The 55,719-nt window shown below is 71.5% G+C and carries 52 protein-coding genes, 7 tRNA genes and 1 pseudogene (2 of these 60 only partly in view); 39 read left to right on the top strand and 21 right to left on the bottom strand.

From position 1 onward, the window contains the following. The 5 genes in view from argC to HEP85_RS08450 are tightly spaced (at most 17 nt apart) and all read left to right on the top strand, a layout consistent with a single transcriptional unit that may run on beyond the window. Positions 1–523, top strand: partial view of an N-acetyl-gamma-glutamyl-phosphate reductase gene (gene argC / locus HEP85_RS08470; RefSeq protein ID WP_168527239.1) — the 3' portion only. Its footprint begins 506 nt before the window's first position; 523 of the gene's 1,029 nt are visible here — the last part of the coding sequence; its start codon lies off the left edge, out of view; the stop codon is at positions 521–523. Next, positions 520–1,671 (top strand): bifunctional glutamate N-acetyltransferase/amino-acid acetyltransferase ArgJ, encoded by a 1,152-nt coding sequence (gene argJ, locus HEP85_RS08465; protein ID WP_168527238.1) that lies wholly within the window; start codon positions 520–522, stop codon positions 1,669–1,671. The genes argC and argJ overlap by 4 nt, the downstream gene beginning before the upstream one ends. Continuing rightward, positions 1,668–2,579, top strand: coding sequence for an acetylglutamate kinase (argB, locus tag HEP85_RS08460; RefSeq protein WP_168527237.1), 912 nt, complete (start codon positions 1,668–1,670; stop codon positions 2,577–2,579). Before argJ ends, argB begins: the two co-directional genes overlap by 4 nt. Further along, complete coding sequence (locus HEP85_RS08455; RefSeq protein ID WP_168527236.1) at positions 2,576–3,766, top strand: acetylornithine transaminase; 1,191 nt, start codon at positions 2,576–2,578, stop codon at positions 3,764–3,766. Before argB ends, HEP85_RS08455 begins: the two co-directional genes overlap by 4 nt. 17 nt (positions 3,767–3,783) lie before the next feature. After that, positions 3,784–4,320, top strand: a complete 537-nt coding sequence (locus HEP85_RS08450; RefSeq protein ID WP_168527235.1) for an arginine repressor — start codon at positions 3,784–3,786, stop codon at positions 4,318–4,320. Between the two features lie 126 nt (positions 4,321–4,446). Here HEP85_RS08450 and HEP85_RS08445 read toward each other — a convergent pair whose 3' ends face one another. From HEP85_RS08445 to HEP85_RS08425, 5 genes are all read right to left on the bottom strand, one after another. After that, entirely contained in the window at positions 4,447–5,184 is a 738-nt protein-coding gene (locus HEP85_RS08445) for an FAD:protein FMN transferase (RefSeq protein WP_168533441.1), read from the bottom strand. A 43-nt stretch (positions 5,185–5,227) separates the two neighbouring features. Further along, positions 5,228–6,073, bottom strand: coding sequence for an FMN-binding protein (locus HEP85_RS08440; protein WP_211117872.1), 846 nt, complete (start codon positions 6,071–6,073; stop codon positions 5,228–5,230). A gap of 19 nt (positions 6,074–6,092) precedes the next feature. Beyond that, on the bottom strand, positions 6,093–7,472 hold the full coding sequence (locus HEP85_RS08435) for a ferric reductase-like transmembrane domain-containing protein (RefSeq protein WP_168527234.1): 1,380 nt from the start codon (positions 7,470–7,472) through the stop codon (positions 6,093–6,095). Between the two features lie 306 nt (positions 7,473–7,778). Continuing rightward, complete coding sequence (locus HEP85_RS08430) at positions 7,779–8,468, bottom strand: L,D-transpeptidase (protein WP_168527233.1); 690 nt, start codon at positions 8,466–8,468, stop codon at positions 7,779–7,781. Between the two features lie 3 nt (positions 8,469–8,471). After that, a complete protein-coding gene (locus HEP85_RS08425; RefSeq protein WP_168527232.1) occupies positions 8,472–9,059 on the bottom strand; it encodes a pyridoxamine 5'-phosphate oxidase family protein in 588 nt (195 codons plus the stop codon). A gap of 162 nt (positions 9,060–9,221) precedes the next feature. Here HEP85_RS08425 and HEP85_RS08420 point away from each other — a divergent pair, with 162 nt between their 5' ends. The 5 genes from HEP85_RS08420 (at position 9,222) to HEP85_RS08400 (ending at position 15,346) form a co-directional block, all read left to right on the top strand. Then, on the top strand, positions 9,222–10,415 hold the full coding sequence (locus tag HEP85_RS08420) for an argininosuccinate synthase (RefSeq protein WP_168527231.1): 1,194 nt from the start codon (positions 9,222–9,224) through the stop codon (positions 10,413–10,415). Positions 10,416–10,514: 99 nt separating this feature from the next. After that, complete coding sequence (gene argH / locus HEP85_RS08415; RefSeq protein WP_168527230.1) at positions 10,515–11,948, top strand: argininosuccinate lyase; 1,434 nt, start codon at positions 10,515–10,517, stop codon at positions 11,946–11,948. A 235-nt stretch (positions 11,949–12,183) separates the two neighbouring features. After that, positions 12,184–13,155 carry an aldo/keto reductase gene (locus HEP85_RS08410; RefSeq protein ID WP_168527229.1) on the top strand — a complete coding sequence of 324 codons (972 nt, stop codon included), beginning with the start codon at positions 12,184–12,186 and terminating at the stop codon, positions 13,153–13,155. Positions 13,156–13,235: 80 nt separating this feature from the next. Then, positions 13,236–13,781, top strand: coding sequence for a TetR/AcrR family transcriptional regulator (locus HEP85_RS08405; protein ID WP_248001869.1), 546 nt, complete (start codon positions 13,236–13,238; stop codon positions 13,779–13,781). A 2-nt stretch (positions 13,782–13,783) separates the two neighbouring features. Beyond that, entirely contained in the window at positions 13,784–15,346 is a 1,563-nt protein-coding gene (locus HEP85_RS08400; protein ID WP_168527227.1) for an MFS transporter, read from the top strand. Between the two features lie 144 nt (positions 15,347–15,490). On the opposite strand, the gene HEP85_RS08395 is transcribed toward HEP85_RS08400, so the two are convergent. After that, on the bottom strand, positions 15,491–16,180 hold the full coding sequence (locus HEP85_RS08395) for a 1-acyl-sn-glycerol-3-phosphate acyltransferase (RefSeq protein ID WP_168527226.1): 690 nt from the start codon (positions 16,178–16,180) through the stop codon (positions 15,491–15,493). A gap of 345 nt (positions 16,181–16,525) precedes the next feature. On the opposite strand from HEP85_RS08395, the gene HEP85_RS08390 reads away from it, so the two are divergent. From HEP85_RS08390 to HEP85_RS08380, 3 genes are all read left to right on the top strand, one after another. Next, on the top strand, positions 16,526–17,707 hold the full coding sequence (locus HEP85_RS08390) for a glycerophosphodiester phosphodiesterase (protein ID WP_168527225.1): 1,182 nt from the start codon (positions 16,526–16,528) through the stop codon (positions 17,705–17,707). Between the two features lie 77 nt (positions 17,708–17,784). Then, the gene (locus HEP85_RS08385; RefSeq protein WP_168527224.1) at positions 17,785–18,291 is read left to right on the top strand and encodes a sigma-70 family RNA polymerase sigma factor; all 507 of its coding nucleotides are present in this window, start codon (positions 17,785–17,787) and stop codon (positions 18,289–18,291) included. A gap of 45 nt (positions 18,292–18,336) precedes the next feature. Continuing rightward, positions 18,337–18,834, top strand: coding sequence for a GNAT family N-acetyltransferase (locus HEP85_RS08380; protein ID WP_168527223.1), 498 nt, complete (start codon positions 18,337–18,339; stop codon positions 18,832–18,834). A gap of 93 nt (positions 18,835–18,927) precedes the next feature. Here HEP85_RS08380 and HEP85_RS08375 read toward each other — a convergent pair whose 3' ends face one another. Continuing rightward, complete coding sequence (locus HEP85_RS08375) at positions 18,928–19,296, bottom strand: hypothetical protein (RefSeq protein ID WP_168533437.1); 369 nt, start codon at positions 19,294–19,296, stop codon at positions 18,928–18,930. A gap of 79 nt (positions 19,297–19,375) precedes the next feature. Next, entirely contained in the window at positions 19,376–19,735 is a 360-nt protein-coding gene (locus HEP85_RS08370) for a hypothetical protein (RefSeq protein WP_168527222.1), read from the bottom strand. A 68-nt stretch (positions 19,736–19,803) separates the two neighbouring features. On the opposite strand from HEP85_RS08370, the gene HEP85_RS08365 reads away from it, so the two are divergent. The 9 genes from HEP85_RS08365 (at position 19,804) to HEP85_RS08325 (ending at position 32,466) form a co-directional block, all read left to right on the top strand. Then, a complete protein-coding gene (locus HEP85_RS08365) occupies positions 19,804–20,451 on the top strand; it encodes an HAD family hydrolase (protein ID WP_168527221.1) in 648 nt (215 codons plus the stop codon). 377 nt (positions 20,452–20,828) lie between these two features. After that, positions 20,829–21,863 (top strand): methionine ABC transporter ATP-binding protein, encoded by a 1,035-nt coding sequence (locus tag HEP85_RS08360; RefSeq protein ID WP_168527220.1) that lies wholly within the window; start codon positions 20,829–20,831, stop codon positions 21,861–21,863. Beyond that, the gene (locus HEP85_RS08355) at positions 21,860–22,630 is read left to right on the top strand and encodes a methionine ABC transporter permease (protein WP_369657648.1); all 771 of its coding nucleotides are present in this window, start codon (positions 21,860–21,862) and stop codon (positions 22,628–22,630) included. Before HEP85_RS08360 ends, HEP85_RS08355 begins: the two co-directional genes overlap by 4 nt. A 92-nt stretch (positions 22,631–22,722) precedes the next feature. Then, a complete protein-coding gene (locus tag HEP85_RS08350) occupies positions 22,723–23,550 on the top strand; it encodes a MetQ/NlpA family ABC transporter substrate-binding protein (RefSeq protein ID WP_168527218.1) in 828 nt (275 codons plus the stop codon). Between the two features lie 188 nt (positions 23,551–23,738). Beyond that, positions 23,739–24,377: a GNAT family N-acetyltransferase gene (locus HEP85_RS08345; RefSeq protein ID WP_168527217.1), complete on the top strand. Its 639-nt coding sequence runs from the start codon at positions 23,739–23,741 to the stop codon at positions 24,375–24,377. A gap of 280 nt (positions 24,378–24,657) precedes the next feature. Continuing rightward, positions 24,658–25,869 (top strand): precorrin-6y C5,15-methyltransferase (decarboxylating) subunit CbiE, encoded by a 1,212-nt coding sequence (gene cbiE, locus HEP85_RS08340; RefSeq protein WP_168527216.1) that lies wholly within the window; start codon positions 24,658–24,660, stop codon positions 25,867–25,869. Positions 25,870–26,214: 345 nt separating this feature from the next. Then, entirely contained in the window at positions 26,215–30,099 is a 3,885-nt protein-coding gene (gene cobT, locus HEP85_RS08335; RefSeq protein WP_369657647.1) for a nicotinate-nucleotide--dimethylbenzimidazole phosphoribosyltransferase, read from the top strand. A 227-nt stretch (positions 30,100–30,326) separates the two neighbouring features. After that, positions 30,327–31,583 carry a uroporphyrinogen-III C-methyltransferase gene (gene cobA, locus HEP85_RS08330; RefSeq protein ID WP_168527215.1) on the top strand — a complete coding sequence of 419 codons (1,257 nt, stop codon included), beginning with the start codon at positions 30,327–30,329 and terminating at the stop codon, positions 31,581–31,583. Positions 31,584–31,647: 64 nt separating this feature from the next. Continuing rightward, positions 31,648–32,466, top strand: a complete 819-nt coding sequence (locus tag HEP85_RS08325) for an RNA methyltransferase (protein WP_168527214.1) — start codon at positions 31,648–31,650, stop codon at positions 32,464–32,466. Positions 32,467–32,571: 105 nt separating this feature from the next. Here the strand turns inward: HEP85_RS08325 and HEP85_RS08320 are convergent, their stop codons facing one another. Continuing rightward, a complete protein-coding gene (locus HEP85_RS08320) occupies positions 32,572–33,909 on the bottom strand; it encodes a serine/threonine-protein kinase (protein ID WP_329525898.1) in 1,338 nt (445 codons plus the stop codon). A gap of 196 nt (positions 33,910–34,105) precedes the next feature. Between HEP85_RS08320 and HEP85_RS08315 the strand changes: the two genes are divergently transcribed. From HEP85_RS08315 to HEP85_RS08300, 4 genes are all read left to right on the top strand, one after another. After that, entirely contained in the window at positions 34,106–34,339 is a 234-nt protein-coding gene (locus tag HEP85_RS08315) for a hypothetical protein (RefSeq protein WP_081223398.1), read from the top strand. Between the two features lie 240 nt (positions 34,340–34,579). Then, complete coding sequence (locus HEP85_RS08310; protein ID WP_148007775.1) at positions 34,580–34,789, top strand: hypothetical protein; 210 nt, start codon at positions 34,580–34,582, stop codon at positions 34,787–34,789. A 441-nt stretch (positions 34,790–35,230) separates the two neighbouring features. Beyond that, positions 35,231–36,169 (top strand): phosphotransferase family protein, encoded by a 939-nt coding sequence (locus HEP85_RS08305; RefSeq protein ID WP_369657646.1) that lies wholly within the window; start codon positions 35,231–35,233, stop codon positions 36,167–36,169. A gap of 74 nt (positions 36,170–36,243) precedes the next feature. Then, a complete protein-coding gene (locus tag HEP85_RS08300; RefSeq protein ID WP_168527213.1) occupies positions 36,244–36,552 on the top strand; it encodes a zf-TFIIB domain-containing protein in 309 nt (102 codons plus the stop codon). Between the two features lie 83 nt (positions 36,553–36,635). Here HEP85_RS08300 and HEP85_RS08295 read toward each other — a convergent pair. From HEP85_RS08295 to HEP85_RS08275, 5 genes are all read right to left on the bottom strand, one after another. Further along, positions 36,636–36,710, bottom strand: a tRNA-Val gene (locus HEP85_RS08295). A gap of 39 nt (positions 36,711–36,749) precedes the next feature. Next, positions 36,750–36,821 (bottom strand) — tRNA-Val (locus tag HEP85_RS08290). Positions 36,822–36,858: 37 nt separating this feature from the next. Next, a tRNA-Val gene (locus HEP85_RS08285) sits at positions 36,859–36,930 on the bottom strand. A 1-nt stretch (position 36,931) separates the two neighbouring features. Then, a tRNA-Cys gene (locus HEP85_RS08280) sits at positions 36,932–37,005 on the bottom strand. A 40-nt stretch (positions 37,006–37,045) separates the two neighbouring features. Further along, positions 37,046–37,118: transfer RNA gene (locus tag HEP85_RS08275), tRNA-Gly, on the bottom strand. Positions 37,119–37,274: 156 nt separating this feature from the next. Here HEP85_RS08275 and HEP85_RS08270 point away from each other — a divergent pair. The 3 genes from HEP85_RS08270 to HEP85_RS08260 all read left to right on the top strand — a co-directional run bounded on the left by HEP85_RS08270 (position 37,275) and on the right by HEP85_RS08260 (position 40,090). Continuing rightward, positions 37,275–38,318 carry a chorismate-binding protein gene (locus HEP85_RS08270; RefSeq protein ID WP_168527212.1) on the top strand — a complete coding sequence of 348 codons (1,044 nt, stop codon included), beginning with the start codon at positions 37,275–37,277 and terminating at the stop codon, positions 38,316–38,318. After that, positions 38,315–39,136, top strand: coding sequence for an aminotransferase class IV (locus HEP85_RS08265; RefSeq protein ID WP_168527211.1), 822 nt, complete (start codon positions 38,315–38,317; stop codon positions 39,134–39,136). Before HEP85_RS08270 ends, HEP85_RS08265 begins: the two co-directional genes overlap by 4 nt. A gap of 129 nt (positions 39,137–39,265) precedes the next feature. Next, entirely contained in the window at positions 39,266–40,090 is an 825-nt protein-coding gene (locus HEP85_RS08260) for a GNAT family N-acetyltransferase (RefSeq protein WP_168527210.1), read from the top strand. A gap of 22 nt (positions 40,091–40,112) precedes the next feature. On the opposite strand, the gene HEP85_RS08255 is transcribed toward HEP85_RS08260, so the two are convergent. Continuing rightward, complete coding sequence (locus HEP85_RS08255) at positions 40,113–40,628, bottom strand: DsbA family protein (RefSeq protein ID WP_168527209.1); 516 nt, start codon at positions 40,626–40,628, stop codon at positions 40,113–40,115. A gap of 206 nt (positions 40,629–40,834) precedes the next feature. Between HEP85_RS08255 and HEP85_RS08250 the strand changes: the two genes are divergently transcribed. Both HEP85_RS08250 and HEP85_RS08245 read left to right on the top strand, forming a co-directional pair. Continuing rightward, positions 40,835–41,281 carry a hypothetical protein gene (locus tag HEP85_RS08250; RefSeq protein WP_168527208.1) on the top strand — a complete coding sequence of 149 codons (447 nt, stop codon included), beginning with the start codon at positions 40,835–40,837 and terminating at the stop codon, positions 41,279–41,281. A 161-nt stretch (positions 41,282–41,442) separates the two neighbouring features. After that, positions 41,443–41,595: a hypothetical protein gene (locus tag HEP85_RS08245; RefSeq protein WP_168527207.1), complete on the top strand. Its 153-nt coding sequence runs from the start codon at positions 41,443–41,445 to the stop codon at positions 41,593–41,595. Positions 41,596–41,762: 167 nt separating this feature from the next. Here the strand turns inward: HEP85_RS08245 and HEP85_RS08240 are convergent, their stop codons facing one another. Together HEP85_RS08240 and HEP85_RS08235 are read right to left on the bottom strand one after the other, a co-directional pair. Then, entirely contained in the window at positions 41,763–42,320 is a 558-nt protein-coding gene (locus HEP85_RS08240) for a CGNR zinc finger domain-containing protein (protein ID WP_329286395.1), read from the bottom strand. Positions 42,321–42,784: 464 nt separating this feature from the next. Continuing rightward, complete coding sequence (locus HEP85_RS08235) at positions 42,785–43,198, bottom strand: SsgA family sporulation/cell division regulator (protein ID WP_003959770.1); 414 nt, start codon at positions 43,196–43,198, stop codon at positions 42,785–42,787. A 191-nt stretch (positions 43,199–43,389) separates the two neighbouring features. Here HEP85_RS08235 and HEP85_RS08230 point away from each other — a divergent pair, with 191 nt between their 5' ends. The 4 genes from HEP85_RS08230 (at position 43,390) to HEP85_RS08215 (ending at position 45,514) form a co-directional block, all read left to right on the top strand. Then, the gene (locus HEP85_RS08230) at positions 43,390–43,824 is read left to right on the top strand and encodes a TIGR02611 family protein (protein ID WP_168527206.1); all 435 of its coding nucleotides are present in this window, start codon (positions 43,390–43,392) and stop codon (positions 43,822–43,824) included. A 106-nt stretch (positions 43,825–43,930) separates the two neighbouring features. Then, positions 43,931–44,002 (top strand) — tRNA-Val (locus HEP85_RS08225). A gap of 954 nt (positions 44,003–44,956) precedes the next feature. After that, positions 44,957–45,403 (top strand): SRPBCC family protein, encoded by a 447-nt coding sequence (locus HEP85_RS08220; protein WP_168527205.1) that lies wholly within the window; start codon positions 44,957–44,959, stop codon positions 45,401–45,403. Between the two features lie 39 nt (positions 45,404–45,442). Further along, a tRNA-Val gene (locus tag HEP85_RS08215) sits at positions 45,443–45,514 on the top strand. Between the two features lie 113 nt (positions 45,515–45,627). On the opposite strand, the gene HEP85_RS08210 is transcribed toward HEP85_RS08215, so the two are convergent. After that, positions 45,628–46,353 (bottom strand): 3'-5' exonuclease, encoded by a 726-nt coding sequence (locus HEP85_RS08210; protein WP_168527204.1) that lies wholly within the window; start codon positions 46,351–46,353, stop codon positions 45,628–45,630. 170 nt (positions 46,354–46,523) lie between these two features. On the opposite strand from HEP85_RS08210, the gene HEP85_RS08205 reads away from it, so the two are divergent. The 3 genes from HEP85_RS08205 (at position 46,524) to thrS (ending at position 50,395) form a co-directional block, all read left to right on the top strand. Continuing rightward, positions 46,524–47,090, top strand: coding sequence for a DUF4365 domain-containing protein (locus tag HEP85_RS08205; RefSeq protein WP_153291635.1), 567 nt, complete (start codon positions 46,524–46,526; stop codon positions 47,088–47,090). Continuing rightward, a complete protein-coding gene (locus tag HEP85_RS08200) occupies positions 47,087–48,304 on the top strand; it encodes a hypothetical protein (RefSeq protein WP_369657645.1) in 1,218 nt (405 codons plus the stop codon). The genes HEP85_RS08205 and HEP85_RS08200 overlap by 4 nt, the downstream gene beginning before the upstream one ends. Before the next feature lie 105 nt (positions 48,305–48,409). Further along, positions 48,410–50,395 (top strand): threonine--tRNA ligase, encoded by a 1,986-nt coding sequence (gene thrS / locus HEP85_RS08195; RefSeq protein WP_168527203.1) that lies wholly within the window; start codon positions 48,410–48,412, stop codon positions 50,393–50,395. A gap of 49 nt (positions 50,396–50,444) precedes the next feature. Here thrS and HEP85_RS08190 read toward each other — a convergent pair. Then, positions 50,445–51,053, bottom strand: a pseudogene (locus HEP85_RS08190) (potassium channel family protein); the annotation flags it as partial. 67 nt (positions 51,054–51,120) lie between these two features. On the opposite strand from HEP85_RS08190, the gene HEP85_RS08185 reads away from it, so the two are divergent. Continuing rightward, positions 51,121–51,681 (top strand): HIT domain-containing protein, encoded by a 561-nt coding sequence (locus HEP85_RS08185; protein WP_168527201.1) that lies wholly within the window; start codon positions 51,121–51,123, stop codon positions 51,679–51,681. 102 nt (positions 51,682–51,783) lie between these two features. Here HEP85_RS08185 and HEP85_RS08180 read toward each other — a convergent pair whose 3' ends face one another. Then, positions 51,784–53,493 (bottom strand): hypothetical protein, encoded by a 1,710-nt coding sequence (locus HEP85_RS08180; RefSeq protein WP_168527200.1) that lies wholly within the window; start codon positions 53,491–53,493, stop codon positions 51,784–51,786. Between the two features lie 211 nt (positions 53,494–53,704). Beyond that, positions 53,705–55,719 carry the 3' portion of an elongation factor G-like protein EF-G2 gene (locus HEP85_RS08175; protein ID WP_168533435.1) on the bottom strand. The gene runs 184 nt beyond the window's last position, so only the last 2,015 of its 2,199 coding nucleotides appear in the window; its start codon lies beyond the right edge, outside the window; its stop codon occupies positions 53,705–53,707.

Here is a 55,719-nt window from a genome sequence, read left to right as displayed (position 1 = left end):
GATCGTCGCCGCCTCCGGAACCTCCGGCGCGGGCAAGGCGGCCAAGCCCCACCTGCTCGGCAGCGAGGTCATGGGCTCCATGTCCCCGTACGGCGTCGGCGGCGGCCACCGGCACACCCCAGAGATGATCCAGAACCTGAGCGGTGCCGCGGGCGAGCCCGTCGCCGTCTCCTTCACCCCGACCCTCGCCCCGATGCCCCGCGGCATCCTCGCCACGTGCAGCGCCCGGGCCAGGGCCGGGGTCACCGCCGAGTCCGTACGGGCCGCGTACGAGAAGGCGTTCGCGGACGAGCCGTTCGTCCGGCTGCTGCCCGAGGGGCAGTGGCCCGCCACCGCGTCCGTCTACGGTTCCAACGCTGTTCAGATCCAGGTCGCACACGACGAAGCCACGCACCGCATCATCGCGATCAGCGCCATCGACAACCTGACCAAGGGCACGGCCGGCGGGGCCGTCCAGAGCATGAACATCGCCCTCGGGCTCCCCGAGGAGCTGGGTCTCACCACGATCGGAGTGGCACCGTGAGCGTCACCGCCGCCAAGGGCTTCACCGCCTCCGGCATCGCCGCAGGCATCAAGGAGAACGGCAACCCGGACCTGGCCCTCGTGGTCAACAACGGGCCCCGTCTGGCCGCCGCGGGCGTCTTCACCTCCAACCGCGTGAAGGCCGCGCCGGTGCTCTGGTCCGAGCAGGTCCTCAAGGGCGGTCAGGTCTCCGCCGTCGTCCTCAACTCCGGCGGCGCCAACGCCTGTACGGGCCCCAAGGGCTTCCAGGACACCCACGCCACCGCGGAGAAGGCCGCGGCGGTGCTGGACCTCGACGCCGGCGAGGTCGCGGTGGCCTCCACCGGACTCATCGGCGTCCTCCTGCCGATGGACAAGCTGCTGGCCGGCGTGGAGACGGCCGCCGCCCAGCTCGGCCCGCACGGCGGCGAGAAGGCCGCCATCGCCATCAAGACCACCGACACCGTGCACAAGACGTCGGTGCGCGCCGGCGACGGCTGGACCGTGGGCGGCATGGCCAAGGGCGCGGGCATGCTCGCACCGGGCCTCGCCACCATGCTCGTCGTCCTCACGACGGACGCGGACGTGGACACCGGGACCCTCGACAGCGCGCTGCGCGCCGCCACCCGCACCACCTTCGACCGGGTCGACTCGGACGGCTGCATGTCGACCAACGACACCGTGCTGCTGCTCGCCTCCGGCGCCTCGGAGGTCACCCCCGACCGGGCGGAGTTCGCCGAGGCGGTACGAGCGGTCTGCGACGACCTCGGACAGCAGCTCATCCGGGACGCCGAGGGCGCCAGCAAGGACATCAAGGTCGAGGTCGTCGGCGCCGCGACCGAGGAGGACGCCGTCGAGGTGGGCCGTTCCATCGCCCGCAACAACCTCCTCAAGTGCGCGATCCACGGTGAGGACCCCAACTGGGGACGCGTCCTGTCCGCCATCGGCACCACCGGGGCCGCCTTCGAGCCGGACCAGCTGAACGTCGCCATCAACGGCGTGTGGGTCTGCAAGAACGGCGGCGTCGGCGAGGACCGCGAACTCGTCGACATGCGCTACCGCGAGGTCCACATCGTCGCCGACCTCGCCGCGGGCGCCGCCACCGCCACCATCTGGACCAACGACCTCACCGCCGACTACGTCCACGAGAACAGCGCCTACTCCTCATGAGCCACATCACGCGGAAGCACACCGCACTCCCCAAGGCCCAGATCCTCATCGAGGCGCTGCCCTGGCTGACCCGGCACCGCGGCAAGACCGTCGTCATCAAGTTCGGCGGCAACGCCATGATCGACGAGGAGCTGAAGGCCGCCTTCGCACAGGACGTCGTCTTCCTGCACCACGCCGGGCTCAAGCCCGTCGTCGTGCACGGCGGCGGTCCGCAGATCAGCGCACAGCTCGACCGGCACGGCATCGTCAGCGAGTTCAAGGCGGGCCTCAGGGTGACCACCGAGGACGCCATGGACGTCGTACGGATGGTGCTGGCCGGACAGGTCCAGCGCGAGCTCGTCGGACTGCTCAACCAGCACGGACCACTCGCCGTCGGCATGACCGGCGAGGACGCGCACACCATCACCGCCACCAAGCATCTGCCCGAGATCGACGGCGAACTGGTCGACATCGGCCGGGTCGGCGAGATCACCGCCATCGACACGGGTGCCATCGAGGCGCTGCTCGTCGACGGCCGGATCCCGGTCGTCTCCTCGATCGCCCGCTCCCAGGACGACGGACATGTCTACAACGTCAATGCTGATACGGCGGCTGCGGCACTCGCTGCGGCACTTGGCGCCGAAACCCTCATGGTCCTCACGGACGTCGAGGGCCTCTACGAGGACTGGCCCCACAGCGACGAGGTGATCAGCCGGCTGACCGCCTCCGAACTGGAGAAGCTGCTGCCCGAACTGGCCAGCGGCATGGTGCCGAAGATGCGGGGCTGTCTGCACGCCGTGCGCAACGGCGTCACCACGGCCCGCGTCATCGACGGCAGGGTCCAGCACTCGATCCTGCTGGAGATCTTCACCGACGAGGGGATCGGCACGATGGTCGTGCCGGACGCGCGGGAGGGGGACGCCGTATGACCGCCAACCAGGAACTGACCGAGCGGTGGCAGGGCTCGCTCATGGACAACTACGGCACCCCGCGGCTGCCCCTGGTCCGCGGCGCGGGCACCCGGCTGTGGGACGCCGACGGCAACGAGTACCTCGACTTCGTCGGCGGTATCGCGGTCAACGCGCTCGGCCACGCCCACCCGGCGATCGTCGAGGCCGTCAGCACGCAGGTCGCCTCGCTCGGCCATGTCTCCAACCTCTTCGTCGCCGAGCCGCCCGTCGCGCTCGCCGAACGGCTGCTCCAGCTCTTCGGCCGCGCCGGCCGGGTGTACTTCTGCAACTCGGGCGCCGAGGCGAACGAGGGCGCCTTCAAGATCGGCCGGCTGACCGGCCGCGGCCACATGGTGGCGACCCGGGGCGGTTTCCACGGCCGGACCATGGGCGCCCTCGCGCTCACCGGCCAGCCCGGCAAGCAGGAGCCCTTCCTGCCGCTGCCCGGTGACGTCACCCACGTTCCGTACGGCGACGCCCAGGCGCTGGCCGCGGCCGTCACCGACGACACGGCGCTCGTCGTCATCGAGCCGATCCAGGGCGAGAACGGTGTGGTCGTGCCGCCGGCCGGCTACCTCAAGGCGGCCCGCGCGATCACCGCCGCCACCGGTTCGCTGCTGGTCCTCGACGAGGTGCAGACCGGAATCGGCCGCACCGGCCACTGGTTCGAGTACCAGGCACACGAGGGCGTCCTGCCGGACATCGTCACGCTCGCCAAGGGCCTCGGCGGCGGACTGCCCCTGGGTGCGACCGTCGCGTTCGGCCGGGCCGCCGGCTTGCTGGGACCCGGCCAGCACGGGACGACCTTCGGCGGTAACCCGGTCGTCTGCGCCGCCGGACTCGCCGTTCTCGACACCATCGCGTCCGAGGGGCTCCTCGAGAACGTGAAGCGTACGAGCGCACGGCTGCGGGACGGGATCGAGTCACTCGGGCACCCCCTGGTCGACCACGTCCGGGGCGCCGGCCTGCTCCTGGGTATCGTGCTCACCGAGCCGCTCGCGCCCCAGGTGCAGCAGGCGGCTCAGGACGCCGGTCTCCTGGTGAACGCGCCCGCCCCCGATGTCGTACGGCTGATGCCCCCGCTGAACCTGAGCGACGACGAGGTGGACGTCCTGCTCGGAGCCCTTCCCGGCGTCCTCGACGCAGTCAACGGGGATGGATCCTGAGAAATGGGACGACGACGATGAGCCAGGCGCAGGACCACGAGCATGCCGGGCCTGCCGTGCCGCAGACCCGTACCGCACGCCACCGCCGGATCGTGGACATCCTCAACCGGCAACCGGTGCGCTCGCAGAGCCAGTTGGCGAAGCTCCTCGCCGACGACGGGCTGAACGTCACCCAGGCGACGCTCTCCCGGGACCTGGACGAGCTGAACGCGGTGAAGATCCGCAACAACGACGGCGACCTCATCTACGCGGTACCGAGCGAGGGCGGCTTCCGCACCCCGCGCGTGCCCCTGGGGGAGTCGGCGAAGGAGGAGCGGATGCGCCGGCTCTCCTCGGAACTGCTGATCTCCGCGGAGGCGTCCGCGAACCTCGTGGTCCTGCGCACCCCTCCGGGGGCCGCGCAGTTCCTCGCCTCGGCGATCGACCAGGCGGAGCTGCACGACATCCTCGGGACGATCGCCGGCGACGACACACTGATGCTGATCAGCCGGGACGCGACGGGTGGGCAGGCGCTGGCCGACCATCTGCTGCGGCTGGCGCAGAACGACCACTGAGGAGTACGGAAGGGGAGGGGCACCCCCGACCGGGGGTGCCCCTCCCCTTCCGTATGTCCGCGTTCGGCTGCGGGCCGCACGGGGCTGGTCGCGCAGTTCCCCGCGTCCCTGACGGGGCCGCTCCGGTCATCCCAGGCGCTGGGCGAGACCACCGGTGCATCGCACCTCGTCGCCCGCCGTGATGAGGAGGGCCTCGATGTCCGGAAGGGACTCCAGCCAGCTCAGGGCCTCACGGGAACCCATCGCGAAGGCGGCCGTCGCCCAGGCGTCCACCCAGGTCAGGCGGGGACCCACCACGGTCACGGCGACCAGGTCGGTGACCGCGGAGCGGCCGGTGCTCGGGTCGACGATGTGGGCGCCGCGCTCGGCGGTCCCGGAGGTGGCCACCGCCAGCTCGTCCACACCGGCGGCGGAGACCACGGCCGCGAGCCCACCGGGACGCAGCGGATCCGAGACGCCGACCCGCCAGGGACGGTGGGAACCGGGAACCCCGAACAACTGGACGTCACCGCCCCCGTTCACACTCACCCCGCTCGCACCGGCCGCCGCCATACGGCGGGCCGCACGCTCGGTCGCCCAGCCCTTCACCAGGCCGGTCGGGTCGAGCCGTCCCCCGTACCTCGTGCTGAACCAGCCCGCGCTCAGCCGCTCCGCCTCGGCGCACAGGTCCAGCACCTCGCCGACCTCCGGATCGCACTCCTCGACGCTCAGCTCACCACGTGCCAGACGGGAGAGCTGACTGTCCTCGCGATAGGTGCTGAACACCTCGTCCACCCGGTGGAGTTCGGCCACCGCCTCATCCAAGGCAGCCCGGACGAGACCGGGTTCGCCGCCGCGCACGTCGAACGAGAAGACGGTACCCATGACTTCTTCGGCGTGCCGCAGCGCGTGCGGCTCCTGGGAGGGGTCAGCCACCGGCCTTGTCCAGGGCCGACTGCAGGGACTGCTTGTATCCCGTGCTGGTGTAGGTCGCACCGGACACGGCGTCGATGTCGGCACTTCCGGCCGCGACGGCCTCCTGGTTGAGCTTGGGAACGGCCATCGCGGTCTTCTGGTCGCTCAGACCGCCCTTGGGCGCCTGGACGGCCTCGGCCTTGGTGATCTTGCCACCGCTGACGGTGACACGGACCTGGACGGCGCCGTACTGGGTCTGGGCCACGCTTCCGGTGACGGTGCGGGCCTGCGCGGCGGGAGCCTGGGGCGCCGCGGAGGAACCGGACGAGCCCGCCGAGCCCGACGAGCCCGCGGCACCGGTGGACCCCGCCGACCCCGACGCCCCGCCGCCCTGGGCCTTCGCCTTGTCGAGCGCCGACTGCAGCGACTTCTTGTACCCGGCGCTCGTGTACGTGGCACCGGACACGGCGTCGATGTCGGCGCTGCCCGCGGCGACGGCCTCCTGGTTGAGCCTGGGCACCGAGCTGTTGCTCACCTCGGTACTGCGGCCACCGGTGGGGATCTGGACGACCTCGGACTTGGTGACCTTGCCGCCGCTGACGGTGACACGGACCTGGACAGGACCGTACTGGGTCTGGGCGACGTCGCCGGTGACGGTCCGGGCACCCGAGGACGACTGCTGCGCGCTGCCGCCCTGGGGCGACTCCTGCGCCGCCGCCGACTGCTGCGGTGCCGCCGCGCCCTGCGCCGACGCGGACGCCGGATCGGAGGCGGGCTTCAGCGACAGCAGCAGGACGATCCCGGACACGGTGGCGGCGCCGGCCAGCACGGCACGTCGAATGGGGTGGCTCTTCTTCATCGCTCCTGACTCCCGTCGCTCACATCTCGAACGACTCGTGATGGATGCGGCGGGCGGGAACCCCCGCGCCGCGCAGTGCCTCGTAGACCTGCTGCGCGAAGCCGGGCGGCCCGCACATGAAGACGTCGTGGCGGTCGATGTCGGGAAGTTTCCGGCTCAGGGTCTCCGCCGAGATGTCCGGGCGCTCGCCCTCGGGACTGTTCACCGCGTACATCAGCCGGGCCCCGCGTTCCTCGGCGATCGAGGCCAGCTCGTCCCACAGGGCGAGGTCCTGGGTGGTGTTGGCCCGGTAGAGCAGGGTCAGATCGCCCGCTGAGCCGGGCAGTGTCTCGAACAGGGCCCGCATCGGCGTGATGCCCACACCGCCGGCCACCAGCAGGACCTTGCCGCGGCTGCGCTTGGCCGCCGTCAACGCCCCGTAGGGGCCCTCGGCCCAGACCCGGGTGCCGGGCCGCAGGTCGCGCAGCGCGGAGCTGTGGTCGCCGATCGCCTTCACCGTGATGCGCAGCATGGTGGGGCGCGGCGCCGCCGACAGCGAGTACGGGTGCGAGCTGAGCCGCATGCCCGGTGCCAGGAAGCGCCAGCGGAAGAACTGCCCGGCCTCGGCACCCATGCGGTGCAGTTTCCGGCCGCTGATCAGCACCGAGACGATGCCGGGCGTCTCCTCGACAACCGCCTCGACCCGCATCCGGTGCTTCAGGTTCAGCCGGATCGGGGCCACGATCCGGTACCAGAGCACCAGCGCCGTGACCGACCCGTACAGCCCGTACCAGACGGTCTTCGCGGTCGGCTCGACGGCGAACTCGTTGCCCGTGGACAGCTGGTGCCAGAACGTCAGGAAGACGGCGGCGTAGGTGAGCAGGTGGATGTGGTACCAGGTGTCGTACCCCATCCTGCGGCGCACCGGGCCGATGGAGAGCAGACCGATGAGGAACAGCAGACCGGTGCCGATCGCCGCCTTGCCCATGTCGGGCAGCTGGTCGATCGAGTCGATGGTCTGCTGGACGATGTCGCCGAAGCTCTTGCCCGCCTGCAGCGCGTAGCCCCACATGATCAGGACGAGGTGGGCGAGGACCAGACAGATCGTGTACCGGCCGCTCATCGCGTGCCAGCGCGCGACGCGGTCCGAGCCCACCCGGCGCTCCAGGGCGGGCACCCGGGCCATCTGCAGCACCACCAGTGCCATCAGGTACCCGGCGAGCAGCCCCGTGATGCGGCCCGCGTTGAGGATCTTGCTGTTGTCGTCCGCGATGGACGGGGTGTTGCTCCACCACAGCCAGATGACCCCGGCCGCGCCCGCCCAGACGGCGAGCAGCAGGGGGACGGCGGGGGAGCGTCGTGGGCGGATTCGGCGCAGCGTCTGGCGCCGCGCGGCGCGGCCACCGGCGATCGTGGACAACGGTTCCTCCGTGGGCGTCCGTTGGGGACGGGGTGAGGGGAGGGGTCCCCTGGCCCAGAGATACGGTCGCCGACGGCTGTGCGTTCAGTGGCTGCGGAGTCCTGTTCCGATTCCGTGAGTGCCGGTGGCCGCCGGCCGGGCAGGTGCCCGCGCGGACGGGCCCGATCCGGGCATTCGGCGCACTGCGAATCGGCGAACGTGTGTGGGCCCACGTGTGTGGGCCAACGCGAGTGGGCACACGCTTGGTGGCGCCGGGCACCGAGCGCCGGACATCGAGCCGCAGATCCGCTTCGACGCCCCGGCAACTCAGTACCGGGTCAGGGCGGTGCCGCCTCCCGTCGTTCCGATCGCGATGTGCGGCGCTCGCGCGGGATCGACCCAGGCGAGGATCCGCCGCATGGCCTCCACCGGCACGGACACACAGCCGGCGGTCGCCCCGCGCCCGTCGACGTGCAGGAAGATGCCGGCGCCGCGACCCCGTACCGGCTTGTCGTAGTTGAAGCCGACGACGAGGGCGTACGCGTACTGCGGGTCGTACGTGATCAGGTGCTCGGACTCGGTGGCGCGGCAGTCGGCGGGGCGGGGCTCGGTCCAGCGGTTGTAGGAGCGGGAGTCGTTGTCCTCGCACCACCAGGACTCCTGGCGCACCCGGCGGTAGGGGGCCCGGGTGCCGTCCGGCGCCTTCCGGATGCCGAACGCGTACGGGAGGCCGTACAGCCCCGTGGGTGTCGTGTTCGTGCTCTGTCTGCGTGAGCCGCCCTCGACCAGCCCCTTGGCCCCGAAGCGAGCCACCGCCGACCCGGTCTTCACCCAGTGTCCGTCGCGCCGGTCCCACCAGGTGAGCGTGCCCGACGTCGCGTCGGCGCGCGGCGCCTGTGCCGTGATCAGCTGGCTGCCGCCGCCGGTGTCCGCGAGCTGCTCGGGCAGGGGCGGCGGGCCGCCCGGGGCGAGGGCGAGAAGGGACGCGGACGCGAGTGCGACGGCTCCGAGGCGCATGGCTCAGACGGTAGTGGGCGGCAGCGGGAGCGGCAGCCCGGGTAGGCCGTCCAGGCTCGTCGCGATGTGCTCCTTCTTGGTGAAGTAGGTGTTCAGGGAGGTGTCGTCCTCGCGGGCGAAGCGCTTGGCGTGCAGGTCGCGGTCCTCGTCGTACGACATGAAGGGCACCGCGTAGCCGCAGGTGTCGCGGACGAGCTCGGCCGTCACGACGATGACCGCGCGCAGGCCGTGCGGGGTGGGGTCGACGCCGGGGAAGCGCGCGAGCAGTTCCTTGAAGCGGGGGTCGTCACGGAAGACGGGTTCGCCGTGGCCGTGCACCCGGACGATGTTGGGCGGCCCCTGGAAGGCGCACCACATGAGGGTGATCCGGCCGTTCTCCCGCAGGTGCGCGATGGTCTCCGCGTTGCTGCCGGCGAAGTCGAGGTAGGCCACGGTTCGTTCGTCGAGCACGGCGAACGAACCGCTGATGCCCTTGGGGGAGAGGTTGATCGTGCCGTCCGGGGACAGCGGCGCGGTCGCGGTGAAGAAGAGGGGCTGGGCCTCGATGAACGTGCGCAGCCGGCCGTCGATGCGTTCATAAGTCTTTCCCATGTCTAACGATTATCGAGCAAGGTCCTTCGCTTGTCTAAGGATTTCCCCGGCGTGTTGGCTCCGGGATGGCTCGGCACTCCGAAGAGTGAGTCTCGATTGACGAATCATGCAGAGTTCTGCATACTCATGCATGCCAGCGGATGCACTGTGAAGGAGAATCCCGTGACCGAGCGCGTCGTACTCGCCTACTCCGGCGGTCTGGACACCTCCGTCGCCATCGGCTGGATCGCCGAGGAGACGGGCGCCGAGGTCGTCGCCGTCGCCGTGGACGTCGGCCAGGGCGGCGAGGACCTGGACGTCATCCGCAAGCGCGCGCTCGCCTGCGGTGCCGTCGAGGCCGAGGTCGCGGACGCGAAGGACGAGTTCGCCGACGAGTACTGCCTCCCGGCGATCAAGGCCAACGCCCTCTACATGGACCGCTATCCGCTGGTCTCCGCGCTCTCCCGGCCGACGATCGTCAAGCACCTCGTCGCCGCCGCGCGCAAGCACGGCGCCACCACGGTCGCCCACGGCTGCACCGGCAAGGGCAACGACCAGGTGCGGTTCGAGGCCGGCATCGTCGCCCTGGCCCCCGACCTCAAGTGCATCGCCCCGGTCCGCGACTACGCGATGACCCGCGACAAGGCGATCGCCTTCTGCGAGGCGAAGCGGCTCCCGATCGCCACCAGCAAGAAGTCCCCGTACTCCATCGACCAGAACGTGTTCGGCCGGGCCGTCGAGACGGGCTTCCTCGAGGACATCTGGAACGCGCCGATCGAGGACATCTACGAGTACACCGCGAACCCGGCCGAGCCCCGCGAGGCCGACGAGGTGGTCATCTCCTTCAAGGCGGGTGTACCGGTCGCCCTCGACGGCAGGCCCGTCAGCGTCCTGCAGGCCATCCAGCAGCTCAACGAGCGGGCCGGCGGCCAGGGCGTCGGCCGGATCGACATGGTCGAGGACCGGCTCGTGGGCATCAAGTCCCGTGAGGTGTACGAGGCTCCGGGCGCGATCGCGCTGATCACCGCGCACCAGGAGCTGGAGAACGTCACCGTCGAACGCGAACTGGCCCGCTACAAGCGGCAGGTCGAGCAGCGCTGGGGCGAACTCGTCTACGACGGCCAGTGGTTCTCCCCGCTCAAGCGCGCTCTGGACGGCTTCATCGACGAGGCCAACCGGCAGGTCGACGGGGACGTCCGGATGACCCTGCACGGCGGCCGCGCGGTCGTCACCGGCCGGCGCTCCGACTCGTCGCTCTACGACTTCGACCTGGCGACCTACGACACGGGCGACACCTTCGACCAGGCGGCCGCCAAGGGCTTCATCGACATCTACAGCCTGTCGTCGAAGATCGCCGCCAAGCGCGACCTGGGGTGACACCGAAGCCCACCCCGCACGCACTAGCCTGACGGCCGCCTCCTCACTTTCCTGGGTGCGGAGGCGGTCGCACACCGCCATCTTTGAGGAGCAACGCAAGTGAGCAGCAACAGCGGTGACGTACGGCTCTGGGGCGGCCGGTTCGCCGACGGTCCCGCCGAGGCCCTGGCCAGGCTGTCCGCGTCCGTCCACTTCGACTGGCGGCTCGCGCCCTACGACATCGCCGGATCGCGTGCCCACGCGCGCGTGCTGCACAAAGCGGACCTCCTCACGGACGACGAGCTGACCCGGATGCTCGAAGGCCTGGACCGGCTCGAAGCCGATGTGGCGGACGGTTCCTTCGTCGGCACCATCGCCGACGAGGACGTCCACACCGCCCTGGAGCGGGGCCTGTTGGAGCGCCTCGGCCCGGACCTCGGCGGCAAGCTGCGCGCGGGCCGCTCCCGCAACGACCAGGTGGCGACCCTCTTCCGGATGTACCTGCGCGACCACGCGCGGATCATCGGCAGCCTGGTCGCCGACCTCCAGGACGCGCTGATCGGCCTCGCCGAGGCCCACCCGGACGTCGCGATGCCCGGCCGCACCCACCTCCAGCACGCGCAGCCCGTGCTCTTCGCGCACCACGTCCTCGCGCACGTCCAGTCGCTGTCCCGGGACGCCGAGCGCCTGCGCCAGTGGGACGAGCGCACGGCCGTCTCGCCGTACGGGTCGGGCGCGCTGGCCGGTTCCTCGCTCGGCCTCGACCCGGAGTCGGTCGCCAAGGACCTCGGCTTCGAGCACGGCTCGGTCGCGAACTCGATCGACGGCACGGCGTCCCGCGACTTCGTCGCCGAGTTCGCCTTCATCACCGCGATGATCGGTGTGAACCTCTCCCGGATCGCCGAAGAGGTCATCATCTGGAACACGAAGGAGTTCTCCTTCGTCACGCTCCACGACGCGTTCTCCACGGGCTCGTCGATCATGCCGCAGAAGAAGAACCCGGACATCGCGGAGCTGGCGCGCGGCAAGTCGGGGCGCCTCATCGGCAACCTGACGGGCCTGATGGCCACGCTCAAGGCGCTGCCCCTCGCGTACAACCGCGACCTCCAGGAGGACAAGGAGCCGGTCTTCGACTCCTGCGACCAGCTGGAGGTCCTGCTCCCCGCCTTCACCGGCATGATGGCCACCCTCACCGTCCACCGCGAGCGGATGGAGGAACTGGCCCCGGCCGGCTTCTCACTCGCCACCGACATCGCCGAGTGGCTGGTCAGGCAGGGCGTGCCGTTCCGAGTCGCGCACGAGGTCGCGGGCGAGTGCGTGAAGGTCGCCGAGGCCGAGGGCATCGAACTCGACGGTCTGAGCGACGAGCAGTTCGCGAAGATCTCCCCTCATCTGACGCCCGAGGTGCGGTCCGTGCTGAACGTGCCGGGCGCGCTCGCGTCCCGCGACGGCCGTGGCGGTACGGCGCCGAGCGCGGTCGCCGTGCAGCTCGCGGAGATCAGGTCCGACGTGACCGCCCAGCACACCTGGGCCACGGCGAAGCGGAAGAAGTGACACCGTCCGGGAGCGGCCGGCGCCGGACGTGAGGGAACCCCCGGCCGGGAGCGGACAGAGCCGGGCACGTACGAGCGACACCGGACAGGTCCGGTCGGTATCCGAAACGAATCCGGGCGGTGTCTGACAGGAAGTGGCGGCGCCGGGCAGAAGGAGCGGCGGGTCCGGTGGGGCGGGGGCATCGCGGGTTACGTTGGTCGGAAGCCGTACGGAGCCGATCGAAACGGAGCCCGCGATGCCCTTCGCCCGCCTCGCCTCAGCCACGACTCCCACCGCGCACATCGGGCTCGGCCTGGCCGCGGTGGGCCGCCCCGGCTACATCAACCTCGGCCGCGAGGACGACCTCCCGGCCGTACGCAGCGTCGACGCCCTGCGTGAGCGCGCCCACGAACTCCTCGACGCCGCCTACGCCCAGGGCGTGCGCTACTACGACGTGGCCCGCTCGTACGGCCGCTCCGAGGAGTTCCTCGCCGACTGGCTCCGCTCCCGTCCCGACGTCGACGACGTCGTGGTCGGCAGCAAGTGGGGTTACACCTACACGGCGGACTGGCGCACCGACGCCGAGGCGCACGAGGTCAAGGACCACGGCCTCGCCACCTACGAGCGGCAGCGCGCCGAGACCGCCGAGCTGCTCGGTGACCGGCTCGACCTCTACCAGATCCACTCGGTGACCCCGGACAGTCCGGCCCTCACCGACAAGAAGCTGCACGCCGAGCTCGCCGAAGCCGCAGCCGGGGGCCTGTCCATCGGCTTCTCCACGAGCGGGCCGGCGCAGGCCGACGCGATCCGCGCCGCGCTCGCCGTGACGGTCGACGGCACACCCCTCTTCCGTACCGTCCAGTCCACGTACAACGTCCTGGAGACCTCGGCCGCGCCCGCGCTCGCCGAGGCGCACGACGCCGGACTCACGGTGATCGTCAAGGAGGCCATGGCCAACGGCCGCCTCGCCACCGGGCACGCGTCGGACGCGGTCGCCGCCGTGGCCGCGCAGACCGGGCTGGGCGCGGACGCCGTCGCCCTCGCCTTCGTCCTGTGCCGCCCCTGGGCCGGAGTCGTCCTCTCCGGCGCGGCCACCGCCAACCAGCTCGCCTCGAACCTGCACGCCGCGGTCGTCGATCTCGACGAGGACCGGCTGGCCCGCCTCGACGCCCTCGCCGAGGAGCCGGGGGCCTACTGGGAGCACCGCGCGCGGCTTCCCTGGCACTGAGAACCCGCCGCACCGGGGATACGTGAGACGTCGATGCTCCTAATGAGACACGGATGTCTCACGTGGGCTACTCTTGTCTCATGGCTGTCGACCGTGACCATGTGCTGCGCAGCGCGGCCGCCCTCCTCACCCGCAGATCCACCGCCACCATGGACGAGGTCGCCCGAGCGGCCGGGATCAGCAGGGCCACGCTGCACCGCCAGTTCGCCGGGCGTGACGCGCTCGTGCGGGCGCTGGAAGCGCTCGGCATCGAGGAGTGCGAGGCGGCCCTGGACGCCGCCCGCCTCGACGACGGCACCGCGCAGGAGGCGCTGCGCCGTCTGGTGCGCGAGCTGGAGAAGGCCGCCGGACTCCTCTCCTTCCTCTACACCGAGAACCAGCTGTTCGAGGGCGAGGAGCAGCACGAGGGCTGGGCCCGGCTCGACGCCCGTTTCGCCGCGCTGTTCCGGCGCGGCCAGGACAGCGGCGAATTCCGCATCGACCTCACCCCGGCCTGGCTCACCGAGGCGCTCTACGGGCTGATCGCCTCGGGCGCCTGGGCGGTGCTGGAGGGGCGGGTCGCCACCAAGGACTTCACCTTCATGATCGTCGAGCTGCTGCTCGGCGGCGCGCTACGGAGAGAGTGATCATGACCAGCACCCTGCGGCACGGGGGTGTCCCCGGCACGGACGAAGCCGGGAAGGCGGGGGAGTGCACGGCGAAGGCGGAGAAGCGACCGGGACGCTGGCTCGCGCTCTCGGTCCTCGTACTCGCCGTGCTGCTGGTGACCGTCGACGCGACCGTGCTCGGTCTCGCGACCCCTTACATCAGCGAGGACCTGGAGCCCTCCGGTACCCAGCTCCTGTGGATCGGCGACGTCTACTCCTTCGTCATCGCCGGCCTGCTCGTCTCCATGGGCAGCCTCGGTGACCGCATCGGCCGCAAGCGGCTGCTGCTGATCGGCGCCACCGTGTTCGGCGCGATATCCGTGCTCAACGCCTATGCCACGACACCGGAGTTGATGATCCTGGCGCGGGCGCTGCTCGGTGTCGCGGGCGCGACCCTGATGCCCGCCACGCTCGCCCTGATCCGCAACCTCTTCCACGACCCGCGCGAACGCAGCCTCGCCATCGGCATCTGGGGCGCCACGGCGTCCGCCGGTACCGCGGTCGGGCCCGTGGTCGGCGGCTTCCTGCTCGAACACTTCTGGTGGGGCTCGGTCTTCCTGATCAACGTGCCCGTGATGCTCGTCCTGGTGCCCGTCGGCATCAAGCTGCTGCCCGAGTCGCGCAACCCGAACCCCGGCCCCTGGGACCTGGCCAGTGTCGCGCTCTCGCTCGTCGGCATGATCGGCATCGTGTACGCGGTCAAGGAACTGGCCATGCACGGGTTCGCCTGGCAACCGGTGGCCGTGGGCCTGCTCGGCGCCGCGGCCCTGTACGGGTTCGTACGGCGCCAGCTCGGCATGCCGATACCGCTGCTGGACATGCGGCTGTTCCGCAACCGGGGCTTCTCGGCGGCCGTGGCCGCCGACCTGCTGACCGTCTTCGGAATGTCCGGACTCGTCTTCTTCCTCTCGCAGTATCTGCAACTGGTGCAGGGCAGAGGGCCGTTCGAGGCCGGTCTGGCCGAACTCCCCGCCGCCGTAGGCGCCGTGGGGGCGGGCCTGGTCGCGGGCTCGGCCGCCCGGCGGTACTCGGTGCGTGCCGTGGTCTCCGGCGGGCTCGCCGCGGTCGGCCTCGCGCTCGCCGCGCTCACCCTGCTGAGCCGGTCCACCGGCTACTCGCTGCTCGGCACCGCGCTGCTGGCCGTCGGTGTCGGCGCGGGCTTCTCGTTCACCGTCACCGCCGACGTGATCCTCTCCAGCGTGCCCAAGGAGCAGGCCGGCGCGGCCTCCGCGGTCTCCGAGACGGCGTACGAACTCGGCGCCGCCCTCGGCATCGCCCTGCTGGGCTCCATCGTCACGGGTGTGTACGCGGGCTTCACCGGGCCCGCGGGTACCCCGGCCGGAGCTCACGAGTCCCTCGGCGGCGCGGTGGAGGCGGCCGCCAAGCTCCCCGCCCACACCTCGGGGGCCCTGCTGGACGCGGCCCGTACGTCCTTCGTGGACGGCCTGGCCTTCGCCTCGGGCATCGGAGCGGTGGTACTGCTCGCCACCGCGGTGGCGGCATGGTTCCTGCTGAGGGGGCAGAAATTGGAGACCGGGGTCTAGGACGGGTTGCGCACGTCGCGCCTGTCTCGCGACGCCCGGCACGTCCTGGAACGACAACAGGCGACGTTCACCCGAGTGAACGTCGCCTGTCGCGGCGCCGACGGACGACCCTTCGCCGGTTCGGCCGCCTACGTGCCTACGTGCCTACGCCGCCTTCGCCTTCGTGGCGTACATGTCCACGTACTCCTGGCCCGACAGCCGCATGACCTCGGTCATCACCGAGTCGGTCACGGCGCGCAGGACATAGCGGTCACGGTCCATGCCCTCGTACCGCGAGAACTCCATGGCCTCGCCGAACCGGACCGTGACCCGGCCGGGACGCGGCATCCCGGAACCGCCGGGCTGCAGTTTGTCGGTGCCGATCATCGCGAACGGGACGACCGGCGCGCCGGTCATCAGGGTGAGCCGGGCGATGCCGGTGCGGCCGCGGTAAAGACGCCCGTCGGGGGAGCGGGTGCCCTCCGGGTAGATGCCGAAGACCTTGCCCTCCTCCAGGATGCGACGGCCGGTCATCAGCGCCGCGACACCGCCGTTGGCGCCGTCGCGGTCGACGGGGATCATGCCGACGCCGGTGAAGAACCAGGCCATGAGGCGGCCCTTGAACCCCTTGCCGGTGACGTACTCGTCCTTGCCGATGAAGAGCACCTGCCGGTCGCAGACCAGGGGCAGGATCATCGAGTCGATGAACGTGAGGTGGTTGCCGGCCAGGATGACCGGACCGTCGCCCGGGATGTGCTCCACGCCCTCCACCCGTGGGCGGAACATCAGGCGCATGATCGGTCCGAGCACTGCCTTGATGAGCACGAAGCGGGACAACGGGCCCTCCGGTGTCAAGGGATTCGGTATGAGTCTGTGCAGGTGAGGACGATACTCGCGGGTCCCGGGTGATTGCACATCGGGTTCACCGCCCGGACACGCACTGTTGACCAATGTTTACCTGCCGTGGCCTGCGATCGAGCATGTGTCACCCGTTCGACACGATGTGACGGAAGTCGCCCCCGGACGGCGCAAGGTTCCCCCGGTCGGCCGCCCCCACCCGACGATCCGTCATCACCCGCCTCCCGTACGCCATCAGGCGGAGCCCAGCTGTTCCGCCGCGGGTCTCCCTCCCGTCACGCAAGGGCCCCTACGATCGACCCGCTTTGACAGGTGCAGGGCGGGTACGCAGGAGGAGCGCACATGGGGACGCAGGAGTCGCAGGAGTCGAACGGGCAGGGCCGGGGCACGGGGCGGCGGGCACTGCTCGGGGCCGCCGTGCTCGGCGCGGGCGGAGCGGTCCTCGGACTGTCCGGCGCGGCGCGGGCCGACGAGCGTCACGGGGGCGGCGGTCACGGCGGCGGGTACCGGAGTCTGCCGAAGCCGACCGTGATCGGACACCGCGGTGCCAGCGGCTACCGGCCCGAACACACCTTCGGCTCCTATCAGCTGGCGCTCGACATGGGGGCCGACGTCGTCGAGGCGGGCGACCTGGTCCCCACCAAGGACGGTCACCTGGTCTGCCGGCACGAGCCCGAGATCGGCGGAACGACCGATGTGTCGGCGCACCCGGAGTTCGCCGGCCGCAAGACCACCAAGACCCTGGACGGCGTCCCCACCACCGGCTGGTTCACGGAGGACTTCACGCTCGCCGAGCTGAAGACCCTGCGGGCCGTCGAGCGCATCCCCGCCAATCGCCCGAACAACACCCTCTACAACGGCCGCTGGGAGATCCCCACCTTCGAAGAGGTCCTCCACTGGCAGGACGAGCAGACCCGAAAGCGCGGCAAGCAGGTCTGGATCTACCCCGAGACCAAGCACCCCACCTACTTCCGGGCGCTCGGTCTGGGCCTCGAGGAGCGCCTCGCCAAGGTGCTGCGCAAACACGGCAAGGACGGGAAGAACTCGCCCGTCATCATCCAGTCCTTCGAGCCGACCAGCATCCAGCGCCTCGACAAGCTCGTCGACAACGCGCTCGTCGTCCTGCTCTCCGCGGCGAACACCCGGCCCTGGGACTTCGTCGCGACCGGCGACCCGCGCACGGTCGCGGACCTCGTCAAGCCCGCGGGCCTGAAGTGGATGGCCTCGTACGCCCAGGGCATCGGCCCCACGCTCGACCTGGTCATCCCCAAGGACGCCGGCGGCGCCCTCACCACGCCGACCACCCTGGTCGCCGACGCGCACCGCGCGGGCCTGATCCTGCACCCGTACACCATGCGCAACGAGAACGTCTTCCTGCCGGCCGACTTCCGCCGGGGCACCGACCCGAACGCCTACGGCGACGCGTTCGGCGCCTTCCGGACCTACTTCGCCACCGGCATCGACGGCGTCTTCTCCGACAACGCGGACACCGCGCTCCTCGCGCGCGAGGACTTCGTCAACTGATGACCCCGCCACCCCGGATGGGGTGACACCCGGCCGCCCCGGCAACCTCCCGCCGGGGCGGCCGCGTCCCGCCGCACATGACCCACGAGATGGTTTCCGCGCTGCGTCCGCTGCTCGCCGCCGAGGCCTCGGCGGAGGCGCACGCGACCGGGACCGAACAGAGCGACCTCGAACAAGCCGTCTGGCTGCGCCTCCTGGAGCGCCTCGACTCGGCCGGGCCGCCCGCCGACCCGCCGGAATGGCTGCGTCGCGCGGTGCGCTCCGAGGCCCGCCGCGCCCGCCGCACGGCCCGCCGGGAACAGCCGTACGGCTCCGAACCCGCCGACCCGGGCGGGCCCGGCCCCGAGCTGTGGGCGATGACCGCCGACTCCCGCCGCGCCCTGCACGCCGCCGTACGCCGGCTGCCCGGCCGCTGCCCGCGCCTCATGGCGGCGCTGCTCTCCCCTCGGGACCTCACCTACCGTGAGATCGCGGGTGAGTTGGGTATCTCACAGGGCAGTCTTGGTCCGGAACGTTCCAGATGTCTTGGATGTCTACGGCGATTGCTGGCGCCGGTGGTTGCGGCCCGCGGACCACGGGGATAGGAGTGGGGAACACCGGTGGAACAAGTGAGCGGGAGGCATGCACACATGGGCATGAGCGTGACCATCTCGGGGGCGACCGAGCAGGACGCAGAGCAGATCCTCAAGCTGCAGTACCTCTGCTACCAGAGCGAGGCCGAGCTGTCCGGCGACTACGGCATCGAGCCGCTCACGCAGCCGCTCGACTCCCTCAGGGCGGAGCTGGCTGACGGTACGGTCCTGGTGGCCCGGCTGGGGCAGGAGGTGGTGGCCTCGGTCCGCGGAACCGTGGACCCCGACGGCACGGCCAGGATCAACAAGCTCATCGTCCACCCGCGCATGCAGCGCCACGGGATCGGCGCCCGGCTCCTGCGCGCCGCCGAAGCGGCCCTGGTGGGAGAGCGCGGCGCCAAGAGGATCCAGCTCCACACCGGCCAGCGCGGCGGCGGCAACCTACGGCTGTACCGAAGCGTGGGCTACGAGACGGTCGGCACGTCGAAGGGCGACGACGGCGTCACCGTCATCGTGCTGGAAAAGCCCGCGGAGACCTACGCGACGACGGCGTAGCCACGCCGGCCCGGCGGACGCGGCACGACAGGCCGCCGGGGGACACGCGACCGGCGGCCGGTGGCCCGCACCTCCCGCCGGCCCGCGGTCGGACTACCGGCTCCCCGCGGAGCGCCCGCGCAGCCAGTACATGGCCGACAGCGGCAGCAGCACCGGAATGAACAGGTACCCCATGCCGTAGTCCGACCACACTGTGGCGTCGGGGAAGGCGGACGGCTCCACCAGCGTCCAGGTACCCACGATCAGGACACCCGCGAGCTCGGCGGCGCAGCACACCAGCGCCGCCCTGCGGGCCTTCTCGCCGCCCCGGACGAGCGAGTACGTGATGAAGCCGTAGACGAGGCCGGCGACCGCCGACAGCGAGTAGGCGAGCGGGGCCTTGCCGAACTCCGTCGAGATCTGCACGGCGGAGCGCGACACGGCGCCGACGACCATCACTCCGTACAGCCAGACCAGCAGCATGCCCGGACCGCTGATGAGCCGCGTCCGTTTCCGCCCGGTCGCTTCTTCCTCGGTCACGGTGACCTCGGCCTTCGTCACGTCAGCCTCCCCAGATGTCGTACAGGCGCACTTCGAGGACGGCGAGCACCACGCCGCCGGCCGCCACCGTGATCGAACCCCAGCGGGTGCGCTCCGCCAGCGACATGAAGGCCACGGCCGGTACGCACACGAAGGCCCCGAGCAGATAGGCCACGAAGATCGTCGTGCCCTGCTCCGCCTTCTCGCCACGTGCCAGCTGGACGATGCCGATCACCAGCTGGACCGCGGCGAGCAGGGACACCACGGCCATGCCGATGAAGTGCCAGTCCTTGGTGGGCTGATCACGGTAGGCGGCCCAGCCGCACCAGGCGGCGAGCACGAGCGCGGCGACGGCGGTCGCGACCGTCAGGGCATCAAGCATGCCGTGACCCTATTACGGGCCAAAAGGCCCGATGCCCTCGCCCCCGGCCGCCCCGTAGGGTCGGGGACATGAAGATCCACGCTGACGCCCTGCTGTTCGACAACGACGGAACCCTCGTCTCGTCCCTGGAGTCGGTGAACCGCTGCTGGACCCGCTGGGCGCGGGAGTACGGGATCACCGCCGACGACTTCGCCCGGATCGAACTGCATGGCCGCCCCGCCGTCGAGATAGCCGCCGACCTGCTGCCCGCCCACATCGTCCCCGAGGCCCTCGCGCGCATCGAGCAGCTGGAGGTCGAGGACGTTCCTGGCGGCGTCCTGCTGCTGCCCGGAACCGCCGCCTTCCTCGGCTCGCTGCCCGCCGAGCGCTGGGCCGTCGTCACCTCCGCCACCCGGCGGCTGGCCGAGGCCCGGCTCGACGAGGTCGGCATCCGGCCCAAGACCCTGGTCTCCGCCGACGACGTCACCCGCGGCAAGCCCGACCCCGAGCCCTACCTCCTCGCCGCCCGTGAGCTGGGAGTCGACCCGGCCCGCTGTGTCGTCTTCGAGGACGCCCCGGCCGGCCTCCAGGCGGGCCGCGCCGCCGGCATGACCACCGTGGCGTTGGCCACAACCCACGCGGCCTCCGAGCTGGTCGCGGACCTGGTGGTGAAGGACCTCTCGGCCCTGTCCGCGCTGGTCACGGACGGGGGAGTGGAGATCTCCGTCCGCGGCTGAGAAGTGTCCACCGCTGTCCACGATGCGGACAGCGGTTCCGGGCCGAGCCACTCCGTCTGCTTTACTTCACTCCATGACCACGACGAGCAGCCGCACCCTTGCGACCGAGGCGACCATGACGCCCGGTGCTCGTTGTATGTGTCGAATGTGCGCCTTCTAGAGGGCCCCCGCACCACCGCCTGATCCCGCGCCCCGAAGCGGGACCGCCGCGCCCTGAGTCCGTACCGCGTACGTGACAGGGGCTGCCCCGCGCACACGTTCTCCTCCCGGTTCCCTCCGGTTCCATCGCCATCGCGAGAACCGTGCCGCGTTCAAGACCGAATGCACCCGTGCCGGCGCACACCCACGCCCCGCACTCGACAGTGACGGAATCCCCAGTGATCACGACAACGGGCCTCAGCAAGGTCTACCGCTCGCGCGGCCGTGAAGTGACCGCCCTCGACGGCGTCGATCTGCATGTCCGCGAAGGCGAGGTGTACGGCGTCATCGGCCAGTCCGGCGCCGGCAAGTCCTCGCTCATCCGCTGCGTCAACCTCCTGGAGCGTCCTACCGCCGGCACGGTCACCGTCGCCGGACAGGACCTCACCGCCCTCGCCGGACGCGGACCGCGCGCCGGCAAGGAGCTCCGCCAGGCGCGCAGCCGTATCGGCATGGTCTTCCAGCACTTCAACCTGCTGTCCTCGCGCACCGTGCAGGAGAACGTCGAGCTGCCGCTCGAGATCCTCGGCATCTCGGGGAAGGAGCGTTCCACCAAGGCGCTCGGTCTGCTCGACCTGGTCGGCCTGTCCGACAAGGCGAAGGCCTACCCCGCACAGCTCTCCGGCGGCCAGAAGCAGCGCGTCGGCATCGCCCGTGCCCTGGCCGGCGACCCCAAGGTGCTGCTCTCCGACGAGGCCACCAGCGCCCTCGACCCCGAGACCACCCGCTCCATCCTCCAGCTGATCCGTGACCTGAACCGGCAACTGGGTCTCACCGTCCTGCTCATCACCCACGAGATGGACGTCGTCAAGACCGTCTGCGACTCGGCCGCACTCATGGAGAACGGCCGCATCGTCGAGTCGGGCACGGTCGCCGAACTGCTCGCGACCCCCGGCTCCGAGCTGGCCTCCGCGCTCTTCCCGGTCAGCGGCGACGCCTCCGGCGACGACCGCACGGTCATCGACGTCACCTTCCACGGAGAGGCCGCGACGCAGCCCGTCATCTCGCAGCTCTCCCGCACCTACAACATCGACATCTCGATCCTCGGCGCCGCGATGGACACCGTCGGCGGCAAGCAGGTCGGCCGGATGCGCATCGAACTGCCCGGCCGTTACGACGAGAACGTCGTGCCGATCGGATTCCTGCGCGAGCAGGGCCTGCAGATCGACATCCAGGGCCAGGAGCCCGCACTCGTGAAGGACGGTGCCAAGTGACCTGGTCGGAGATGCAGCCGCTGCTGTCCCAGGCGTGTTGGGACACCCTCTACATGGTCGGCTGGTCCACGCTGATCGCCGTCGTCGGGGGTCTGCCGCTCGGCATCCTGCTCGTCCTCACCGACCGCGGCGGACTCCTGCAGAACGTCGCCGCGAACAAGGTCATCGGGCAGGTCGTGAACATCGCCCGCTCGATGCCGTTCATCATCCTGATGGTCGCGCTGATGAACTTCACGCGCACGATCACGGGTACGACGATCGGTCGCGAGGCGGCGATCGTGCCGCTCGCCATCGGCGCGATCCCGTTCTTCGCGCGGCTCGTCGAGACGGCTGTCCGTGAAGTGGACGGCGGGCTCGTCGAGGCCGTGCAGTCGATGGGCGGCAACACCTGGACCGTCGTGCGCAGGGTGCTCGTACCGGAGTCGCTGCCCTCGCTGATCTCCTCGGCGACCACCACCCTCGTCGCCCTCATCGGCTACTCGGCCATGGCGGGCACCGTCGGCGCCGGAGGCCTCGGCGACATCGCCATCCGCTACGGCTACCAGCGTTTCGAGACCGGGCTGATGTGGATCACCGTGGCGATCCTCGCCGTGGTCATCTCCCTCATCCAGTTCGCCGGCGACTACGCCGCCCGCGGCCTGCACCGACGCGGCGGACACTCCGGCGCCGCGCCGAGGCTCCGGCTGCTGAAGGCCGGAACGCCCACGACCGCGGAGGTAAGCGCCACCGCGGAGGCCACCACGGCCGACGTCGGCAAGGCCGTCTGAGCCCGGCCGCCCGAATACCCCACCCCCACCCGCGGTCTTCCCCGTCCCACCCGAACACGGGGACGCTCCACCCCTCAGGAAAGGCACTTTTCGTGCGTAACACTGCCAAGATCACCACCGCCGTCCTCGCCGCCGGAGCCCTCACCCTCGGTCTCTCCGCCTGCGGCTCGGGCAAGGACTCCGCCTCCGACACGAGCGGCCCGCTGATCGTCGCCGCGAGCCCGACCCCGCACGCCGAGATCCTCAACTTCGTCAAGAAGAACCTGGCGAAGAAGGCGGGCCTCGACCTCGAGGTCAAGGAGTTCCAGGACTACATCGTCCCGAACACGGCGACCGAGGACGGCTCGGTGGATGCCAACTACTTCCAGAACCAGCCGTACCTGGACGACTTCAACAAGAAGCGCGGCACTCACATCGTGCCTGTCGTCACCGTGCACCTGGAGCCGCTCGGCCTGTACTCCCACAAGGTGAAGAGCGCCGACGCCCTCAAGAGCGGCGCGACCGTCGCGGTCCCGAACGACGCCGTCAACGAGGCGCGCGCCCTGAAGCTGCTCGCCTCCAAGGGGCTCATCACCCTCAAGGACGGCGCCGGCAACGAGGCGACCCCGCGGGACATCTCCAAGAACCCGAAGAACCTCAAGTTCAAGGAGGTCGAGGCGGCCCAGACCCCGCGCTCCCTGGACGACGTGGACGCCGCGGTCGTCAACGGCAACTACGCCATATCCGCGGGCCTCAAGCCCGCCAAGGACGCCCTCGTCCTGGAGTCGCCGAACAACAACCCGTACGGCAACTTCCTCGCCGTCAAGAAGGGCAACGAGAACGACCCGCGGGTGAAGAAGCTCGCCAAGCTCCTCACCTCGCCCGAGGTCAAGAAGTTCATCGAGGACAAGTACGCCGGCTCGGTCATCCCCTCGTTCTGATCCGTTCCCACGATCCGTGCCGCCGCACGGGGCCCACATCCGCATCCGGTGGTCCTTCCCTGTTCCCCTTCGGGCAGTTGGGGGAGGACCCCGTGGTGCGGTCGGGTGCTTTCATGCTGCATGCTGGGCAGTTCAGCGGGCCCGCAGGTTCCGACGGCCCGATGTCCCCGACGGTTACGGAGCGGCGCATGACTAGCACCTTCCCCGACATCTCCATCAGCACGGAGCGGTTGGTCCTGCGCGCGCTCGACGAGGACGACGTCCCCGCCCTGTCCGAAATGATGAACGACGAGCAGGTCGCGGCCTGGACCGACGTGCCCCAGCCCTTCACCGAAGAGGGCGCCCGCACCTGGATCAGTGAGTACGCGCCCGCGGAACGCCACGCGGGCCGCGGCCTCGACCTCGCCGTCACCGAGTTCCTCACCCAGCGGCTGGTCGGCATCATCCAGCTCGGCAAGACGAACTGGCACATCCGCTCCACCGAACTCTCCTACGTCATCGCCCCCTGGGCCCGCGGCGAGGGCTACGCCTCCGAGGCGTCGCTCGCCACCGCCCAATGGCTCTTCCGGGACCAGAAGTTCGAGCGCATCGAGGTGCGCACGGCGGCCGACAACACCGCCTCCCAGCAGGTCGCCCAGAAGATCGGCTGCATCAGCGAGGGCGTCCTGCGCAACGCGTGCATAGCGCACAGCCGCACCGAGGACGGCCGTTGGGTCGACCACCGCACCGACTTCATCGTCTGGAGCCTCCTCCCGGAGGACCTCGAAGGCGTCGGCGACCAACTCGCCGACTCCAGCGGTTTCACGTCGTTCTCCGACTGGAACTGAACCCGGGACGGCACACAGAACTGAACACGGAACCGGGCACGGAACCGAGCGCAAGGGCGACCCGGACCCGGAACCCGGGGGCACCCGCGACCGGACCCGGACAACCGCGCACGCCCCTCGGCACCGCTCACGCCCGACGGCACCGCTGAGGCCCGCCGGAACCGCTCGCACCCGGTGGGACCCGCGCGCGGCCCCGTCCGGCAACGCCAGGTACCCTCACGGAGCCCACCCACGGGCTGCCCCCTGACGACCTGCGAAGACCCTCTGGAGACTGACGACGATGGCCGACCGCGTCACGGTGATCGGCTGGGACGGCTCCCCCCTGACCGCGGCGGCGCGCTCCGCCCTCGGCGCGGCCACCCTGGTGGCCGGAGCGGCACACCATCTGACGCTCCCCGAGGTGCCCGGGGGCGCCGAGCGCATCCGGCTCGGCAGCGTCGCCCTCGCCGCCCGCCGCATCGCGGGCCACCGCGGCAGCGCCGTCGTCCTCGCCGACGGGGACCCCGGCTTCTTCGGCGTCGTCCGCACCCTGCGCGCTCCCGAGTTCGGCCTCGAGGTCGAGGTCGTGCCCGCCGTCTCCTCGGTCGCCGCCGCATTCGCCCGCGCCGGAATGCCCTGGGACGACGCACACGTGGTCGTCGCACACCGCCGCTCGCTGCGACGCGCAGTGAATGTATGTCGAGCCCATACCAAGGTGGCCGTCCTCACCTCGCCCGGTGCGGGCCCCGCCGAACTCGGCCTGCTCCTCGAAGGCGTCCACCGCACCTTCGTCATCTGCGAGGAACTCGGCACCGCGCGCGAGCGGGTCACGATCCTCACCTCCGACAAGGCCGCCGACCACACCTGGCGCGACCCCAACGTCGTCATCGTCATCGGCGGCTTCGTCGCCGCGGCCGAGGACGGCGGCTGGATCGCCGGACGCGACCCGGCCACCGAACCGCGCGGCTGGGCGCTGCCCGCCGAGGCGTACGGCGGCGCGCTCGGAGAAGGCGAAACGGATCTGCTGCGCGCGGCGCAACTCGCCCGCCTGGGTCCGCGCGCGGGTGACCTGGTGTGGGACATCGGGTCCGGCAGCGGGGCCTTCGCCACCGAGGCCGCCCGCACCGGCGCCGCGGTCATCGCGGTGGACCGCGATCTGGTGGCCTGTACCCGCACCGATGACTCCGCCCGCCGCTACGGCGTCCAGATGCAGATCGTGCACGGCGACGCCCCGCACGTCCTGGAGAACCTCCCCGAACCCGACGTCGTGCGGGTGGGCGGCGGGGGAGCGGAGGTCGTCTCCGCGGTCGCCGACCGCCGTCCGCAGCGCATCGTGACGCACGCGGCGACCCGTGACGCGGCCGAACTCGTCGGCCGCAACCTCACCGAGCACGGCTACCAGGTCGAGTGCGCCCTCATCCAGTCCGTCGAACTCGACACGAGGGCCTGGACGGAGACGGAGCGGAGCGTCGCGTTCCTGCTCACGGGCCTACTCCCCGACCGCAACCCGTGATCCTGTTGTCGTACCGCGCGCGGTAGGCTGGCCGATCGTTGTACCGCGCCCGGATGATCGGCCTTTCGTGGGCCAATGTCCGGAAAACGCGCCCGTTTTGAGGCGAGTGTGGTACGGCAGAACCGGAGGACGCGCAACGTGGCGCAGTCCACAGCGGGCCGTCGCGGATCAAGCTGTCGCGAGGGTCGGACGACCGGGACAATGCCAGTTAATGGCTTTGTCGTCTTTGTTGGCCGGTCGTTCGTGCCGCTGGGCACGCACGCTCGTTCTTCACTGTGGGGCGGTCGGTGCGCCGTTCCGGGCGAGCAGGACTTGGAAGCACTAACCGATGGGCGAGGGGTACGCATGACCGACACCGGCCAGGTCCCGGGCGAGGGACTGCCGGAGAACGCAGGCATGGTGGAGCAGCCGGGCGCCCCCGCCCCGGACGCGTACACCTTCCTCGACCCCTCCGAGAACCACGCCGAGGACGACGACCTGCTCCTCATGCCGGGTGCCCAGGGCGCCTGGGGCAACGAGGTGGGCCCGCCGGCCCCCCAGCCCCTCGTCCACGAACCGGGTCCGCACGAGACCGCCGGCCGGGACAGCGGTTCGGTCGACCTCAGCGCCGTCCGCGGGGCCGGGTCCGTACCCGCCGCGCAGCCGGTCGTGCCGCGCCGCCCACTGCACCTCGGCCCGCCGACCCCGGACGTCTCCGCCGGACCGGTGCGCTCGCTCGCCGACCGCGGACCCGCCTCCGCACCGCTCGCCACCCCCGCCCACGCGATGAACCCCGCGACCCCGGTCCGGCACGCCGGTCCTGCGACGGTGGGTCCCGAGTACCTCGACGTGCCGCAGCTCTCCGAGATCCCGCCGCAGGGCGCGGTGCCCTGGGGGGCGCCGCCCGCCGGTCCCGGGCCGACGGCTGAAGAAACGGTCGTCCCGGGCGCGGGGCAGGGCTCCGAGGCCGGCTTCACCGCCGGACCGGAGACGGCGTTCGGGGCGGCGCCGACGTATGACGAAGCGTCGGGTACCGCGGAGTCCCCCCTGGCGCACCAGGCCGTCGAAGAGGCCGGGCACAGGCACACAGGACTCGCGTCGCCTCTCGACGCAGACGCAGACGCCGACGTCGACCTGGCGGCCGCGGACGCGGCTCTCGCGGCACCGGAGGCCGACCGCACGGCCGAGCCGGCACAGGAGCACCTCGCGCAGGCGGGTCCGGAGGCCGCGCAGGGCCCCGAGGCCACCCACACGCCGGACCCCCGGGTCCCGGAGACCCCCGACGCCGACGCGTTCGCGGCGGCCGGCGACGCTTCGCACACGGAGCCGACGGCGGACGACGATGCCGCCGAGCAGGTGCCCGACGCCCACGTGTCCGGACCCGTGGCCGCTCCGGCAGGGGTTCCCGTGGACGAAGGGGACCTGACGCCCGAGCAGGCGTTCCAGTCCGTCCAGGACGAGGCCGCGCAGGACCGCCTCGCTCAGGACGAGGCCGCCCACCAGGACCAGGCGGCTCACCCGGTCGCCCCGGCCGGCGGTGACCCGTCCGTCCATCTCGCCGACCCGGCGGGCCACCTCACCGATCAGGGCGTGCACTTCGCGGGCCAAGCCGTCCCCTTCGTCGAGCAGGCCGCCCACGCGGCCGAGCAGGCGGCGCGGTTCCCGGACCGCGCCGTCCGGTTCGTCGACGCCGGTGTCCACATCCCGGAATCGGCGGACCGGTTCGCGCACGTCGCGGCAGGTGGCCGAGCGGGCGGGGCGGAGGGCGGATTCGCGGAGGCCGCGCAGCCCGCGTCCGCCCCGCACCCCCAGGTTCCCTCCCTGGCACCCGAGCCCGCCGAAGCGCGGACACCGGCCGCGGACGACTCGTACGGCCGGGCGGTGCCCGGTGCCGGCGCCTTCCCGGTCCAGGCCGCCCAGTTCGCGCCCCCCGCCGAGGCGCACGCCGCGTTCGCCGAGGCCGCCCCCGGCGTCCCGGGCGGCGTCGCCGCGCACGGCGAGGCGTCCCACCCGCCCGCGAACCAGCCGCACGACGGGGCGTCCCACGCGGCGAACCCGTCGCACGACGAGGACCTCCACGGCGAGGCGCGGGACGAGGCCGGCTTCCGGAACGTTTCCACGGACCCCTCGGCGGACGACTCGCTCGGCCGGTTCGTGCCCGTCGACGGACAGGTGCCGACGACCCCGCACCTCGCCCCGACCCCGCCGCACGCCATGACCGTGCCGCCGCTGCCCACGCAGGAGTGGCTCCCGGCCGACGCGCCCGCCCACGAGCAGGCCCCGGCCTTCGACGGCCCGCCGGAGGCCGCGCCCGGAGGGATCACGGAGGCTCCCGCCCACCAGGAGGAGCACGCGGCCCCGGTGCCCGCACCCCGCGAGGCGGAGGCGCCCCCCGTGCCGGAGCCGCTCGACGCGGACCCGGAGCCCGTAGTCGCACAGCAAGCGGAGGACCTGGACACCCAGGTCGCCGACCAGGAAGAGAGCACGGCCGCAGTGGAAGACGTACGAGAGTCCACCGGCCCGGCGGCCCCCGGCTACGACGACGCGGAACGCGAGGCGGTCCTGCGCGTGATGCGCGAGCGCCGCGACATCCGCAACGGCTTCCGCAACGACCCGATCCCGCACGACGTCCTGCTGCGGGTCCTGGAGGCCGCGCACACCGCGCCGTCCGTGGGCCACTCCCAGCCCTGGGACTTCGTCGTCATCCGTTCCGCCGAGACCCGCCGCACGATGCACGAACTGGCGGCCCGCCAGCGCGAGGCGTACGCCAAGTCGCTGCCCAAGGGCCGTGCCAAGCAGTTCAAGGAACTGAAGATCGAGGCGATCCTCGACACCCCGGTGAACATCGTCGTCACCGCCGACCCGACCCGCGGCGGCCGCCACACCCTGGGCCGGCACACCCAGCCGCAGATGGCCCCCTACTCGTCCGCGCTCGCCGTCCAGAACCTGTGGCTCGCGGCGCGCGCCGAGGGCCTCGGTGTCGGCTGGGTCAGTTTCTTCGACGAGCGCGAGATGGTCCGCGCCCTCGGACTGCCCGAACACCTGGACGTCGTGGCGTATCTCTGCGTCGGCTACGTCGACGAGTTCCCGGAGGAGCCCGAGCTCATGCAGGCGGGCTGGTCCAAGCGCCGTCCGCTGTCCTGGGTCGTGCACGAGGAGACGTACGGCCGACGCGCGCTGCCCGGCGAGGAGCCGCACGACCTGCTCGCCGAGACCGTCTCCAACATCCGCCCGCTGGACGCCAAGGCGCTCGGCGAGGCCTGGGAGCGGCAGAAGCGGATGACCAAGCCCGCGGGCGCGCTCGGCATGCTGGAGATCATCTCCGCGCAGCTGTCGGGTCTGTCCCGGATGTGCCCGCCGCCGATCCCGGAGCCCGCCGCCGTCGCGATCTTCGCCGGCGACCACGGTGTGCACGCCCAGGGCGTCACCCCGTGGCCGCAGGAGGTCACCGCCCAGATGGTGGCCAACTTCCTGGGCGGCGGCGCGGTCTGCAACGCGTTCGCCAACCAGGTCGGGGCGGAGGTCTGCGTCGTCGACGTGGGCGTCGCCTCCGACCTCCCCGCGACGCCGGGGCTCCTGCCGCGCAAGGTCCGCGCGGGCACCGCCGACATGACCACCGGTCCCGCGATGACCCGCGAGGAGGTCACCGCGGCGATCGAGGTGGGCATCGAGACGGCCCGCGACCTGGTGGCGGCCGGCAACAAGGCACTGCTGACCGGTGAGATGGGCATCGCCAACACCACCGCGTCCGCCGCCCTGATCTCGGTCTTCACCGGTGCCGACCCGTCCGAGGTGACGGGCCGGGGCACCGGCATCAACGACGAGACCCTGGCCCGCAAGACCGAGGTCGTGCGGCGCGCCATCGAACTCCATCAGCCGGACCCGGCCGACCCCATCGGCGTCCTCGCGGCCATCGGCGGCCTCGAACACGCGGCGATGGTCGGCCTGTTGCTGGGCGGTGCCTCGCTCCGTACGCCGGTGATCCTGGACGGTGTCAGCGCCGGCGCGGCGGCCCTGGTGGCCCGCGCCGTCGCTCCCGAGGTGCTCGCGGCCTGCATCGCGGGCCACCGCAGCGCGGAACCGGGCCATGTGGCGGCCCTGAACAAGCTGGGCCTGCGCCCGCTGATCGACCTCGACCTCCGCCTCGGCGAGGGCACCGGCGCCCTGCTGGCCCTGCCCGTGGTGCAGAGCGCGGCGCGCGCCATGCACGAGGTGGCGACGTTCGATTCCGCGGGGGTCACCGAGAAGTAGCGGCCGGGCGTGGTGGGCAGGTGTTCCGCGGTGCGGACCACCGCCCACCACCGCGGACGCGCCCGCACGCCGGGCCGGGCACCGCCCCGGTTTCGGGAGGAGGCGGGCCCGGGAAGGAACCCCCACCCGGCCCGTTCACCGGACCGGCGCCTAAAATCCCCACGTCAGGGCCGCTCCACAGCCGCGGCGCGCCCCACCGCACCGTCCGTACGAGGAGCCGCACCGCCATGGCCGAACACCCCGCCTACCCCGTAGGTCTCCGCCTCACCGGCCGCCGCGTGGTCGTCCTCGGCGGCGGCCAGGTGGCCCAGCGCCGTCTCCCCGCGCTCATCGCCGCGGGCGCGGACGTCCACCTCGTGTCACCGGAGGCGACGCCCTCCGTCGAGGCGATGGCGGACGCGGGCGAGATCACCTGGACCAGGCGTCGCTACGAGGACGGCGACCTCGCCGGTGCCTGGTACGCCCTGATCGCCACCAGCGATCCCGGGGCGAGCGCGGCGGCCTCCGCCGAGGCGGAACGGCACCGCGTCTGGTGCGTCCGCTCCGACGACGCCGACGCGGCGACGGCCTGGACCCCGGCGACGGGGCACAGCGAGGGCGTGACGGTCGCGGTCCTCACGACGGACGCGCGGGGCCGCGATCCCCGGCACACGGCGGCGATCCGCGACGCGGTGGTCGAGGGACTCCGCGACGGGACCCTGGTGGCGCCGCACCACCGCACCCGTGCCCCGGGTGTCGCCCTGGTCGGTGGCGGCCCCGGTGACCCGGACCTGATCACGGTCCGCGGCCGCCGTCTGCTCGCCGAGGCCGACGTGGTCATCGCCGACCGCCTCGGCCCGCGCGACCTGCTGGCCGAACTCCCGCCGCATGTCGAGGTCATCGACGCGGCGAAGATCCCGTACGGCCGGTACATGGCCCAGGAAGCGATCAACAACGCGTTGATCGAGCACGCGAAACAGGGCAAGTCCGTCGTCCGTCTCAAGGGCGGCGACCCCTTCGTCTTCGGCCGTGGCATGGAGGAGGCCCAGGCGCTCGCGGCGGCGGGCATCGCCTGCACCGTGGTCCCCGGCATCTCCAGCTCGATCTCCGTGCCCGGTGCGGCCGGTATCCCGGTCACCCACCGGGGTGTCGCGCATGAGTTCACCGTGGTGAGCGGTCATGTCGCCCCCGGCGACGCACGCTCCCTCGTCGACTGGCCGGCCCTCGCCGCCCTGCGGGGCACACTCGTCGTCCTCATGGGCGTCGACAAGATCGGCCGGATCGCCGAGACCCTGATGGCCCACGGCAAGCCGGCCGACACCCCCGTCGCCCTGGTCCAGGAGGGCACGACCGCCGCGCAGCGCAGGGTCGACGCGACCCTGGCGACGGTCGCCGAGACCGTCGTCGCGCAGGACGTGAAGCCGCCCGCGGTGATCGTCGTCGGCGAGGTCGTGAACGTGGGCCCGGGAGAACCGGTACGGCCGGCTCCGGACGTATCCGAGTAACCCGGGGTAACCCGACCTCTTCCCAGCCGTTGGCACCGCACCCAGGACAAGGCAGTATCACCCTGTGGCCGATCTCATCACCATCGAGAACCCCGACGACCCTCGTCTGCGCGACTACACGGGCCTGACCGACGTGGAACTGCGCCGAAAGCGCGAACCCGCCGAAGGCCTGTTCATCGCCGAGGGCGAGAAGGTCATCAGACGGGCCAAGGACGCCGGATACGAGATGCGCTCCATGCTCCTGTCCGCCAAGTGGGTCGACGTCATGCGCGATGTCATCGACGAACTGCCGGCCCCGGTCTACGCGGTCAGCCCGGAGCTCGCCGAGCAGGTCACCGGCTACCACGTGCACCGCGGCGCGCTCGCCTCCATGCAGCGCAAACCATTGCCGACGGCGGACGAACTCCTGGGGTCCGCCCGGCGGGTGGTCGTCATGGAGGCGGTCAACGACCACACCAACATCGGCGCGATCTTCCGCTCCGCCGCCGCCCTCGGCATGGACGCGGTCCTCCTCTCCCCGGACTGCGCCGACCCGCTCTACCGCCGCTCCGTGAAGGTCTCCATGGGCGCGGTCTTCTCCGTCCCGTACGCGCGTCTCGACAGCTGGCCCAGGGGCCTGGAGTCGGTCCGTGAGGCCGGCTTCACGCTGCTCGCCCTCACCCCGGACGAGAAGGCGCGTTCCCTCGACGAGGCGGCCCCGCACCGGATGGAACGGGTCGCGCTGATGCTCGGCGCGGAGGGCGACGGCCTGTCCACGAAGGCCCTGATGGCGGCGGACGAATGGGTCCGCATCCCGATGGCGCGCGGCGTCGACTCCCTCAACGTGGGTGCGGCGGCCGCGGTCGCGTTCTACGCGGTGGCGACGGGACGCCCCGGCGTCTGACCGGCGGTTGTCCGGTCGCAGGGGGCGTGAGCTGTTCCGGGCTCGGTCCCGGAGGCGCGGACGTCTCCCGGTCGTCCAGATCTCCGTACGGCCTCGCGCTTCGGGCTAGCCGGCCGTCCCGCTGAAGCCCCCGTACCGCGCGGCCCTGGTGTCCCCGGTGGGCGCGGGCCAGGACGACGGCCGCTCCTGCCGGAGGACCCGTACGACCTGGCGCCCCTCCCCGTCGTCGAGCCCCCGCGCCGGACCCTGGCAGCCCTGCGCCACCGCGATGCCCAGGGCGACGAGCAGCGTCACCACGACGAACACGAACAGGCGCTGCCGCAGCAGCCGCGGGTTGGCGGGCCGGCGCCCGGTCCCGGTGGTCCGCGGCCCCTGCCGCCCGGCACCGCTGCGGGGCGCGGGCCGGCTGCCGGAGCGCCCGGTGTTCCGGGAGGGCGTGGGGCGCGAACCCGACGGCGCGGGCCGGGAACCGCCGCCGTTCGTCCCGCCGGTGCGCGGCGGGGGAGTGCCCTGCGGGCGGCGCTGGGTGGGCTGCTCGGCGTACTGCTCGGCGAGGCGCCCCGTGGGCCGGTCGGGGTCGTTGCGCTGCGCGGGCGGCCGGACGTCCGTCATGCCCTGTGCCTCGCGAGCCGCGATCTCCTTGAGCCGCAAGGACAGTTGGAGCGTGCTGGGGCGCTCCTCGGGGTCCTTGGCGAGACAGGCCCGGACGAGCGGAGCCAGTGCGTCGGGCACGCCGTGCAGCTGCGGTTCCTCGTGCACCACCCGATAGAGCATCACTTCGGAACTGCCGTGTCCGAAGGGCGAGTCGGAGGTCGCCGCGTACGCCAGGGTGGCCCCCAGCGCGAAGACGTCCGTGGCCGGGGTGACGGCGGCGCCGCGCACCTGCTCGGGCGCCAGGAAGCCGGGCGAGCCGACGGCCGTACCGACGTGGGTGAGAGTGGAGGCGCCCGTCGCCCAGGCGATACCGAAGTCGATGATCCGCGGCCCCTTCGGGGACAGCAGGATGTTGGACGGCTTGAGGTCGCGGTGCACGACCCCGGCCTCGTGCACCGCCACGAGTCCCTCGGAGAGCGCGGCGCCCACGGCGGCCACGTCGGCGGCCGCCATCGGGCCCTCCTCGGCGACCTTGTCGTGCAGCGAGGGCCCCGGCACGTACTGCGTGGCGAACCAGGGCCGCTCCGCGTCGAGATCGGCGGCGACGAGCCGGGCCGTGCAGCCGCCCCTGATCCGCCGGGCCGCCGAGACCTCGCGCGCGAACCGTGACCGGAACTCCTGATCCTCCGCCAGATCCGGCCGGATCACCTTGAGCGCGACCCGCTGCCCACGACGGTCGGAGCCCAGGTAGACCACGCCCATCCCACCCGCGCCGAGCCGTCTGTGAAGCCTGAACGAGCCGACGACACGCGGGTCCTCGCGCCTCAGGCGCATCATCGCCATGTCCATCCCCGCTGCCCGGTCCGTTTGACGAGCCACAGCTTACGTTTCCGCGGCCGGGAGCGCGCAGAGGCCGCGCCCTCGCGGCCCGATCGATTGTCAGTGCCGGGTGGGAAACTTGAGAGGTGGTCAGGGAAGGCGCGAACAGCGCGGCCTTGGGCCGGCTGTGATCCCAACCATCCGTCGCAGAAGGGGGATTGAGCCCGTGAAGGGTGATCGCGTGGAGATAGTCGTGGACGCCGGGGACACGACGCGTACGTACGAGGTGGTGGCGAGCAGGGCGGGCCGCAGGGTGGAGACAGCGGTACGCCGAGGTGTCGTGGAAGTGAGCGAAGTCACCCGAAGTGGATCAGTCGTGCGCACCGCGCGCTTCATGGCGACGCGGGTGCTGGCGCTGGTCGAGCAGCCGGTGCCCAGGGAGGACAGCTCGGAACAGTAGGGGCACACCGGCCGCCCCCTCCGGGAAGACCCTGAGACCTAGGTCCCCGTCTCCACCCAGGGGAGTACACCGCAGGTCATCGCTCATCCTCCGGGAGGCCCGGCAATCGGTACGAGGGCATGACGACCCGGTGTCGCCGCGCCCATAGATTTGAGGTCAAGCGGCGGGTGCAGCACTCGTCCCCCGAGGTCAGACACCCGCCGCTGCCAACCACACAGATGCTCGGTCAGGAGAGGGACCATGGCCCACACGGCACCGCGGACGGCGATCCGCACGCAGGGACGCAGGGCATACAGCGCCGCGTTCCGCCCACGTCGTCAGGGTCAGCGCCACCCCTTGGTGGCGACAGCGATGGTCCTTCCTCTGGCGGCCCTGCTCGTGGTCGTCTTCGGCGGCTGGGAGTCAGTGGTCACACAAGCGTCGTCCGTGGGCGTGATGCTGGGGCGCTGAGCGGCGCCCCAGGCCCGGATGAGCGGTCCGGGCGGGGACATCCGGCCATGAAACCCCGTGGGGACGGGGGTGCGGCGGACGGCAAAAAGATGCCCGCGCAGCTGGGGAGCTGCGCGGGCATTGTTTTTGTCCCGACGGATCCGGTTTTCCGGTGGCCGGGCGGGTCCGCCCCTTGTGCGGTGGCCCGGTGAGGCCGGCGGGTCCTCGGGCCGATGATGAGCCCGCAGGTCGGGATTCATGTGTTCCGGTGTTCCGGCAACCCCGAACCCGTGCCGCTCCCGCGTCGCCGTCCGCCGCCGTGGCGGCCCGGGGAGGAGAGCGCGACAGCGGGCGCGGGGGACGGCCGAGAGACCGGGGGACGGAGGACCGGGGGACGCGGGATTCTCGCGGCGCGCCCCGCTGCGTACGCTCGCCCGGTACCGAACGCACCCAGGGGGACCCGTGACCGCAGATGTGCTGCCCGCCCTGACCACCGGGGCGCGGAGCGCGGCCCACCCCACCGCCGGCGCCTGCGCGCACCGGGACAGTGTCCTCGCCGACCGGCCCGACGGCACCGTCGTACGCCACGGCGACACCGTGGCCAAGGCCCACGCGTCCGGCACGGACGCCGCCGGCCTCTCCCGCCGCCTCGCGGTCGCCGCGCACCCCGCCCTGGCCGGCATCCTCCTCGCCCCGCTCCGTCCGGAGCCCGCCGACCTCCACGGGCGGCCGGTCAGCTTCTGGCCGTACGGCATCCCCGTCGACCCCGAGGTTCCCGAGGCGGCCCCCTGGGAGGCGGCCGCGATCCTGCTGGCCCGTCTCCACCGAACCCCCGTTCCGGCCGGCCTGCCGCCCATGCGGGGCCCCGTCAAGGCGGCCCGGGCGATCGCGCGGCTCCGGTCGGCGGGTCCGCACCCGGCCACCGCTCCGGTCCTGCGCGCCTGGGCGGGCCTCCCCGCCTGGGCCCGCGCCGAGGCGGCCATGCCGGGCCCGGCCACCCTGTGCCACGGAGACCTGCACCTCGGCCAGCTCGTCCGTCACCCCGCACCCGCCGGCCACTGGCTCCTCATCGACGTGGACGACCTCGGTGCGGGCGTCCCGTCCTGGGACCTGGCCCGCCCGGCCGCCTGGTACGCCTGCGGCCTTCTCCCGCCCGACGACTGGACCCGCTTCCTGACCGCCTACCGGGGCGCGGCAGGCCCGGCGGTCCCCGCCGACGGCGACCCGTGGCCCGCCCTGGACGTGGCGGCCCGCGCCCTCACGGTGCAGACCGCGGCCCTGGCGATCGCCAAGTCCGTCGCGGCGGACCGCCCGTTGGACGAGGTGCAGCAGGCCGTGATCGACGCGTGCGCCCGAATGGGAGCCGTCCCGCCGCAGTTGGCACCTGGTCCGACGACGTAGGGTGCAACCGATCGAAGCCGGACAGTGTCTGTCCTGGCGGAAGCAGTACCGACCGGCGAGGAGTTGAGCCGAGCATGCAGTGTCCGAAGTGCCATGCGCCGATGCACACGTACAACCGCAACGGTGTCCAGATCGAGCAGTGCAGCGGCTGCCGCGGGATCTTTCTCGACTACGGCGAGCTGGAGGCGCTGACCCGCGTGGAGTCGCAGTGGTCGCAGCCCGCGCCGCCGCCCCCGGCCGCCCCGCAGGCGTACCCGTCCGCTCCCGCGCCCGCCTGGGGTGCCCCGCACGGCGGCGGTGGCCACGGTGGCGGTCACTACGGCGGCGGCCACGGCGGCCACCACCGTCACAAGAGCTTCGGGCACATGCTCTTCTCGTCGTGACCGTGCCGGCCGGGGTGTCCCCGGCCGGGCGTGGCGCACACGACGAAGCCCCCGACCGTACGAGACGGCCGGGGGCTTCTGGCTGGTGCGCGATACTGGGATTGAACCAGTGACCTCTTCCGTGTCAGGGAAGCGCTCTCCCGCTGAGCTAATCGCGCGGGACGGACCTCAAGGTACAGGATCCGCGGCGTACTGCGTGCGCGATACTGGGATTGAACCAGTGACCTCTTCCGTGTCAGGGAAGCGCTCTCCCGCTGAGCTAATCGCGCGGGTTCGGATCTCGCACACCAGTGCGGGGTGATCCAGTGGACGATACTGGGATTGAACCAGTGACCTCTTCCGTGTCAGGGAAGCGCTCTCCCGCTGAGCTAATCGTCCTTGGAGGTGGAGACGGGATTTGAACCCGTGTAGACGGCTTTGCAGGCCGTTGCCTCGCCTCTCGGCCACTCCACCAGGAGCGCGGGGGTTCGGGTGGATCCCCCACTGTCCTGCGAGCGGACGACCAGGTTCGAACTGGCGACCTCAACCTTGGCAAGGTTGCGCTCTACCAACTGAGCTACGTCCGCTTGTCGTTTCCGGTCGGCTTGCGCGTCCCGGCGACGTGTTGAACTCTAGCGGATTCCCCGGCCAGTACAAAAACGCGTTTGCGCAGCGTGCTGCGGTCTGTCCGCCCGAGGACACGGTCGGGGCACCCGCAGGTCACCCGCCCTAGACTCGACTGCGTGCTCGACCTCCCTCCTCTCGCCCGCTTCGGTGGCCTCGTCGCGACCGGTCTCCTCGATGTCACCGGCGACCCCGCGGCCCTGGACTCCACCGGCTTCTGGGCCGTCTCGGCCGACTTCGAGGGGCGTCTGGTCTGCGCCCGTTTCGCCGACGTACGGCGCGAGCCGGTGCCCGCCCCCGTGCCCGGCCGGTGGCGCGGTCCGGCCGCCGGTGACTGGACGTCGTCCCTCGACCGCGCCGCGTACACACGGGGTGTCCGCCGCATCCGCGACGACATAGCCGCCGGCGAGGTCTACCAGACCAACCTCTGCCGCGTCCTGTCCGCGCCGCTCGCCCCCGACGCCGACCTGGACGCGCTGACCGCCCTGCTGGCCCGCGGCAACCCCGCCCCGTACGCCGGAACCGTCCGGCTGCCCCGGCAGGGCGTCGAGATCGCCACCGCCTCACCCGAGCTCTTCCTGCGCCGCACCGGCCGCACGGTCGAGTCCGGCCCCATCAAGGGCACCGGCCGCACCGAGGCCGACCTGCTGCAGAAGGACTACGCCGAGAACGTGATGATCGTCGACCTGGTCCGCAACGACCTCGGACGGGTCTGTGCCACCGGCACTGTGACCGTGCCCGACCTGTGCGCCGTCGAGAAGCATCCCGGGCTCGTCCACCTCGTCTCCACCGTCCGCGGCGAGCTGCGCGAGGACGCCGGCTGGCCCGAGCTGCTCGCCGCCGCCTTCCCGCCCGGCTCGGTCACCGGCGCCCCCAAGGCCAGTGCCCTGCACATCATCGACGCGCTGGAGACCGCCCCGCGCGGCCCCTACTGCGGGGGCATCGGATGGGTCGACGCGGACCGCGGCACCGCGGAACTCGCCGTCGGCATCCGCACCTTCTGGGCCGACCGTGAGGAGGGCGTCCTGCGGTTCGGCACCGGGGCGGGCATCACCTGGGGCTCCGACCCCGAGGGCGAATGGCGCGAGACCGAGCTGAAGGCGTCCCGACTGCTCGCTGTAGCGTCGGGAGCATTCGAGGTGAGTGAAGGGATCCTGACGTGAAGATCTGGCTCGACGGCGGGCTGCAGGACAGCGAGTCCGCCCGTGTCTCCGTCTTCGATCACGGACTGACCGTGGGCGACGGCATCTTCGAGACCGTGAAGGCGGTGGAAGGGCGGCCGTTCGCGCTGACCCGGCACCTCGACCGACTGGCCCGCTCCGCGCGCGGCCTCGGGCTGCCCGACCCCGATCGCGACGAGGTGCGCCGCGCCTGCGCGGCCGTCCTGGACGCCGACCCGATGCCGCTCGGCCGCCTGCGCATCACGTACACCGGCGGCCACGGCCCGCTCGGCTCGGACCGGGGAGACCGCGGTCCGACCCTGGTCGTCGCCCTGGGCGAGTCCGCGCGGCGCCCCGACTCCACCGCCGTGATCACCGTGCCGTGGACCCGCAACGAGCGCGGCGCCGTCACCGGCCTCAAGACCACCTCCTACGCCGAGAACGTGGTCGCGCTGGCCCGAGCGCGCGAACAGGGCGCGTCCGAGGCGCTGTTCGCCAACACGGTCGGGCAGCTGTGCGAGGGCACCGGGTCGAACGTCTTCGTCGTGCTCGACGGCGAGATCCACACCCCGCCGGTGGCCTCCGGCTGCCTCGCCGGCATCACCCGCGCGCTCGCCGTCGAGTGGACCGGCGCCAAGGAGTCCGACCTGCCGCTGGACGTCCTGGAGCGCGCCGACGAGATCTTCCTGACCTCCACCCTGCGGGACGTGCAGGGCGTGCACCGGGTCGACGGACGTGAACTCCCGGGCGCGCCCGGACCGGTGACGGCCAAGGCGATGCGGATCTTCGACGAGCGGGCCGGACACGACCTCGATCCGTAGGACGGCCCGCCCCGACCACGCGTGCCACGGCCCGGAGCCCCGGGCCCGGTCCGTCGTCAGCGGTGAACGGTCCGCGGGCGGACGTAAATCGGGATGACGAGGGACCGCGGGGCGGGTAGAACACCCCTGATGACCACCACTCTGCGGCCGACCGAGCCGCTTCAGCGCGGAGCCGGCGGGGCGCTGTCCCGCCACTACCAGGTGTGCGTGAACAGCCGCCCCGTGGGCGGCGTCCGTCTCTCCACCCATCCCGAGTACGGGCCCACCGTGGGCGTGATCGGGGAGCTGGGCATCGACGAGCCGGACCGCGGACGGGGCCGGGGCACGGTGGCCGCGCTCGCGGCCGAGGAGGTGGCGCGCGGCTGGGGCTGCCGACGCGTCGAGACCTCGGTGCCCGGGGACGCGGAGGCCGCGCTCCGGCTCGCCACGACACTCGGATACGTCCTCAGCAACCGCAACATGACCAAGCGCCTGGACGGGCCGCCGCCCGGACTGCCCGCCGGGAGCGTCGGGCGGCCCATGACCGAGGCCGAGTACGTTCCCTGGCTGGCCGCCGAGCGCGAGGCGTTCGCCCGCACCCTGATCGAGCGGGGCGTGCCGGAGGCGGAGGCGTACTCCAAGACCGACCAGGGGCATGCCAGGTTCATGCCGGACGGCCTGGCCAGCGAGAACACGCTGATCAGCGTCCTGGAGCAGGACGGAATCCCGGTCGGCACCCTGTGGGTGGGGCTGTGGCCCGACACGGCGTACGTGCTCGACGTCGAGGCCGACGCGGCGCACCGGGGCCGCGGTCACGGGCGCACCCTGATGCTGCTCGCCGAGGCCCAGGCCGTCACCGGCGGGCGGGACCGCATCGGCCTGAACGTGTTCGCGGGCAACACCCCGGCCGAGAAGCTCTACGAGTCGCTCGGCTACACGACGAGCTCGTACCACCTCTACAAGAACCTGCTCTGAGGGCGGACCCGCTCCAAGGGCGCTACTCGCTCCCGGCCAGCAGCCGGTCGGCGATCTCCTCGACGCGCTCGCGCAGGCCCTGCCGGCTCTTGCCGCCGTCGAGCCGTTCGCCGCCGATGACGTACGTCGGGGTGCCGGTCACCCCGATGGCCTTGCCCTCGGCCTGGTCGGCGTCGACGATCAGGATGTGCCGACCGTCGACCAGGGCGGTGTCGAACTCCTCAGCGTCCAGGCCGAGTTCACGGGCGACCTCGATCAGGAAGGGCTCGCCCTCGCGGTCCAGCTCCTCGACACGGCCGAGCACCGCCTCGACGTACTCCCAGGACCGGCCCTGCTCCGCGGCCTCCTCGGCGGCCTGCGCGGCGGCGAAGGCGTGCCGGTGCTTCTCCAGCGGGAAGTGCCGCAGGCGCAGCTCCAGCCGGTCGCCGTAGCGAGCGCGCAGCGCGCGCAGGTCGTCGAGGGCGTCGCGGCAGTCGGGGCACTGGAGTTCGCACCAGACGTCCAGGACGGCGGTGGTGGGTGCGGAGGAGTCGTTCATGGCCCCAGTCTCGCAGTCCCGGGTCCGCCGGCCCACAGGGGACCGAGGGGGCACGGGCCGGTGACCCGCGGACCGGGACCTGGGGAGGACCCTGACCCGGAGATGTCCCTGAGGTGTGCCCGGAGCATGGCATATCGGGCGCGGGGCGGTGCAGGATGGAAGGGACGAACCGCCCCGCCCCGTCGAGCCGTGCCCTGGAGGACCGGATGATTGCCGAGACCGTCTGTTCCGCCGTCTCCGCCGCCGGCCTGGGCATCGCGGCGGTCACGGCCTACCGCAAGCGTTTCCTCGCCGCCGCCCGCATCGCCGCCTACGCACTGGTGCCGGTCGGACTGGTGATGACCGGGGTCGTCGGCTGGCTGGCCGACACCGCGTTCAGCCCGACCGCGTGGGCGGGTTTCGCCGTGCTCGCCGCGGCCTGGCTGCTGTTCATGACGGTGCGGGCCGTGGAGCGTCGCGGCGGCGGAACGCGCAAGGAACGCAAAGCGGCCGCCCGGGCCGCCCAGCGTGAGGCCGTGGCCCCCACCGCCTCGGCGCCCTCGCTGAGCCAGGGCCCCCGCCCGGCCGCGCGCCCCGCGACGGCTCCCCGGGCCTCCGGCGCGGGGGACGACTTCAGCGACATCGAGGCCATCCTGAAGAAGCACGGCATATGACGCCCCGCGCGGTCTGAAGCGACACGGCGGATCATGCGGGTCGCGGAAACGATCACGTTCGTTCCTGCTCATCGCGGATATTGAGGATATTGGCGAACTCGCTGTCATCCCGGGCGTGTTGATCGCGCGGCGGGTGGTGGCTGCGTCATCATCGCCGCGAGATGCTGGACACAACACAGAGCGACCCCGCCGCGCCGTCCGAGGAGCGGCGAGGTTGTCTCTTCGCACTTTCCCAGCCACCGCTGATGATCTTCCTGGCGGTGATCGGCTGTCTCCTGCTCATGGCTTCGCTGCACGACCTGCTGCTGCTCTGAGCCGTACACGGAGCCCCTGGCGTCACCCGTCGAGGGCTCCGTAGCCCGCCGCCGTCCAGTCCGTCGCACGTCAGTCCGCCACAGTCCGGCCCGCCACAGTCCGGCCCCGTCACAGTCCGGCCCCGTCACACGGCGGGCCGTTCGTCGCCGGCCTCCCGGCGAACCCCTCAGCCCGCGGCTTCCTTGCGGCGTGCCCGGTACGCGGCCACGTGGAGCCGGTTTCCGCACGTCCGGCTGTCGCAGTAGCGGCGCGAGCGGTTGCGCGAGAGATCCACGAAGGCCCGCCGGCAGTCCGGTGCCTCGCACCGGCGCAGCCGGTCCTGTTCCCCGGCGACCACGAAGAACGCCAGCGCCATCCCGCAGTCGGCCGCGAGGTGGTCGGCGACCGAGGCGCCGGGCGCGAAGTAGTGCACGTGCCAGTCGTAGCCGTCGTGGTCGGTGAGACGGGGCGTGGTGCCCGCGGCGGCGACCAGCTCGTTGATGAGCCCGGCGGCGATCCGCGGCTCGTCGGCGGCGAAGACCCCGGCGAACCGGCCGCGGACCCCGCGCACGGCCGCGAGATCCCGCTCCGACAGCACACCGACATCGCTGATGTCGTGCTTTCGTACGAAATCGGCGAGGGACGGGACATCCGCGAGTCCGTCCGCCGTGTCGTCCTCCGGCGCGGTGTTCACCAGATCCACCACGGTGTCGAGGGCGCACCGGGTGTCGTGGGTGATCAGCACGTTTCGCTCCCTGGCCTGAGGGTCGGGCGGCCGCCCGCCGATGCTGGCCGATGGTAGTGCTTCCCGGCGGCGGGGGAGCGCGGACGGCTCTGTGGTGCCCGGGGCGGGCGTGTGTGCGCTGGGTGACCGGGCGCATGGCGCGGAAGGGCGGAGGAACCGGACGGACGTCGTGAGGTGCCGACGGTGCCGGGTCCCTGTCCGGCCGCGCCGCGCCGCCCCGATCCGCGTCGCCTTCGGTCCGGTGTCGCCACGCGTCACCCCGAGTCACGGTCGCGGGACCCAGGGTGCGCGGCGCTACACGCACCGACGCCGTCGCCGCGGAAGTCCGCGGCGACGGCGCCGGTGTTCGTGATCTGTGCGGTTGTGCCACATGCTGTTGTGCCTAACTCGGTTGTGCCCTATGCGGTTGTGTTAGCCCGAGCCGTCTCCCCGAGTGGACGGCGCCGGGCGGCTCTGTGGCGTCGCTAGCTCTCGGCCAGGATGTGTGAGAGCTCCGTGTCGAGATCGAAGTGCCGGTGTTCCGTGCCTGGGGGCACGGCGGCGTCCGTTCGCTTCAGGAAGGACTCCAAGGCCCGCGCCGGGGCCTCGAGCAGAGCCTCGCCCTCCGGGGAGCTCAGGGCGATGCATACGACGCCCTGACCATGACTTCGGGACGGCCAGACTCGGACGTCGCCGGTACCGGTGGGCCGATGGAGGCCCTCCGCGAGGAGGTCGCGGGCGAACACCCACTCGACGGTTTCCTCGGCTCCGGTGTGGAAGGTGGCGTGCACGGCGTAGGGATCGGCCGTGTCATACCGCAGTCCTGCGGGAACAGGCAGTGAGGACTCGCTCGACACAACGAGGCGCAGGTGCAGCTCGCAGCTGACCGTGGTGTTCATAAGCGCCAGGGCCTTTCGCTCAGTGTGCGCTCGGGGATTCGCACGTCGGCGAAATCGACATGCCACCTACGGTGCCGTTGTAAACCCCTCTGAGTGTTTTGCGTGCCTTTACGTAACTCATCCGGCCGAGGGTGCCTTCGCCGGATAGGGCCATTCCGGTGACTGGTTTCTCTCCGGTAGGGTTTGGTCGTATGAATACGGGGAGTGACGAGCCGGGCGAGGGTGCCGTGGCCGATGGCGAGAAGAAGGCCGAGCAGCCGCTCGGTTCGCGGGCGCCGGAATTCATCAAGGCGCGTCGTGCGCTGCACCTGAGCTGGCAGGTGGGCGTTTTCGTCGTGGGGCTCGCGGTGGTCGTCGCGGGCGTGATCATGCTTCCGCTGCCCGGTCCGGGCTGGCTGGTGATCTTCGGCGGCATGGCGATCTGGGCGACCGAGTTCGTCTGGGCGCAGTTGGTGCTCCGCTGGACGAAGCGCAAGGTCACGGAGGCGACGCAGCGGGCTCTCGACCCCGCGGTCCGCCGTCGCAACATCATCCTGACGACCGTCGGCCTCGTGATCATCGCGGCACTCTGCGCCGTCTACCTCTGGAAGTTCGGCTTCCAGATGCCCTGGAACATCAAAGAGTGACAAAGGGTGGCAAGGGGTGGCGGAGGGACGTCCGCGGGACGTCCCCGCAGTGCCCCCTGCCGGTCGGAGTCACCCCCTGACATGGGGTAATGTTCTCCCTGCGCCCGGGCGATTAGCTCAGCGGGAGAGCGCTTCGTTCACACCGAAGAGGTCACTGGTTCGATCCCAGTATCGCCCACAAGCACGGTTGGCGGCCCAGCTCCACGGATACGTGGAGCTGGGCCGCCTTCGTCGTTTCCGCGCCAGGTCACAACGGGGCGCGTCACTCTGTGTAGCGCGGCGATGGCGCGTAGCGCGTGATCTCGGCCATGGGGGCCGCGTGGCCGGAGAGCGCGTCGAGGGTGAACGAGGATGGCCTCGGTGCTCGGTGCTCGGTGCTCGGTGCTCGGTGCTCGGTGCTGGGTCTGGGTGCAGGCCCCGGTCTCCGCGGCAGGGTCGGCCGCGTGCGGGTTGTACCGGCGGGGTGAGGGCGCCTCGGCCGGAGTGGGCGACGTCGCCAACAGCCGGCGGCGCCCCACTGAGCACGCCAGCCTCGGGTGACCCGCCGTCAGCACTCGCGTCGGCACTCGCGTCACCTCCGCACACCGCCTCCGGGTGCCCTCTCCCGCGCCCGAGGATCAAGGGGGAGAGGGACTTCCAGGATTATGTGGCCTTTTGGGATAAGTCCCGGACCCGGACCGCCTGTGGAAATCGGCAGGACCTATTCCGGAACGCGGTCGGCTTGTTGCGCAAGTACGACAAAAGAGGTGTGCTGCTCGGCCTCGGGCCGCGGATAGGCGCCGGAAATGCTGGAGTCGAGAAGGTCGGCCAAGTCGGCGGAAAGCAATCGGGTTATTCCGGCCGGATCCAACACGATGTCACTTGTCCCCGACGAGAGGGTATTTGAGAAGTCGGTCGCCGCGCCGTAGCGGGGCTGGACCCGCGACGGATACCTCGCCGCTCCGAAGCAGATCCACGGCGCCCGGTAGGTGTCCGGCGGCGCGGACCGTGTCGGCATCGTCGACGGGCCGGTGGCCGTCCGTCCACCACTCCGTCAGACCGGCCCCGTCGAAACCGAGTCCGTGATCCCCGGTGACACAAGCCGGCACGTACCCGTCTCGTACGCGCGACCCCGGACCGGCACACTCGGTCCATGGACTGGTGTCACTACCGCTTCCGCAGCCTGTGGGCCCTGCCCGCGCCGCCCGCCGACGTCTACCGCGCTCTCGAACAGGCCGAGGACTACCCGCGCTGGTGGCCCCAGGTCCGCGAGGTGCGCCCGGCCGGCGAACGGAGCGGCACCATCCGTATCCGCTCGTTCCTGCCGTACGACCTCGTGTTCACCGCACAGGAGGTGCGGAGCGACCCGGTCGCCGGGGTGCTGGAGATCGCGATGTCGGGCGACATCGAGGGCTGGGCCCGCTGGACCCTGTGCCCCGACGGGCCGGGCACCCGTGCCCGGTACGACCAGGAGGTCGACGTGCGCAAGCCCCTGCTGCGGCGGCTCGCCCTGCCGGGACGGCCTCTGTTCCGGCTCAACCACGCGCTGATGATGCGTGCGGGGCAGCACGGACTGAGGACCTCGCTGCGAGCGGTTTGAACGACACCCGCCAGAACCTGTATCGTTCAGTGCGTTCCCGGGCGATTAGCTCAGTGGGAGAGCGCTTCGTTCACACCGAAGAGGTCACTGGTTCGAACCCAGTATCGCCCACCGGGAAAGGCCGGTCCGTCACAGACGGACCGGCCTTCTTGCATACCCGGGCGGCCGGCGCCGGTGTCCACGCGGGCCGCACCACACCCTCGCGTGGGCCGCCGCACCCCCGCTCAAGCCGCCGCGGACAGCTCCGGCCGCAGGGGCCACGACGGATCGACCGACTCCTGCGAACCGCTGCGCGCGAACCAGGCCTGCAGCCCACGTGCCTGCGCCGCGTGCCACACCGACTGCAAGGTGTGCAGCTCGGCGGGGGAGAGCCGCTCCAGCCGGGGCGCGAACCGGCGCCCCAGCGCCCGTACCACCTCCATCGCGGCCAGCGCGTCCGCCCCCGCGTCATGCGCGCCCTCCAGCGCGACGCCGTAGTGCGCGCACAGGTCGGTGAGCGTGCGCCGGCCTTTGCGGTAGCGGTCCAGATGTTTGTCCAGGACCCGTGGATCGAGCACGCGCAGCGGCGCCGACTCGAACCAGCGGTCGAGGCAGGACGCCCGATGCCGGCGCAACTCCCGGTCCAGCAGCGTCAGATCGAACGGCGCGTTCATCACCACCAGCGGGCGGCCCACCGCGGCCTGCTCGCCCAGCACCCGGACTATCTCGTCCATCACCGGGGACGGCCAGCGACCGTTGCGCTGCAGATGTTCCTCCGTCAGCCCGTGCACCGCCGTCGCGCCCTCGGGCACCGGCACCCCCGGGTTCACCAGCCACCGGGTCACCCGGGGGCGGGAACCCGCGGCGTCCTGGACGACGACGGCGGCCGACACGATCCGGTCGGTCTCGACGTCCACGCCCGTGGTCTCCGTGTCGAACGCGGCCAAGGGGCCCTCGTACCAGCACGTCATACGCACACAACTCCTCGTTCACCCACGGCAGCTGACGCACCGTCTTCTGCCCGTTTGGTGATACCCGGGCTGTTTGCGCCGTACGCCGGAAGGAGACAACAGAGGTACGGGTCTTTGCAGTTCAGCGGCCCGTCGCGGGGATTCTCTTGGCTTGGAAGGCTGTTGGACTCATGGCAATCGCGCAGCCCGAGCGGGGTGGGCTGCTGCCCCAGCGGACGGCACCCCATCGCGGCACGCTCGCCACCACCGCCTGCATGGAGACACTGCAGGTCGGCTACCTGCACGCCGTCGCCGCGGCGGCGGGCTGCTCCCTGTCCCAGCCCTTTCCGGACAACGGGATCGACTGGCACGTCAGTCACAGCGGCCCGGGACACACGGTCGACGACGAAGTCACCATCAAGGTGCAGCTCAAGTGCACGTACCAGATCCCGCCGAACCCCCCGGGCCCCGCCTTCTCCTTCACGCTCGACAACGAGCACCTGGCGAAGCTCGCCCGCACCCCGGTCTCCGTGCACAAGATCCTGGTCGTGATGCTCGTGCCCCGGTCCCAGGACGACTGGCTGCGCGCCAGCCACGACCGCCTCGACCTGCGGCACTGCTGCTACTGGACCAACCTCGCCGGGCAGCCCGTCACGGGCCGGCGCAGAACCACCGTCCGCATACCGACCTCGCGCATATTCGACGACCGGGCCCTGTGCGAGATCATGACGCGGGTCGGGACGGGAGGCAGGCCATGACGCACCGCCCGATCGACGAACCCCTCCGACCGGTCAGGCCGCACCCCGCCGAGGCCCACTGGACCGAGCCGCCCGAGCCCGGCCAGGTCGACCCCGCCGTGCTCAGCGCCCTGCTGCACCGGCACGGCTGGCAACGTCGCGGCGGCGCCGCGGGACGGTACGGCAGGTGGACCCCACCCGGGCCCGGCGGCTCGGGCACCAGCCTGCTCGTGCCGGAGAACCGGGCCTTCCCCGACAGCGACGACCTTCTCGGCGAGGCCCTCGACGCGCTCTCCCGCAGCGGCTCCCCCTCCGCGCGCGACGTGCTGGTCGCCCTCGCCGTGCCCAGCGACGAGATCCGCTGGTGGCGCGACGTCCCGGCCGGTCCCGTCGGCGTCACACCCTGGAGCGTCGAGGAGCGGCTGCGCTCGGCCGCCCGCCAGATGCTGCTCGCGGCCGCCCTCGCCACCCGCGCGCGGGCCGGCTACTACGGCGCCCGGTACCGCAGGCCCGCCGCCGCGTCCCTGGAGAACGTCCTCGTCGGCGCCGAACCGGGCGGACGCCGGCTCACCGCCTTCGTGCCCGTGGACACCGGCCGGTCGCTGGCCGTACGCCTGCACCAGGCGCTGTACGCCGCCCGCGAGGCCATCGACTACCAGCGGGCCACCGGCGGCATGGACGCCTTCGACGCGGCCGTCGAGGCGGGCGTCAGCCACGAACTCACCGAGGCCGTCGTCGCCCTCGTACGCGGCACCGAGGGCGCCCGCGTCGCCGTCGAGTGGGCGCCCGCGGCCGGCGTCCCCGAGGGCTGCGCGGCGCCCGACGAGGCCGTCGAGTTCTCGCCCGGCGACGTGCCCGTGTTGCGCGAGGCCGCGGCCCGTTATCTGCGCGAGGAGCCGTCCGTGCCGGTCCGGATCACCGGCGCCGTGGTGCGGATACGCAGGTCGGAGCCGCGCGGTGAGGGCACCGTACGACTGCGGGTCATCGCGGGCGCGGAGGTCCCGTACGTGCGCGTGACCCTCGACGAGGAGGCGTACCGGATAGCCGGGCAGGCCCATCTCGTCGGGCTGCCGGTGCGGGTGCACGGGCGGCTGGAGAGCCGCGGCGGCTTCCGCAGGCTCACGGACGCCTCCGGAGTCGTACCCGTGCAGGTCGACGAGGCCGAACGCGACCGGCTGATGAAGTCGCTCCAGGAGAATCTGGACTTCTTCGAGGAGGCGTGCAGCGGGGACTGAGCCCGGACCGGCGAGAACCGTTTCGCGGAGGGAGGCCTCGGCTCGGTACGATTCCTGTCTGCGCCCGCGCGTAGCGGCGCGCCCACCTTCAGGCAGGAGAGTCCGGTGTCAGACGTCCGTGTGATCATCCAACGCGATTCCGAGCGGGAAGAGCGCGTGGTGACGACGGGCACAACGGCCGCCGATCTCTTCGCCGGCGAGCGCACCGTCGTCGCGGCGCGCGTGGCCGGCGAGCTGAGGGACCTCGCGTACGAGGTGAAGGACGGCGAGGAGGTCGAGCCCGTCGAGATCTCCTCACCGGACGGCCTCAACATCCTGCGCCACTCCACCGCGCACGTCATGGCCCAGGCCGTGCAGGAGCTCTTCCCGGACGCCAAGCTCGGCATCGGCCCGCCCGTCAAGGACGGCTTCTACTACGACTTCGACGTGGAGAAGCCGTTCACGCCCGAGGACCTCAAGGCCGTCGAGAAGAAGATGCAGGAGATCCAGAAGCGCGGCCAGCGCTTCTCCCGCCGCGTGGTCAGCGACGAGGACGCCCGCGAGGAGCTCGCGGCGGAGCCGTACAAGCTGGAGCTCATCGGCATCAAGGGCTCCGCGGCCGCCCAGGACGGGGCCGACGGCGCGGACGTCGAGGTCGGCGGCGGCGAGCTGACGATCTACGACAACCTCGACGCCAAGACCGGCGAGCTGTGCTGGAAGGACCTCTGCCGCGGTCCTCACCTGCCCACCACCCGCAACATCCCGGCGTTCAAGCTCATGCGCAACGCCGGCGCGTACTGGCGCGGCAGCGAGAAGAACCCGATGCTCCAGCGCATCTACGGCACCGCCTGGCCGTCCAAGGACGAGTTGAAGGCGCACCTGGACTTCCTCGCCGAGGCCGAGAAGCGCGACCACCGCAAGCTGGGCAACGAGCTGGACCTCTTCTCCATCCCGGACCAGATCGGCTCCGGCCTCGCCGTCTTCCACCCCAAGGGCGGCATCATCCGCCGGGTCATGGAGGACTACTCGCGCCGGCGCCACGAGGAGGAGGGCTACGAGTTCGTCTACACCCCGCACGCGACCAAGGGGAAGCTCTTCGAGACCTCGGGCCACCTGGACTGGTACGCCGACGGCATGTACCCGCCCATGCAGCTCGACGAGGGCGTGGACTACTACCTCAAGCCCATGAACTGCCCGATGCACAACCTGATCTTCGACGCGCGCGGCCGCTCGTACCGCGAACTGCCCCTGCGTCTCTTCGAGTTCGGGACCGTGTACCGATACGAGAAGTCGGGCGTCGTGCACGGCCTGACCCGCGCCCGCGGCTTCACGCAGGACGACGCGCACATCTACTGCACCAAGGAGCAGATGGCGGACGAGCTCGACAAGACGCTCACCTTCGTCCTGAACCTGCTGCGCGACTACGGCCTCACCGACTTCTACCTCGAGCTGTCCACCAAGGACCCGGAGAAGTTCGTCGGCTCCGACGAGGTCTGGGAGGAGGCCACCGAGACGCTGCGGCAGGTGGCCGAGAAGCAGGGCCTCCCGCTCGTCCCGGACCCGGGCGGCGCCGCGTTCTACGGCCCGAAGATCTCCGTCCAGACCAAGGACGCCATCGGCCGGACCTGGCAGATGTCGACCGTGCAGCTCGACTTCAACCTGCCCGAGCGCTTCGACCTGGAGTACACCGGTCCCGACGGCACCAAGCAGCGTCCGGTGATGATCCACCGCGCGCTCTTCGGTTCCATCGAGCGCTTCTTCGCGGTGCTCCTGGAGCACTACGCGGGCGCGTTCCCGGCCTGGCTGGCGCCCGTCCAGGCGGTCGGCATCCCGATCGGCGACGCGCACGTGGAGTATCTCGACGCGTTCGCCGCCGAGGCGAAGAAGAAGGGCCTGCGCGTCGAGGTCGACTCCTCCTCCGACCGCATGCAGAAGAAGATCCGCAACGCGCAGAAGCAGAAGGTGCCCTTCATGGTCATCGCGGGCGACGAGGACATGGCGGCCGGCGCCGTCTCCTTCCGCTACCGCGACGGCTCGCAGGAGAACGGCATCCCCGTCGACGAGGCGATCGCCAAGATCGCGAAGATCGTCGAGGAGCGCACGCAGGTCTGAGGCGGGCAGGTCTGACGCGCGGAGTGATCCGGCGCGTGGAGTGATCCGACACGTACGACGAGAACGACCCCGTGACCGCGCCGAGCAGCGCCAGACCGCACGCCATCAGACCCACCGCGATCGTGCGTCCGAGCCGGGTCACCGGGACGACGTCCCCGTAGCCCACCGTCGCGAGGGTGGAGCAGGTCCACCACACCGAGTCACCGAAGGTGCGGATCGTCGCGTGCGGTGCCGAGTGCTCCTGCTGGTAGACGGCGAGAGCGCCGGCGAAGCCGAGCAGCAGCACCGACAGACCCGCGTAGAAGGCCACGCGCGCGTACAGGGCGAGACGGGGTCGTCCGCGACGGCGCTGCACCGCCTCGTACACCTTGACGACGCGCAGCGGGCGCAGCAGGGGCAGGACGAGCATCAGTATGTCCAGCCAGTGGGCCGGTACGAAGCGGGGACCCTGGCCGCTGAGCCGCCAGCGCACTCCGTAGTCGACCAGGAACAGACCCCAGGCGGCCAGCAGCGCGGCCAGGCACGCGTCCCGTGCGGCGGGCGGCAGACCGTCGCCCAGGACCAGCACCGCGTAGGCGGTGAGAAACAGCAGCGCGCAGAGACCGAGCGGGACCTCGGTGTGCCGTTCCCAGCGGGCCTGCGGGCTGTCGTCGTCCACCGGCCCAGCTTGGCCCGGGGCGTATCCGGGAGAGCCCCGCCGACACGCCGCGAACGGGCGAAGCAATATGCTGCACCACATGACGAGTGAGCCGGAGCAGCAGATCGGAGTGGGGACGCAGGACGCGTTCCAGCGCTTGTGGACGCCCCACCGGATGGCTTACATCCAGGGCGAGAACAAGCCCACCGGCCCGGGGGCCGACGACGGCTGTCCGTTCTGCTCGATCCCCGCCAAGTCCGACGAGGACGGGCTCATCGTCAGGCGCGGTGAGCAGGTGTACGCGGTGCTCAACCTCTACCCGTACAACGGCGGCCATCTCATGGTCGTGCCCTACCGCCATGTCGCGGACTACACCGACCTGACCGGTCCGGAGACCGCCGAGCTCGGCGAGCTGACCAAGCAGGCCATGACCGCGCTGCGGGCCGCGTCCGGCGCGCACGGCTTCAACATCGGCATGAACCAGGGCACGGTGGCCGGGGCGGGCATCGCCGCCCACCTCCACCAGCACATCGTGCCCCGCTGGGGCGGCGACACCAACTTCATGCCGGTCGTCGGCCACACCAAGGTCCTGCCCCAACTGCTCGCGGACACCCGCGAGATGCTCGCCGAGGCGTGGCCCAGACCGTAGCCCGGCCGGACCCCGGAAGGGGCGCGAAATGGGGGCGTGGGAATCCATGCCACCGGCCGGCCTCTCCCACGGGCCGCCGCCTCCGGCTGATCCGTCGGAGGCCTACGCGTCGTAGACGTCGTCCTTCTTCGGTGTCGGGTCCTGCACCGCGCCGCTGAGCACGGAGGTGCGGCCGTCGAACTTCGCGGTGTCCACGTTGTGGCCCTTGAGGAACTCGATGACCGCCTCGTGCACCACACGCAGCACAGGGGTCGCGGAGCGCAGTACGTCGTCGGTCATGAAGCGGTTCTTCCAGGGCTGGTCGGCCCAGGCGTGCCGCAGTCCGAAGGGCTCGGGAAGGGTCAGCGAGCCGCCGAGCCAGTTCAGGAGCGGCGGGTACCAGGTGAAGGGGGCGCGGGCCGCGAGCCGTACGACCTCGTCGTTTCCTACCAGCGGGAGCTTCACCGTGCGGGTCTCCCAGAACTTGACCGTCTTGGCGACCTTCTTCTCCTTGGCCGCCGGCTTCCCCATGAACAGGCCGTTCACCGGCCCCAGGGCATGACCCGTGAGCTCGATGCGCAGGGTCTTGTGCAGCACGGTCACCGAGACGAGCATGCTGATCACCAACTGGCCGTCGTAGAGGGTCCACTGGACCCCGAGGTAGTGCCGCTCGCCGTTGTTGTACTGCTGCTTGTTGCAGATGTCCCGGATCTGCTGGAGGTTGACCTGGTGGGCCGTGCTGCCGCTCGGGCGGGTGACGGCCTTGGCGCTCGCCGGGATGTGCGTGACGACCCAGTGCCGGATCTCCGGCTTGGGGAAGCCGCCCGTGGTCAGTGGGCTCGTGTGGAGCCGCTCCAGCGCCCGCTCGACGGCGCTGACGACGTCGAAGCTCTGGAACCTGTTGATCTCCGGGGCCGGCACCAGGTGCTTGGCCAGCTCCGCGCTCAGCGACCCCACCTTCTGCATCTGGTCCGAGACGACCGGCACCAGTTCCTCGGCGAGGTGCCAGTGCCCCCAGCGCGTGCCCATGCCGAGGATGCCCTTGGGGCCGGCGTAGAAGACCGAGTTCGACCGCTGCTCGTCGCGCAGCTCGCCGAACGCCTGGCGCAGCCGCTCGGCCCGGGTGTCGCCGGGGCTGCTGGGGACGGACTCGGGGACCCGGGCGCCCACGGTGCTGCCGGAGAGGAGGTTGTTCCAGCGGGTGCGCAGGTCCTTCGCGGTGCGCTCGCAGATCTGCTTCGCCAGCAGCCAGCCGACGACCGGGGCGACGATCGCGCCCCGCACGTACCAGGCCAGGGGACCGGTGAAGGGCAGCCGGATCATGGCGATCACGGCGACGACGCCCACGGCGACGAGGAGCGCGGTGGCGAGGGCGGAGGCCCGCTTGTCCTCGCGCTTGGAGACGGCGGTCCGTATCTGGAAGACCAGCAGCCACAGCAGGAGCCCCGGCAGGAAGAGCAGACCGCAGAGCGTCATCACGACCGTCAGGCGGGTGTCGCGCTCCTTGCGCAGGCGGTTGGCCGCCAGACAGTGCTCGACCACCGCCTGCGGCTCGATGCCGAAGGACTGGACGACCGGACTGCGGCCGACGCCCAGCATGCGGGTCACCACCGCCTGGGCGAAGGCCTCGCCGAGGTTGGGCCGCAGGATCGTCGCCCACTTGCGGCCCGGATTGACCTTCGACTCGTGCCACTCGTTGTTGGCCTCGAGGATCTTCCCGACCTCGTCGTCCCGGTACGCGGCCGAGGCCAGGGCGTACGTCGCCATCTCGTCCGAACCCGAGCGTGGCACCTGTGGCCCGAACATGTCCTCGAAACCGGTTGGAACCGTCATTCCCGCCCCCATCGCCGCCGGTGTCGCTTCTGCGGCTTTTCCCGACTTCCCTGCCCCGCACACCTGTTGATCAGTCAGTCATGGTGATCGAGTCACCACGTCATCAGCCATCAGCTTGATCAGGTCATCAGCGTATCGGCAGGCGGCGGGCTTCGTCGGCGGACGGCCGAAGCCGCCCGCCGAGGGTGAACCGGAGCGCGTCCGGTGTGAACTACGAGGCCTCCCGCGTCCGTTCGCGCATCCTTTCGGCGATCTGCGGCGGCATCGGCTCGTGCCGCGCGTAACTGCGCTGGAAACGTGCGGTGCCGTGCGAGAGCGAGCGCAGATCGACGGCGTACCGGCCGATCTCCATCTCCGGCACCTCGGCCCGTACGAGCGTGCGTCCGCCGCTCGTCTGCTCCGTGCCGACGACCCGGCCACGCCGGCCCGAGAGGTCGCTCATCACGGCGCCCACGTAGTCGTCGCCGACCATGACGGTCACCTCGGCGACCGGCTCCAGGAGATGGATCCTCGCCTCGGCGGCGGCCTCGCGCAGCGCCAGCGCGCCCGCGGTCTGGAAGGCGGCGTCGGAGGAGTCCACCGAGTGCGCCTTGCCGTCGAGCAGGGTGATCCGCACGTCGATGAGCGGATGGCCCGCGGCCACGCCCCTGGCCGCCTGGGCGCGCACGCCCTTCTCGACGGACGGGATGAACTGCCGGGGCACCGCCCCGCCGACGACCTTGTCCACGAACTCGATGCCCGAGCCGTTCGGGAGGGGTTCGACCTCGATCTCGCAGATCGCGTACTGGCCGTGGCCGCCGGACTGCTTCACATGGCGCCCGCGCCCCGCGGACCTGGCCGCGAACGTCTCCCGCAGCGAAACCTGGTGCGGTACCACGTCGACCTGGACGCCGTACCGGCTGCGCAGCCGCTCCAGGGCGACGTCCGCGTGCGCCTCGCCCAGACACCACAGGACCACCTGGTGGGTGTGCTGGTTCTGTTCCAGGCGCATGGTGGGGTCCTCGGCGACCAGCCGGCCGAGCCCCTGTGAGAGCTTGTCCTCGTCGGCCTTGCTGTGCGCCTGGATGGCGAGCGGCAGCAGCGGGTCGGGCATCTGCCACGGTTCCATCAGCAGCGGGTCGTCCTTGGCCGAGAGCGTGTCGCCGGTCTCCGCCCGGTTGAGTTTCGCCACGCACGCCAGGTCGCCCGCGATGCAGTGGGTGAGGGCGCGCTGCTGTTTGCCGAACGGCGCGGACAGCGCGCCGACGCGCTCGTCGACGTCGTGATCCTCGTGGCCGCGGTCGGTGAGCCCGTGCCCCGAGACGTGCACCGTCTCGTCGGGGCGCAGGGTGCCGGAGAAGACGCGGACGAGCGAGACCCGGCCGACATAGGGGTCGCTGGCCGTCTTCACGACCTCCGCCACCAGCGGCCCGTCCGGGTCGCAGGCCCTGACCTCGCGCGCCGCGCCGTCCGGCGTCGTCACCGCGGGTGCCGCGCGCTCCAGCGGGGTCGGGAAGCCGCCGGTGACGAGCTCCAGGAGCTCGACCGTGCCGAGTCCCTGCCGGGCGCCCTCGGCGGCGGGCGCGGCGGCCAGCACGGGGAAGAACGCCCCGCGCGCCACGGCCCGCTCCAGATCCTGCACCAATGTCTTGAAATCGATCTCCTCGCCGCCCAGATAGCGGTCCATGAGGCTCTCGTCCTCGCTCTCGGCGATGATCCCCTCGATCAGCCGGTTGCGCGCCTCCTCGATCAGCGGCAGCTGCCCGTCCACCGGCTCGGCCTCCTCGCGCGCACCGGACGAGTAGTCGAACAGCCGTTGCGACAGCAGCCCGATCAACCCGGTCACCGGCGCGTGCCCGTCCGGGCCCGGCTCTCCGTGCAGCGGCAGATAGAGCGGCAGTACGGCGTCCGGGTCGTCGGCGCCGAAGGCCTCCGCGCAGATCCTGGTCATCGTGTCGAAGTCGGCGCGGGCCGATTCGAGGTGGGTGACCACGATGGCCCGCGGCATGCCGACCGCCGCGCACTCCTCCCAGACCATCCGGGTCGAGCCGTCCACGCCGTCCGAGGCCGAGACCACGAAGAGGGCCGCGTCCGCGGCGCGCAGACCGGCCCTGAGTTCTCCGACGAAGTCGGCGTATCCGGGGGTGTCGAGAATGTTGATCTTGTATCCGTCCCAGGTGACGGGTACCAGGGAGAGCTGCACCGAGCGCTGCTGCCGGTGCTCGATCTCGTCGTAGTCGGACACGG

Source organism: Streptomyces sp. RPA4-2, from assembly GCF_012273515.2.
GTDB classification, from domain to species: Bacteria; Actinomycetota; Actinomycetes; order Streptomycetales; family Streptomycetaceae; genus Streptomyces; species Streptomyces kaempferi.
Note: the sequence above shows the minus strand (reverse complement) of the source record. Positions and strands in the feature narration are given on the sequence as shown.

Coding starts and splice junctions, on each gene's coding strand:
- argB (WP_168527237.1), top strand. CDS start 1,668: ATGAGCCACATCACGCGGAAGCACACCGCACTCCCCAAGGCCCAGATC.
- HEP85_RS08455 (WP_168527236.1), top strand. CDS start 2,576: ATGACCGCCAACCAGGAACTGACCGAGCGGTGGCAGGGCTCGCTCATG.
- HEP85_RS08450 (WP_168527235.1), top strand. CDS start 3,784: ATGAGCCAGGCGCAGGACCACGAGCATGCCGGGCCTGCCGTGCCGCAG.
- HEP85_RS08445 (WP_168533441.1), bottom strand. CDS start 5,184: ATGGGTACCGTCTTCTCGTTCGACGTGCGCGGCGGCGAACCCGGTCTC.
- HEP85_RS08440 (WP_211117872.1), bottom strand. CDS start 6,073: ATGAAGAAGAGCCACCCCATTCGACGTGCCGTGCTGGCCGGCGCCGCC.
- HEP85_RS08430 (WP_168527233.1), bottom strand. CDS start 8,468: ATGCGCCTCGGAGCCGTCGCACTCGCGTCCGCGTCCCTTCTCGCCCTC.
- HEP85_RS08425 (WP_168527232.1), bottom strand. CDS start 9,059: ATGGGAAAGACTTATGAACGCATCGACGGCCGGCTGCGCACGTTCATC.
- HEP85_RS08410 (WP_168527229.1), top strand. CDS start 12,184: ATGCCCTTCGCCCGCCTCGCCTCAGCCACGACTCCCACCGCGCACATC.
- HEP85_RS08405 (WP_248001869.1), top strand. CDS start 13,236: ATGGCTGTCGACCGTGACCATGTGCTGCGCAGCGCGGCCGCCCTCCTC.
- HEP85_RS08400 (WP_168527227.1), top strand. CDS start 13,784: ATGACCAGCACCCTGCGGCACGGGGGTGTCCCCGGCACGGACGAAGCC.
- HEP85_RS08390 (WP_168527225.1), top strand. CDS start 16,526: ATGGGGACGCAGGAGTCGCAGGAGTCGAACGGGCAGGGCCGGGGCACG.
- HEP85_RS08385 (WP_168527224.1), top strand. CDS start 17,785: ATGACCCACGAGATGGTTTCCGCGCTGCGTCCGCTGCTCGCCGCCGAG.
- HEP85_RS08380 (WP_168527223.1), top strand. CDS start 18,337: ATGGGCATGAGCGTGACCATCTCGGGGGCGACCGAGCAGGACGCAGAG.
- HEP85_RS08375 (WP_168533437.1), bottom strand. CDS start 19,296: ATGCTGCTGGTCTGGCTGTACGGAGTGATGGTCGTCGGCGCCGTGTCG.
- HEP85_RS08370 (WP_168527222.1), bottom strand. CDS start 19,735: ATGCTTGATGCCCTGACGGTCGCGACCGCCGTCGCCGCGCTCGTGCTC.
- HEP85_RS08365 (WP_168527221.1), top strand. CDS start 19,804: ATGAAGATCCACGCTGACGCCCTGCTGTTCGACAACGACGGAACCCTC.
- HEP85_RS08345 (WP_168527217.1), top strand. CDS start 23,739: ATGACTAGCACCTTCCCCGACATCTCCATCAGCACGGAGCGGTTGGTC.
- cbiE (WP_168527216.1), top strand. CDS start 24,658: ATGGCCGACCGCGTCACGGTGATCGGCTGGGACGGCTCCCCCCTGACC.
- cobT (WP_369657647.1), top strand. CDS start 26,215: ATGACCGACACCGGCCAGGTCCCGGGCGAGGGACTGCCGGAGAACGCA.
- cobA (WP_168527215.1), top strand. CDS start 30,327: ATGGCCGAACACCCCGCCTACCCCGTAGGTCTCCGCCTCACCGGCCGC.
- HEP85_RS08320 (WP_329525898.1), bottom strand. CDS start 33,909: ATGGACATGGCGATGATGCGCCTGAGGCGCGAGGACCCGCGTGTCGTC.
- HEP85_RS08310 (WP_148007775.1), top strand. CDS start 34,580: ATGGCCCACACGGCACCGCGGACGGCGATCCGCACGCAGGGACGCAGG.
- HEP85_RS08300 (WP_168527213.1), top strand. CDS start 36,244: ATGCAGTGTCCGAAGTGCCATGCGCCGATGCACACGTACAACCGCAAC.
- HEP85_RS08260 (WP_168527210.1), top strand. CDS start 39,266: ATGACCACCACTCTGCGGCCGACCGAGCCGCTTCAGCGCGGAGCCGGC.
- HEP85_RS08255 (WP_168527209.1), bottom strand. CDS start 40,628: ATGAACGACTCCTCCGCACCCACCACCGCCGTCCTGGACGTCTGGTGC.
- HEP85_RS08250 (WP_168527208.1), top strand. CDS start 40,835: ATGATTGCCGAGACCGTCTGTTCCGCCGTCTCCGCCGCCGGCCTGGGC.
- HEP85_RS08245 (WP_168527207.1), top strand. CDS start 41,443: ATGCTGGACACAACACAGAGCGACCCCGCCGCGCCGTCCGAGGAGCGG.
- HEP85_RS08235 (WP_003959770.1), bottom strand. CDS start 43,198: ATGAACACCACGGTCAGCTGCGAGCTGCACCTGCGCCTCGTTGTGTCG.
- HEP85_RS08230 (WP_168527206.1), top strand. CDS start 43,390: ATGAATACGGGGAGTGACGAGCCGGGCGAGGGTGCCGTGGCCGATGGC.
- HEP85_RS08220 (WP_168527205.1), top strand. CDS start 44,957: ATGGACTGGTGTCACTACCGCTTCCGCAGCCTGTGGGCCCTGCCCGCG.
- HEP85_RS08210 (WP_168527204.1), bottom strand. CDS start 46,353: ATGACGTGCTGGTACGAGGGCCCCTTGGCCGCGTTCGACACGGAGACC.
- HEP85_RS08205 (WP_153291635.1), top strand. CDS start 46,524: ATGGCAATCGCGCAGCCCGAGCGGGGTGGGCTGCTGCCCCAGCGGACG.
- HEP85_RS08200 (WP_369657645.1), top strand. CDS start 47,087: ATGACGCACCGCCCGATCGACGAACCCCTCCGACCGGTCAGGCCGCAC.
- HEP85_RS08185 (WP_168527201.1), top strand. CDS start 51,121: ATGCTGCACCACATGACGAGTGAGCCGGAGCAGCAGATCGGAGTGGGG.
- HEP85_RS08180 (WP_168527200.1), bottom strand. CDS start 53,493: ATGACGGTTCCAACCGGTTTCGAGGACATGTTCGGGCCACAGGTGCCA.